This window comes from Paenibacillus jilunlii, from assembly GCF_900102965.1.
GTDB lineage: Bacteria > Bacillota > Bacilli > Paenibacillales > Paenibacillaceae > Paenibacillus_AQ > Paenibacillus_AQ jilunlii.
In genome coordinates, this window is the sequence record NZ_FNGM01000013.1 from 115,344 (window position 1) to 161,772 (window position 46,429).

37 protein-coding genes, 1 pseudogene and 1 riboswitch (1 of these 39 running past the window's edge) are annotated in these 46,429 nt (G+C 49.2%); of the genes and pseudogenes, 23 read left to right on the forward strand and 15 right to left on the reverse strand.

Annotated elements, in window-relative coordinates; all coding sequences use genetic code 11:
• The 10 genes from BLQ82_RS21070 to BLQ82_RS21115 all read left to right on the forward strand — a co-directional run.
• Positions 1 to 422: the end of a phytase gene (locus BLQ82_RS21070; RefSeq protein WP_062525975.1), read on the forward strand. Its footprint begins 982 nt before the window's first position; the window shows 422 of its 1,404 coding nt (coding positions 983–1,404); its start codon lies off the left edge, out of view; the stop codon is at positions 420 to 422.
• 234 nt (positions 423 to 656) lie between these two features.
• The gene (locus BLQ82_RS21075) at positions 657 to 1,349 is read left to right on the forward strand and encodes a response regulator transcription factor (RefSeq protein WP_062525974.1); all 693 of its coding nucleotides are present in this window, start codon (positions 657 to 659) and stop codon (positions 1,347 to 1,349) included.
• An 89-nt stretch (positions 1,350 to 1,438) separates the two neighbouring features.
• Positions 1,439 to 2,362: an ABC transporter ATP-binding protein gene (locus tag BLQ82_RS21080; protein ID WP_062525972.1), complete on the forward strand. Its 924-nt coding sequence runs from the start codon at positions 1,439 to 1,441 to the stop codon at positions 2,360 to 2,362.
• A complete protein-coding gene (locus BLQ82_RS21085) occupies positions 2,355 to 3,116 on the forward strand; it encodes an ABC transporter permease (RefSeq protein WP_062525971.1) in 762 nt (253 codons plus the stop codon). Before BLQ82_RS21080 ends, BLQ82_RS21085 begins: the two co-directional genes overlap by 8 nt.
• Positions 3,117 to 3,138: 22 nt before the next feature.
• Entirely contained in the window at positions 3,139 to 4,035 is an 897-nt protein-coding gene (locus BLQ82_RS21090) for a sensor histidine kinase (protein WP_062525968.1), read from the forward strand.
• A 156-nt stretch (positions 4,036 to 4,191) separates the two neighbouring features.
• Positions 4,192 to 4,869, forward strand: a complete 678-nt coding sequence (gene pnuC, locus BLQ82_RS21095; protein WP_244280906.1) for a nicotinamide riboside transporter PnuC — start codon at positions 4,192 to 4,194, stop codon at positions 4,867 to 4,869.
• A complete protein-coding gene (locus BLQ82_RS21100; RefSeq protein WP_062525964.1) occupies positions 4,866 to 5,876 on the forward strand; it encodes an AAA family ATPase in 1,011 nt (336 codons plus the stop codon). The genes pnuC and BLQ82_RS21100 overlap by 4 nt, the downstream gene beginning before the upstream one ends.
• A gap of 112 nt (positions 5,877 to 5,988) precedes the next feature.
• A riboswitch (glycine riboswitch) is annotated at positions 5,989 to 6,069 on the forward strand.
• Positions 6,070 to 6,238: 169 nt separating this feature from the next.
• Positions 6,239 to 7,621, forward strand: a complete 1,383-nt coding sequence (locus BLQ82_RS21105; protein WP_062525963.1) for an amino acid permease — start codon at positions 6,239 to 6,241, stop codon at positions 7,619 to 7,621.
• Positions 7,622 to 7,749: 128 nt separating this feature from the next.
• A complete protein-coding gene (locus BLQ82_RS21110) occupies positions 7,750 to 8,790 on the forward strand; it encodes a C40 family peptidase (RefSeq protein ID WP_062525961.1) in 1,041 nt (346 codons plus the stop codon).
• Positions 8,791 to 9,301: 511 nt separating this feature from the next.
• Positions 9,302 to 10,099 carry a class I SAM-dependent methyltransferase gene (locus BLQ82_RS21115; RefSeq protein ID WP_062525960.1) on the forward strand — a complete coding sequence of 266 codons (798 nt, stop codon included), beginning with the start codon at positions 9,302 to 9,304 and terminating at the stop codon, positions 10,097 to 10,099.
• A gap of 94 nt (positions 10,100 to 10,193) precedes the next feature.
• Here the strand turns inward: BLQ82_RS21115 and BLQ82_RS21120 are convergent.
• Positions 10,194 to 10,697: pseudogene (locus BLQ82_RS21120) on the reverse strand (Rpn family recombination-promoting nuclease/putative transposase); the annotation flags it as partial.
• 512 nt (positions 10,698 to 11,209) lie between these two features.
• On the opposite strand from BLQ82_RS21120, the gene BLQ82_RS32740 reads away from it, so the two are divergent.
• From BLQ82_RS32740 to BLQ82_RS21135, 3 genes are all read left to right on the forward strand, one after another.
• Positions 11,210 to 11,833: a hypothetical protein gene (locus BLQ82_RS32740; RefSeq protein WP_244280908.1), complete on the forward strand. Its 624-nt coding sequence runs from the start codon at positions 11,210 to 11,212 to the stop codon at positions 11,831 to 11,833.
• A gap of 59 nt (positions 11,834 to 11,892) precedes the next feature.
• The gene (locus BLQ82_RS21130) at positions 11,893 to 12,534 is read left to right on the forward strand and encodes a hypothetical protein (protein ID WP_062525958.1); all 642 of its coding nucleotides are present in this window, start codon (positions 11,893 to 11,895) and stop codon (positions 12,532 to 12,534) included.
• 491 nt (positions 12,535 to 13,025) lie between these two features.
• Complete coding sequence (locus BLQ82_RS21135; protein WP_062525956.1) at positions 13,026 to 15,128, forward strand: TerD family protein; 2,103 nt, start codon at positions 13,026 to 13,028, stop codon at positions 15,126 to 15,128.
• Here BLQ82_RS21135 and BLQ82_RS21140 read toward each other — a convergent pair.
• The gene (locus tag BLQ82_RS21140; protein ID WP_082722770.1) at positions 15,106 to 16,071 is read right to left on the reverse strand and encodes a peptidoglycan DD-metalloendopeptidase family protein; all 966 of its coding nucleotides are present in this window, start codon (positions 16,069 to 16,071) and stop codon (positions 15,106 to 15,108) included. The two genes, BLQ82_RS21135 and BLQ82_RS21140, sit on opposite strands and share 23 nt — an antisense overlap.
• Positions 16,072 to 16,363: 292 nt before the next feature.
• Between BLQ82_RS21140 and BLQ82_RS21145 the strand changes: the two genes are divergently transcribed.
• Both BLQ82_RS21145 and BLQ82_RS21150 read left to right on the forward strand, forming a co-directional pair.
• The gene (locus BLQ82_RS21145) at positions 16,364 to 17,158 is read left to right on the forward strand and encodes a response regulator transcription factor (protein WP_062525954.1); all 795 of its coding nucleotides are present in this window, start codon (positions 16,364 to 16,366) and stop codon (positions 17,156 to 17,158) included.
• On the forward strand, positions 17,155 to 18,912 hold the full coding sequence (locus BLQ82_RS21150) for a sensor histidine kinase (RefSeq protein ID WP_062525951.1): 1,758 nt from the start codon (positions 17,155 to 17,157) through the stop codon (positions 18,910 to 18,912). Before BLQ82_RS21145 ends, BLQ82_RS21150 begins: the two co-directional genes overlap by 4 nt.
• A 175-nt stretch (positions 18,913 to 19,087) precedes the next feature.
• On the opposite strand, the gene BLQ82_RS21155 is transcribed toward BLQ82_RS21150, so the two are convergent.
• The 3 genes from BLQ82_RS21155 to BLQ82_RS21165 are packed head-to-tail and all read right to left on the reverse strand — an operon-like array spanning position 19,088 to position 21,678.
• The gene (locus BLQ82_RS21155) at positions 19,088 to 19,780 is read right to left on the reverse strand and encodes a DUF4097 family beta strand repeat-containing protein (RefSeq protein ID WP_062525950.1); all 693 of its coding nucleotides are present in this window, start codon (positions 19,778 to 19,780) and stop codon (positions 19,088 to 19,090) included.
• A 48-nt stretch (positions 19,781 to 19,828) separates the two neighbouring features.
• Complete coding sequence (locus BLQ82_RS21160) at positions 19,829 to 20,770, reverse strand: ABC transporter permease (RefSeq protein ID WP_244280910.1); 942 nt, start codon at positions 20,768 to 20,770, stop codon at positions 19,829 to 19,831.
• The gene (locus BLQ82_RS21165) at positions 20,767 to 21,678 is read right to left on the reverse strand and encodes an ABC transporter ATP-binding protein (RefSeq protein ID WP_062525948.1); all 912 of its coding nucleotides are present in this window, start codon (positions 21,676 to 21,678) and stop codon (positions 20,767 to 20,769) included. The genes BLQ82_RS21160 and BLQ82_RS21165 overlap by 4 nt, the downstream gene beginning before the upstream one ends.
• A gap of 166 nt (positions 21,679 to 21,844) precedes the next feature.
• On the opposite strand from BLQ82_RS21165, the gene BLQ82_RS21170 reads away from it, so the two are divergent.
• Positions 21,845 to 23,641: a helix-turn-helix transcriptional regulator gene (locus tag BLQ82_RS21170; protein WP_062525947.1), complete on the forward strand. Its 1,797-nt coding sequence runs from the start codon at positions 21,845 to 21,847 to the stop codon at positions 23,639 to 23,641.
• A gap of 231 nt (positions 23,642 to 23,872) precedes the next feature.
• A complete protein-coding gene (locus BLQ82_RS21175; RefSeq protein ID WP_062525945.1) occupies positions 23,873 to 24,637 on the forward strand; it encodes an SDR family oxidoreductase in 765 nt (254 codons plus the stop codon).
• Between the two features lie 102 nt (positions 24,638 to 24,739).
• Here the strand turns inward: BLQ82_RS21175 and BLQ82_RS21180 are convergent, their stop codons facing one another.
• The 3 genes from BLQ82_RS21180 to BLQ82_RS21190 form a co-directional block, all read right to left on the reverse strand.
• Positions 24,740 to 25,675 carry an alpha/beta hydrolase gene (locus BLQ82_RS21180; RefSeq protein ID WP_062525943.1) on the reverse strand — a complete coding sequence of 312 codons (936 nt, stop codon included), beginning with the start codon at positions 25,673 to 25,675 and terminating at the stop codon, positions 24,740 to 24,742.
• Between the two features lie 144 nt (positions 25,676 to 25,819).
• Positions 25,820 to 28,099: a M56 family metallopeptidase gene (locus BLQ82_RS21185; RefSeq protein WP_082722768.1), complete on the reverse strand. Its 2,280-nt coding sequence runs from the start codon at positions 28,097 to 28,099 to the stop codon at positions 25,820 to 25,822.
• Positions 28,096 to 28,473 (reverse strand): BlaI/MecI/CopY family transcriptional regulator, encoded by a 378-nt coding sequence (locus tag BLQ82_RS21190; protein ID WP_062525941.1) that lies wholly within the window; start codon positions 28,471 to 28,473, stop codon positions 28,096 to 28,098. Before BLQ82_RS21190 ends, BLQ82_RS21185 begins: the two co-directional genes overlap by 4 nt.
• Positions 28,474 to 28,645: 172 nt before the next feature.
• Here BLQ82_RS21190 and BLQ82_RS21195 point away from each other — a divergent pair, with 172 nt between their 5' ends.
• Positions 28,646 to 29,185 carry a DinB family protein gene (locus BLQ82_RS21195; protein WP_062525939.1) on the forward strand — a complete coding sequence of 180 codons (540 nt, stop codon included), beginning with the start codon at positions 28,646 to 28,648 and terminating at the stop codon, positions 29,183 to 29,185.
• A 188-nt stretch (positions 29,186 to 29,373) separates the two neighbouring features.
• Positions 29,374 to 32,259, forward strand: coding sequence for an S-layer homology domain-containing protein (locus tag BLQ82_RS21200; RefSeq protein ID WP_062525937.1), 2,886 nt, complete (start codon positions 29,374 to 29,376; stop codon positions 32,257 to 32,259).
• A 95-nt stretch (positions 32,260 to 32,354) separates the two neighbouring features.
• Here the strand turns inward: BLQ82_RS21200 and BLQ82_RS21205 are convergent, their stop codons facing one another.
• Positions 32,355 to 33,215, reverse strand: a complete 861-nt coding sequence (locus tag BLQ82_RS21205) for a GNAT family N-acetyltransferase (protein WP_062525936.1) — start codon at positions 33,213 to 33,215, stop codon at positions 32,355 to 32,357.
• Between the two features lie 331 nt (positions 33,216 to 33,546).
• Here BLQ82_RS21205 and BLQ82_RS21210 point away from each other — a divergent pair, with 331 nt between their 5' ends.
• On the forward strand, positions 33,547 to 34,587 hold the full coding sequence (locus tag BLQ82_RS21210) for a sugar phosphate nucleotidyltransferase (protein ID WP_062525933.1): 1,041 nt from the start codon (positions 33,547 to 33,549) through the stop codon (positions 34,585 to 34,587).
• A 119-nt stretch (positions 34,588 to 34,706) separates the two neighbouring features.
• Entirely contained in the window at positions 34,707 to 35,978 is a 1,272-nt protein-coding gene (locus tag BLQ82_RS21215; protein ID WP_062525931.1) for a glycosyltransferase family 8 protein, read from the forward strand.
• A 94-nt stretch (positions 35,979 to 36,072) separates the two neighbouring features.
• Here BLQ82_RS21215 and BLQ82_RS21220 read toward each other — a convergent pair whose 3' ends face one another.
• Together BLQ82_RS21220 and BLQ82_RS21225 are read right to left on the reverse strand one after the other, a co-directional pair.
• On the reverse strand, positions 36,073 to 36,687 hold the full coding sequence (locus BLQ82_RS21220) for a glycosyltransferase (RefSeq protein ID WP_425287529.1): 615 nt from the start codon (positions 36,685 to 36,687) through the stop codon (positions 36,073 to 36,075).
• The gene (locus BLQ82_RS21225; RefSeq protein ID WP_062525927.1) at positions 36,654 to 37,391 is read right to left on the reverse strand and encodes a glycosyltransferase family 2 protein; all 738 of its coding nucleotides are present in this window, start codon (positions 37,389 to 37,391) and stop codon (positions 36,654 to 36,656) included. The genes BLQ82_RS21220 and BLQ82_RS21225 overlap by 34 nt, the downstream gene beginning before the upstream one ends.
• Before the next feature lie 310 nt (positions 37,392 to 37,701).
• Here BLQ82_RS21225 and BLQ82_RS21230 point away from each other — a divergent pair, with 310 nt between their 5' ends.
• Positions 37,702 to 39,228 (forward strand): malate:quinone oxidoreductase, encoded by a 1,527-nt coding sequence (locus BLQ82_RS21230; RefSeq protein WP_062525925.1) that lies wholly within the window; start codon positions 37,702 to 37,704, stop codon positions 39,226 to 39,228.
• A gap of 78 nt (positions 39,229 to 39,306) precedes the next feature.
• Here the strand turns inward: BLQ82_RS21230 and BLQ82_RS21235 are convergent, their stop codons facing one another.
• The 4 genes from BLQ82_RS21235 to BLQ82_RS21250 form a co-directional block, all read right to left on the reverse strand.
• Positions 39,307 to 40,869: a glycoside hydrolase family 32 protein gene (locus BLQ82_RS21235; protein ID WP_062525923.1), complete on the reverse strand. Its 1,563-nt coding sequence runs from the start codon at positions 40,867 to 40,869 to the stop codon at positions 39,307 to 39,309.
• 4 nt (positions 40,870 to 40,873) lie between these two features.
• Positions 40,874 to 42,331, reverse strand: coding sequence for a glycoside hydrolase family 68 protein (locus BLQ82_RS21240; protein ID WP_062525921.1), 1,458 nt, complete (start codon positions 42,329 to 42,331; stop codon positions 40,874 to 40,876).
• A 277-nt stretch (positions 42,332 to 42,608) separates the two neighbouring features.
• Complete coding sequence (locus tag BLQ82_RS21245; protein WP_062525919.1) at positions 42,609 to 43,460, reverse strand: PRD domain-containing protein; 852 nt, start codon at positions 43,458 to 43,460, stop codon at positions 42,609 to 42,611.
• Positions 43,457 to 44,947: a PTS transporter subunit EIIC gene (locus BLQ82_RS21250; protein ID WP_062525917.1), complete on the reverse strand. Its 1,491-nt coding sequence runs from the start codon at positions 44,945 to 44,947 to the stop codon at positions 43,457 to 43,459. Before BLQ82_RS21250 ends, BLQ82_RS21245 begins: the two co-directional genes overlap by 4 nt.
• 363 nt (positions 44,948 to 45,310) lie before the next feature.
• On the opposite strand from BLQ82_RS21250, the gene hprK reads away from it, so the two are divergent.
• Positions 45,311 to 46,228 (forward strand): HPr(Ser) kinase/phosphatase, encoded by a 918-nt coding sequence (hprK, locus tag BLQ82_RS21255; protein WP_062525915.1) that lies wholly within the window; start codon positions 45,311 to 45,313, stop codon positions 46,226 to 46,228.
• The last annotated feature ends 201 nt before the right edge of the window (positions 46,229 to 46,429 follow it).

Below are 46,429 nucleotides of genomic sequence, written 5' to 3' on the forward strand. Positions count from 1 at the left end.
TGTCCACTGTCGATATTGCGGACGGACGCCGGCTGCAGGATGATATTGAAGGGTTGACTCTCTATTATGGCGCCGGCGGCCATGGTTACTTAATCGCCTCCAGCCAAGGCAATGACAGCTATGCGATATATGACCGTGAAGGCAATAACGCCTACCTTACCAGCTTCAAAATCGCCGACGGCCCATTGACCGATGGCACCTCGGTAACCGACGGTATCGATGTACTCGGGTTCGGACTGGGCGAACAGTTCCCTTATGGCATTTTCATCGCGCAGGATGATTCCAACATCAACAATGGCAAAGAGCTTAACCAAAACTTTAAAGTGGTAGCTTGGGATCAAATTGCAAAAGGTGCAAAGACTCCGCTTCTGATGGACAACAAGGTTGATCCTCGTGAACTTGTGGACCGCAGTGCAAAGTGATATTTCTTAGCAGCTGAGCTCCAAGTTTTAAGGCAAAGAGCATTTTCTCACAAGCAGCCTCCAGCCCCGCATTTCAGGGGTCTTGGGGGCTGCTTTGATTTATTAGTAAGGAACCAGCCATAAAGAGCAGCGAGCACAGGAAGGCTATTCTGGAATCAGAGGCAAAAATAGTCTATCATATATGCTGATGGACATAGGATTGAAAGCTGATTATAGATCGTACAAGGAGATTAGATGAATAATTCAATCAATATTCTCGTGGCCGAGGACGACAGTGATATCAGCCGGCTGCTGTGCAGCATTATAAGAAAAAGCGGTTACGTGCCACAGCCTGCCTTCTCCGGAACGGAGGCACTGCTCTACCTGGAGCAGCGGCAATGGAGCATGGTACTGCTTGATCTGATGCTGCCGGGAATGACGGGCGAGGAGCTGCTGAGTTGGATCCGCGTGCGGGGTGGTATGCCAGTCATCATCATTTCAGCCAAGGGTGAGCAGCAGACCAAGGTGTCAGCGCTGCGCGGAGGTGCGGATGACTTCATTACGAAGCCTTTCGACATCGAGGAAGTATCGGCGCGAATCGATTCCCATCTGCGCCGGTATGCGCAGATTGCTCCGTCAGTTGTGCCGGGCGTACTGCAGCATAAGGGACTGGTGCTCGACCACGATTCCAAAACGGTGATGGCAGAGGGGACGGAGGTTGCACTGACTGTCCGGGAGTACGAGATTGTCGCATTGCTTCTATCGGCACCGAAAAAGGTATTCACGAAAGCCAATCTATACGAAAGCGTATGGGATGAGCCGTACTACGGAGACGACAATACGGTCAACGTCCATATGAGCAATTTGCGGAGCAAGCTGGCGAAGGCTGCGCCCGGCAGCGAATTTATCGAGACGGTATGGGGCATGGGTTACCGGCTGAAGCCTTAAGCCTTAAGACATTCTTAAGGATTGGCTTTAGCACCTCTTAAGTTTTCGTTTCTATACTTGGTCTATCACATAAGGAGGCCAAGACTACAATGAGCGAATATGTATTGCAGACGAATCAATTGTCTAAGAAGTTCAAAGGCAGCGTAGCGCTGGATAAAGTGAATTTATCTATCCGCAAAGGCTCCATATATGGCTTTATCGGGCAGAACGGAGCCGGAAAATCGACTTTGATGCGCATCGTTACCGGACTAGCTTTTCCGTCCGGCGGAAGTATCGCGCTGTTCGGCGCGAGCGACGAGCGGGCTTTGACCCAGGCCCGTAAGCGGATGGGACTGATTATTGAGAGCCCTTCGCTGTTCCCCCACATGACCGCTGCCGAGAATCTGGAGGTGAACCGGCTCCTCCGGGGCATCCCCGGCAAAGACTGCGTTGCAAGGATGCTGGAATTGGTCAGACTGCAGGGAACAGGCAGGAAGAAAGTGAAGAATTTCTCGCTTGGCATGAAGCAGCGGCTGGGTCTGGCCATCGCCATGCTAAGCGATCCGGAATTTCTCATTCTGGATGAGCCGACCAATGGGCTCGATCCGATGAGCGTCATCGAAATGCGCGAGCTGCTCAAGCAGCTCAACCACGAACGAGGGATTACGATTCTGATCTCCAGCCACATTCTGAGTGAACTGCATTTGCTGGCCAGCCATTACGGCATCATTCATAACGGCAGGCTGCTGGAGCAGCTTACTGCCCAGGAATTGAACGATAAATGCCAGCAGTACGTGTATATCAAAGCGGATAATCCGGACAAAGCGGCAACGGTTATTCAGAACGAGCTGCGCACTAACGATTTCGAAGTGATGCCGGATGGGGCCATCAAGCTGTATGGTCACACGGAACAGCCAGGCAAAGTATCGACGGCGCTTTTCTCCGCAGGCCTGGAAATCGAGCAGTTCATGCCGATGGGCGAAGACCTGGAGAGCTATTTCATGAAGCGGATCGGGGGTGCCGGACATGTATAATTTGATCAGATCCGAGCTATTTAAGCTGCGTAAGGACAGATCGTTTCGCGTGCTGCTGCTAATCTCTGCCATTCTTTCACTGGTCTATCCACTGCTCTACTACTTTGACCATAAGTCGAGTGGAGAGCCGCAGTTCACAGGAGCCGAATTTCTGCTTAAATTTATGGCAAGCAATGGCTATGTGATCAAATTCGGCGTAGCAGCGCTGGCCGGATTCTTCATTGCGAGTGAATATGCGACGGGTGTCATGAAGACGATCGCATCGTCGGGCAACGATAGAGGGCGGCTGTTCACCGCCAAGCTGATCGGATTCTCGGTCGGAGCCATGGCTGTTTCTCTGGTATTCCCGATCGTAAGCACGACCGAAGTTTCCCTGCTTTCAGGTTTCGGCCATCTGCCGGAAGGGGTAGACGCGTTCTTCATACCGCGGGTTCTCGGACTAACACTGCTGTACACTGCAGGCTACGCGGCGATCGGGGCGTTGTTCACTGCCGTGTTCACCGAAAGCGGCAAGACAATCGGCTTCTCGATGATTTTCTTCCTGATGATTGATACGATTTTGGGGGGCTTGGGTGAGTACATCCCTTTCTTTACTACGGTGTATGATTATTCTATCTTCAAGCTGATGAACGATATCGGCAAGCCCAGCATCGACAGCGGTGATCTGCCAGCGCTTCTGCTTGTGCCATTGCTGACGATTGTCGCAGCCGGGCTGCTCGGTATTCTCGTGTTCCGCAGAAAGGAAATAAAATAAAGGTGAGAAGGGCGGGAGCGTCTTGCTGATCATAACGCTCATATCGGTTACGTTGGCGGCTCTCCTGCTTGCCCATCTGCTGCTGCTGAGGCGGGAGCTGGGGCGGATGACAGCGCAACTGCGCCGCTATAATAAGGGGACAACCGGTAAAAAAATAGACGTGTCTCTATTCGACCAGAGGCTCGAAGCGCTTGCGGGTGAAATTAATCGCCAGTCCAATCTCGTAGTCGGCGCAGAGGCCCGCAGAAGACGAACTGAAAATGAGCTGCGGCAGGCGATTGCGAACATTTCCCATGATATCCGTACTCCGCTGACCTCCATATTCGGCTATATTCAACTGCTGGAGGCAGAACCTATTACGCCCGAGGAGAAGCACGAATACCTTACAATCGTTAAAAACCGCACGAAACGGCTGCAAGCACTATTGAACGATTTCTTCGAGCTGTCCTTAATCGAATCTTCGGATTATCAGCTTAAGACTGAGCGGATCGGAATGACTGTCCTCCTGTCAGATATTCTGGTCGGTTTCTACGACCGGTTCAACGAACGGAACATTACGCCGGACATCCGGCTGCCGAAGGAATCGGTGGCTGTATATGCCGACGAATCAGCCGTGCGGAGGGTCGTTGAGAATCTGCTTATCAATACTGTCAAACATGCGGCCGGTCATGTGGAAATCTGCTTCGAGCAACGGGAGAAGACAGCCGAATTGAGGATCGTGAACGAAGCGAAGGAATTAACCGACATCGATGTGAGGATGTTATTCGACCGCTTCTATACGGTCGACCGCACCCGGTCCGCCCAAGGATCGGGACTTGGTCTTTCCATCGCCAAAAGTCTCATGGACAAGATGAACGGCACGCTGACAGCGGAGCTCCACGGAGGCAGCTTAACAATGACCTGCCGTTGGAAGCTGTGAGGCGCAATACCAGCACAAGCCCCGCTTTTGTATCATCCGATTTATAAAATGTACATTTTTGCTTTCAATGATATTAACAATATGTTATTATCAAGTTAGAAGTAAGATATGACTATTTTATAATGCACAAATCGGATGAAAGCAGAGGGGATACAAGTGAATAAATCGTGGGGCGGTTGGAACCTGTTTGAGTTGGCGTGGCTGGTGTTATTTACCGCAATTGCTGTGGGGTTCACGGTGATTTCTAAGGATTCTTTATTCGGATTTACGGTCTTTATCACCGGGGTGCTGTGCGTGGTGCTCGCGGCGAAAGGGAACCTGATGAGTTATGTGTTTGGCATGTACAATACTGTTGGTTATGCATACTTGGCTTACGTCAACGGTTTGTTTGGCGAGGTTATGCTCAATCTGCTTTTCTTTGTTCCTATGAATGTCGTCGGCTTCTACATGTGGAGGAATAACAGCAATAACGGCAAGCTGTCCATGCGTCAGCTGGAGCTTAAGGGTCTGCTTCTTGTGGGGGCGGTTTGCATAGCAGGCTGCCTGCTGCTGGGATTGGGATTATCGTTCATACCGGGGCAGAACTCGCCGTATATTGATGCCATTACAACGGTGTTATCCGTAGTGGCTACACTTCTGATGGTTCGGAGATTCAAGGAACAATGGCTGGTCTATATAGTCCTCAATATGTTCACGGTACTGCTGTGGGTGATTCGAATGCTGGAGGGGAGCGGGGAAGGCCTGCTGATGATTGTTATGTGGAGTGCGTATCTGGTTAACGCTGTATACGGCTACTACAATTGGAACAAGGGAGCCAGGGAGGTGGCCGCATGAAGACACTTGGCTTAACACTTGGGAAGTTCGCCCCGCTGCATAAAGGGCATCAGTTCATGATCGAGACAGCGCTGCAGGAGGTCGATGAACTGATTGTGGTGATCTATGAGACGACGGTGACAACGATCCCGCTGCATATCCGGGCGAACTGGATTCGCAGGCTCTACCCGGCGGTCCGGGTGATCGAAGCCTGGGATGGTCCGGACGGGTATTCGGACGACCGGGAGCATGAGATAAGGGAAGAGCAATATATTCTGGGGCTGCTGAACGGTGAGCAAGTGACGCATTTCTACTCCAGCGAATTTTACGGAGAACATATGAGTGTCGCTCTGGGCGCAGTGGACCGGCGGGTGGATGAAGCCCGGAGGCGGGTGCCGGTTTCAGCCACCATGGTCCGTTCCGATCCTTACAAGTACCGGGCATATGTGAGCGATATCGTATATCGGGACTTAATTACAAAAGTGGTTTTTGTGGGAGCGATGTCGACAGGCAAATCCACGATCACCGAAGCGCTGGCACAGCGGTATCGCACAACCTATGCGGGCGAATACGGGCGCGATTATTGGACGGAGCATCAGGTGGACCGCAGAATCGGCCTCAAGGCGTTCGATGAAATCGCTATAGGCCATATTGAGCGCGAGGAGCAGGCTTTACAGCAAGCGGATAAATACCTTTTTGTTGATACCAATGCGATCACCACTTATATGTTTGCCCTGGATTACCACGGCCGGGCGCCTGAACACTTAACCCGGATTGCCTTGGAAAATGCGCAGCGGTATGACCTTTTTTTCCTGTGCGATGATGATATTCCTTACGAGGATACATGGGACCGCAGCGGGAATCAGAAACGGCATATATTCCATAAGCAAATCATTGCAGACTTGAAGGAGCGGCGGATTCCCTATATTACGCTCCGGGGGAGCCTGGAGGAACGGATGTGCAAGGTAGATGAAGTGTTGGCAAAATTTAAGCCCTACTCTAACTATTTTGGCGAGCCCGGTAATTAATGTTATTGACAAAAAGTCCGGCTGTGATTAATATTGAAAAATATTTACACGAAGTTGACATCAAAAAACTAAAAAGCTAAAAGCTATGATTGCTATGGATCACACTATAGCAGGAGCAGCTTCTGGAGAGACCGTGGGGATTCCCCGGCGCCGAAGGGTTCATAATCTCAGGCAAAAGGACAGAAGAGTACTGGATAATTCATTTGTTGTTCTGATCACCGTCAGAATCACTTATGTATTTTATTTATTATTCTTATGACCCTGAGAGATTGGAGCCCATCCAGTCTCTTTTTTTATTGTCAGCATTTCTTGTTCATCTTTTCACATGAAAAAATTATTTAGATTTAGAGGGGGCGTTTCATTTGGCAACACAAGAACTAAAGAGGGACTTAGAGAATCGGCATGTTCAGCTCATAGCCATTGGCGGGACCATCGGTACCGGATTGTTTTTAGGGTCGGGTAAAGCGATACAGCTGGCAGGACCATCCATCATTTTTGCTTATCTAATCGTGGGGATTGCTGTTTTTTTTGTGATGAGGGCTTTGGGTGAACTTCTGTTATCTAAAGCGGGTTATCAATCGTTTACAGACATTGCCGAAGACTATCTTGGACCACGGGCGGCGTTTGTAACCGGATGGACCTATTGGTTCTGTTGGATCATGACGGCTATGGCTGACATTATCGCTGTTGGGGTGTATGTCCAGTATTGGTTTGATATCCCGCAATGGGTCCCTGCCGTCATCTGTTTAGTCATTCTATTAGGGCTCAACTTATTAACGGTAAAAAATTTTGGCGAATTGGAATTTTGGTTTGCCTTAATCAAGGTAGTGACTATTCTCGCATTGATTGCCATCGGGGCCATTTTGCTGGTGATTGGATTCAAAACAGATGCCGGAACAGTGACTCTCAGTAATATTTGGACACATGGGGGAGTATTCCCGAACGGAATTTCAGGCTTCCTGCTTTCCTTTCAAATGGTTGTGTTTGCCTTTGTCGGTGTGGAATTGGTGGGGGTATCGGCAGCGGAAACCGCAAGTCCGGAAAAAAGCATTCCGTCGGCGATTAATAAAATCCCTTTAAGAATTCTGTTTTTCTACGTGGGTGCGATTATCGCCCTATTATCCATCAACGCATGGACGGAGCTGAATCCGGCAGAAAGCCCTTTTGTAAAAACATTCAGTTTAGTGGGGATTCCCATTGCCGCAGGCATTATTAACTTTGTCGTCTTAACTTCAGCCGCGTCTGCCTGCAACAGCGGGATGTTCTCCACAAGCCGGATTCTATATAATTTGAGCAGAAATGAGCAGGCTCCCTCCCATTTTGCCAAGCTGAATAAAAACCATGTGCCAAGCAACGCTTTGCTCATATCTACGCTTGTCTTATCCGTTGGAGCTCTTTTGAGCAAGCTGATTCCGGAAACTGCCTTTGGAATCGTGACAACCATTAGTGCCATCTGTTTCATCTGGGTCTGGGGTGTCATTCTAATCTGTCATTTGCGGTATAAGAAAACCAAGCCGGAATTACAGGCCAGATCAAAATTCAAAGCCCCGCTGACACCCTTTATTAATTATGTTGTCCTTGCGTTGTTTGCTGCCATCCTCATTATCATGCTGTTTGCTGAAGAAACGCGTCCGGCCTTATTGCTGACGCCGCTATGGTTTATTCTATTGTTTGTTTTGTATTCGGTGAATAGAAGAAAGAGGGGAAAAACAAATATCCAAGGTTTTGAACCTATGAAAGGATAGCCGAAGACCCCTTTACAGGGGCTTCGGGTTAACCCATGCTGTAGGCTGCCATCATTTACCACAAAACCATTTTGCTTCTGCTTCGTCCAACTGTATAGGTACAAATCTATACAAAAGGTGATGAACATATGGATAAGCGCAATGCTGCACTTCTGTCTCTGCTAACCCTTTCACTCTGTTCCTCCGGCGTGGTCCATGCAGATGCCCGGCCGCAGGCCGAGGCCCGGGCGATCTCCGTCTATCTGGACGGACAGCGGCTTCAATCCGGAGTCCAGCCGCTGAATCTAAACGGTACAGTGTTAGTACCGATGCGCGGATTGTTTGAAGCGCAAGGGGCCAAGCTGTCCTGGAACAACGCGGATAAAACGGTCACCGCAATCAAGGCGGATACCACGCTTACGTACCGGTTGGGAGCGCGGACTGCCGAGCTGAACGGGCAGACACTGAGTCTGGCGGTTCCCGGCCAAATTGCCGAAAACACGGCAATGATCCCGCTGCGCTTCGTCAGCGAAGCCTTGGGCAATAAGGTAGACTGGGTACCCGGCACCCAATCCGTGCAAATCTCCTCCGGGATTATTTATGAAACCTCGATTCTCTATGGAGTCAACCTCCGCAGCTTACCGGATGCGAAGAGCGATCCCGTAAGTCCGGAGCTGCTCCCCGCAGGTACGAAGGTGCATGTGGTGAGTGTTGTCGATGCCCTGTGGTTGAAGGTGAAGACCGGGGACAACCAGACGGGATACATCTCGGCCAAACCAAAATATACCGATTACACCAGCGGTTCGCTTGCAGATAAGCAAGCGGAGGCTCTAATCGCTTACGGTAAGACCTTCCTCGGCACGCCGTATGAATTCGGCGCTTCACCTGACCAGACCGCGACCTTCGACTGCTCTTCCTTTGTGAAGCGCGTATTTGAGGATACCTTGTCCATCAAGCTCCCCCGTGTATCCTATGACCAGGCAAAGGAAGGCAAGGAGGTCGGGCTGGACGGGCTGCGTCCGGGTGACCTGCTGTTCTTCAGCGCACGCGGTTTGGACATCGGCCATGTAGCGATATACGCCGGGAATAATCAGCTCCTGCATACATACTCAACTAAGCTTAACGTGCATGTGGAGGCCTTCGACGGGCAGTGGAAGAAGCGGTTCGTAACCGCCCGCAGAATTTTATAGGACAGCACATAAGGTCCTTCACCGATAAATTTGTTATTCATGCAGAAGTGCATAATTTTGGAACAGTATAACAATTACACTAATGGGTCCGATATTCTTCAGTCCATGTTTAGTCTCATTTGTTGATAAGTTTGGCGTTCGATGGTGCTTCATGGTTTAACCAGTATCTGATAACTAAGTAGGGCCATCCCGCATAAGGATGGCCCTAAAGCTTGCTGTTATAGGGCCATCACGGAGAAGCGCATATAAGTAGCGGCGAGTTTATTTATGGGAATTAGCGTAATTTCGAAGAATCCTTTTAAGCTGACAGAATAGTTATAAAGAATCTTTGCATTGATAATGAAATATTTTGCAATTATTCTTATGGAGAACCACAGTTTTTAAAATACTCCGCCTCTATTAATTGTTGAAAGGATGATGTTAGATGATTAATATAACAGAATTGTCAATCCGTATACTTTCTTGGAGGGTAACTACACTTTAACCCTCCTGATAAATTGGAGGTAAATCTGTGAACAGAGATTTTATCGCACAGCACTGGTATGCCAGTGTTTATGAAAAATTTGAAAACCAGACACATGATATCGTTTTTTTACTAAAAGTACTTGCAGAGCAGACAAGCAGCCAGTCACAAAATATACTTGAGGTTGCCTGTGGGGGTGGCAGAATATGCGTATCCCTTGCAAAGGCAAATCATATTGTTACAGGCTTCGATGCCGATGAACATATGCTCCTGCGCTGTTATCGCCGGATGGCGGGTTTGCCTAATATACACTGTTATCAGGCTGAAGCAGCAATGTCTGACTGGGGCGCCGATTTTGATGTAGTAGTCATGGCAGGCAATATCCTGATTAACATTGAAAGTGACATGGATTACGAAGAAGCACAGAAGACCTTTATCAAAAATGCTGCAGCGTCGCTTCGCACTGGTGGACATCTTTATTTGGATTTTGACTTGCATTATAATCCGGCAATCTCGTTCAACAGGTTGAAAGAGAGCAGCTATTTCGAAGGAACAGACGAATTGGGCACGGCTGGCCGCATTGTTAGCTACGGCAGCGTGTATGATCCCATAACCCGGATTTGTACCGGCGTTGGTCATTGGGAACTCACCACAAATAGCGGTGAGCAATTTATTCTGCCTAAGCGGTGGTATAAGCATATTCCAACACAATCGCAAGTCTACGGGTGGCTGTCAGATTCCGGATTCAGCATTGAGCGTACCTATCTGAATTATACGGCTGAACCGATACCGGAACTGATTATTGAAGCTGTAAATCGCGCAATTATCTGGGCAAGAAAGTTATAATTGGACGAATCAGGCGACAGCAAAGAGAGGCCATCCCCACATAGGATGGCCTTAAAACTTGCCGTTACAGACAGCGCGGTGAACCGCATCGCCATTAAGGCTTTTTTAGAGCAATGATTTCAGCCTCAGACAGCCCCGAAGCCTTAACTATAATAGCTGGATCTACCCCGAGTTTGAGAAGTTCCAGAGCCATCTGGACCGCTTTCCTTTTCTCGCCTTCAGCCAATGCACCTTCGATCATCGAAGCTTCATCATGCAGATACTTTTGTCTGTCTTCGTACAATCGGCGGGCCTCGGCATCCTGACTAAGAAATTCTAACGTGTCCATGGCTTTCTTCAAAACAGGCTCGTTCATCGTCAGCACCTCCCAATTGGATTTATCGACACCCTTCAAGAAGAGCAACCAGTTGACCAGTCCGCCGCTCTCCACAGGAGCCGCATGATCGTCAAGCTTAGGTAATTCAAGAAAATGCAGTTCCATGTCATCCACAAGCGGGATGCCGCTTCGATCTTCACGCAGATGGAATACATTATGATATTGGTTGTTGGGCAAGAAGGAATAGTTCAGAATGTTGATGGTTACACATTTCTTCAACACTCACTGCCAAAAATCCGTTTGAATAAAAAGTCATTGCGGGGATCAAGCAGTTCATTCATCTGCAATCAGCTTCATTCATTAATAGTATATCATGCTCACAAGTTCTTAGACACACACCAAGCAGACACGCAAAAGTGAATTCACAACCCTAAAAACCGATACGGAGAACCGCATCATAAGTAGGGCGAAATATTGGTGAAAAACGCTTATGAGTGTGGAATTGGTGAAGAGAAAAATCTTCCTCGGGGGAAATGTGGGTATTGGGATAACGAAGTCCAGAAATCAGGTAAAAAGTAGGTAGATTAGGGACAAGCGAGCTTTATAATGGAAACAAGATCTATATTATCCGGGGCTAATATCAACTAACGGAAAAGGCACGATTGTCATGGAACTGAATCATGTAATAAAGCCCGTCTGATTACCTGATTGCCAGCCTATTACGGAAGAGACAGCTTAACACTGGTCCGATACAGCGCGGAAGGAATTGCAAAGTTTATCAAAGGAGTGCGTTAATGTCTTTAAATCAACAGCTTCACAAGGAATCAATGAAGTATCTAACGACTGCCCCCCTTCGTGAAAATAACGCTAAGTTTATCAGCGCAATAAGTGATATAGCCTATGAGCTTTTAACAACAGACGAAGCAGTTTTGATAGAGCAGTTGTATTTTAAATTGAAAAGTATCGCACTACGAAACCAAATTCTGTACGGTCTAATCCGGTGCAAGGAATTGGAATTGAAAGATTTTTTTCAGAAAGCCTATAAGAAAGAACGGTACTTGGACATGAAACTGCTCGCGATCCATGGATTAGCATATTATGCCTCAGAAGAAGAGATCGACAAGGTCATGGATCATTTCCTTAAGATTTTGATAAAAAGGCCGGAGACTACCCCCTATAACTACCAAGAATATGAGTTCTTAAGATCTGCCTTCGGGCTGCCTCGCCTTATTAAAAAATACGGTTATCCCTGTTTTGAAAAAGCACTGCAACAAGTCGAGAAACAGTATCATGATATGCCAGAAGCATTTCAAGGGCATTATACCTTTGATGAAGATGGAAAGGCAGTTCAGTTGAGAAGTCCAAGGGAAACGAAACAAATGATTGAACGCTTTTTTGCCTTACAGAGCGGTCACTAATCAGCCGGACGAGGCGGCCTGAATTGCGCCTCATGAAGTTTTTGAGGGGGAATTGTAAAATGACTATGGAGAATCAAACGAATATTTTAGCCCAGAGAGTAGACTGTATTCTTTATTATGCAGAATCGGCCTTATCGAACGAACACCGAGCAGGCTGGATCGGCGGGAATGCACCCGAATTTTTTGACGGCCAATCAGATCTCATTCACGAAGGAAACCCAAAATATATTTTTTATCTGAGCCTCATCCATCCCTTTAAACCGGAGAGTATGATTTCGATCTTCATCCCTGAAGACTATGAGGAGTATTTGGAAAACAACATTTATCCTAATTGCTCGATCAAGGTGATTGAGCATCCCATCTCAACGGAAAGTACCAAAGCTATGTTTACTAACCCGGGTCTTATAAAACACGCCATTTTAGGCGGGGAACTAAGCAATGACGAAAAATCGATGGATCAGTCTTTTTTGGTCAAAGTGGGCGGCAACCCGAGACTGATTCAAAATGAAGACTATTATTTGACGAAACTGAAGGAAGAGTCACTTTCTTTTTTATTTCAAGTAGATGAAGAGGGTTACCCTGAAACGTTGCTTCAAGAGGATTGCAATTATCCTTTTGGTTTTGGTTCACTATATATTTACGCCAAAATGGGGGCGACGGAGGTCCAACATCCAGTAGCAGGTTTTTGGCAATTCTCTTGAGCGTGATTGACGGATTCGCCTTTCATGAGACGGTAAGGGGGACCGAACCTCAAGAACACAAGTGATCTGGAAATGGACGCGCAAGTAATGAAAGGCGAGAGTTCGAGCATCAGGTGATTAATTTACTAGTACCTCAGGCCGTAGGGATAACGGACACATCCGCAAGCTACACCGGGGGAGAACATCGCTTTTAGTCGTGTTCTAACCCGGTGTACCAACTCTGCTTGAATTCCCCAAACGTCGTAATACTTTTACCCTGTTGGCATATGCTCAGGTGTGGGATGATGGGTACATCAAAGGTTCGGAGTTACGGATTCTGAACGTTGATCTTCAGGCTATTGCGATCCTTCCTTCTACTTCATTGGCGAAATTAGGGTCGCAGCTTTCCTGATGTACTTCTATCACGAGAGGAGGCGTCCAGGCTATCATATTCCTTCCTTCTGCTGAATCTTCCAATGATATTAGGGATATGGCTTTCCTGGACACTTTTTATGATGATAAATACCATCTATCTGCGCAGAGCAAACAAACTGATTGTAGACGAAGGAAAAGGGCCGGACCGGCTCCCGAAGGCCTATTTGGCAACAGCCATGAAAAATATAGAGACGCTTGGGTTTACCTTCTCACGCCATTTGATGCGCGTTTTGTGTACCTTATCCAAAGAGCAGTTCGAAGCATTATACGATCAAATGATTGCAGACTTAAGGGTAATGGTAGGCGCACATGTGAAATACTGTCCGATGTACCCGGCGTTCCCAATGCAAGTAATGCAGGCGGATGATGCGGAGCTGTATTTGAATGCCATTTATCACTACCTTACTTTGGACTTTCCAGAGTATGCGGCTGCAGACAGACCTGCATTGCAGGATCAGGTAAATCTGAAAGTGATTGATCTGGGAAGCGCAGCGGAGCTGCATGCCCTGATAAGCCAGCTTATACAGGCTAAGGGATCTATCTCCGAAACAGACAAAAAGGACATTGATACAGTTCTGGAGTCCGCAGATCCGGAGGCAATGAATGAGCTTCTCCCGTCCGAGATTCCATTCAAGGAGAATGCCGGATTCGTAGCTGCATCCTTACTGAAGCATGAGAAGGCTAATGTAGAGCAGATTGGACGATATTTTACAACCGCTACAGATGTGCTTCGGCTGGCTGTGGCTTGGTCGGATGGCGATGTCAGTCTGGCTGAAGCAACGCGGTTCCGTAAATTCAAGCGGCGTGAAAGACGGCTGCTGCTTGGACTGCTGGAACGCTGCCACCCTATTACAGAGGATATGCTGAGATACAAGGAGCGCTGGATTCGTTTAGGCGAAATCCTGCACCCCTCTGAATATAAGCACCGGTATATGCACTGTGAGGAAGCTTTTGCTATTTTACGCAATAATAAACCCTTTACGACCTTTAACGGAAGTGTAGAACTTGCATTCAAATATCGTCAGATCTGGACGTTGATCGATCTCTTGATGCAGCGGCCGGGTGAATTTGCCAGAAGATTGGATCAATTATTGCGGTCAACCGAATACACGGAGTATGTCGTGCTGGCATTTGGTGAAGTGGCCAATCAAGTATCGACGCCTGTATTGCTTCATGTGAAAAATCATTTTGCCCGCCGCCATGAGCCGCATAAACTGCGTGTCTTTTTCCCTAAAGGAAATGTGGCCAAGGCCTTTGCTGTTCCCGATACTCTCCCGGAGATTGATGAAGCGGCATGCCAAGACCTTGTGCAATGCTGTGAACGGGTGCTTATGGAGCGGTTCTCCATGCTCCCGCCTCTGGGGAAGACATATGTCAATGAACGATTGCAGGATTACCATGTGCCGTTCTCCCAGAGATCGGCAAGCAAAGCGCTGCATACGATTGTCCGGGGAAGCCGTGTGCCGATGATGGAGGGGGACACTGTCCGTTTCTTCAGCTGGTGGAAAGAGGGGACGGTGAACGGTACGCCTACAGGCCGTGTAGATATTGACCTGTCCGCTGTCTTGTATGATCACAATTGGCAGTATGTTGAGCATATCTCTTATACGAATCTGCGGTCCTCCAAATACAAAGCCGTCCACAGCGGAGATATCGTATCAGCCCCTCAAGGCGCATGTGAATTCATTGATCTGCATATTCCCTCCATCGTCGATTATGGCGGACGTTATATTGTGGCAACTCTCCATTCTTTCACTAACCAACCCTACTGTAACTTGCCGGAGTGCTTTGTGGGCTGGATGATGCGCGGGAAACCCGGCTCCGGTGAGATCTTTGAGCCTTCTACGGTTAGCAATAAAATCGATGTCACCGCTGACACGGAGATTGCCGTTCCCGTTATCCTGGACCTGGTAGAACGCAAGATCATCTGGACGGATCTTTCTCTGACCAGACACCCTCATTACTACAATAATGTGGAGGGGAACCAAAAAGGCATGGTCCTGATAGGTAAAGCTATGACTGATTTACGGAAACCCGATCTCTATGATTTATTCCGCCTCCATGCTAAGGCAAGAGGGGAGCTAGTAGATACTGCGGATCAGGCTGATGCGATATTTTCGGTGGAAAAAGGTGTTACGCCATTCGATATCGAGCGGATTATGGCTGAGTATGTGGTTTGAGCGCAACAGTCTGCCCCTTTAGCGGCTGGAGGTTATCTTTCCACCGGATATTCAGGGAACGGGAGCTGAACAGGTCGGCTCCGTCCGATACCTGGTAGTGCAAATGCGGCTCGCTGGAGTTGCCGGAATTGCCAGCCTTCCCGATCACATCGCCTGTTTTGACCGAATCGCCTTTCTTTACGGTGACCGAGCCTTGCTTCAGATGGGCCAGAAAGCTGTATTCCCCGCCGTGGTCAATGACCACCACATTGCCGGCGGGCTCTTTTTCATTCGTGACGCCAACAGGCGTATTGTCGGGAATGTCGTTTACGACTCCGGTAACGACTCCGTCAGCGGGGGCAGTGATATTCTGCCCAAACGTATAGTAGCTCTCATTGTCCAGCGGATCTCCTTCGTATGAGAAACCACCGGCCGCCTGCACGAAGTCATAAGCATACCGCTGGCTTGCGTACTCATAGTGGTAGTTGTTCAATACGTTGCTGCCACCCCAGAATACTAGCCACTCCCCTTGGAAAGGCAGGGCCATGGCGGTTTTGGTCAGTGCGTTATCGGAATCGGGATAGGCGGACAACCCCGTAATGTTCAGACCGAGAATCGTACCTGAATCATCGAAGACAGCAAAGATCCCCTTATCGCCCGCCCCGCTAGTCCATACCCGCTGTTCACTGCCGTTCAGTAGCATAACCGTGGACGGGTTAAAGGCTGTAACCCCCTGTATGAAGGCCGAACCCATTTCCGCAACCTCTGCTTCGCTGATTTGCTGCTTAAATTCAGGACTGAACCGCTTATAAATTCCGCTGTAATTCCCGCTTAACAGAGCCTCGGCCAAATGCTCCGGCTGTACATCCTGCTGTCCGGGGGCACCGGTTTCTGGAGAGGCATCCGGTTTAGCCTGCGCTGCATTTTGTGTAGAGGCTGCAGATGATTCCGGGCGTGTATTCATTGTATTCTCTCCTCCGCATGCTGATAATAAGACGGCCAGAGCCATTGTGCCTGCCATCATTATACTTACTCTTCGCATGTCAGACTCCTCCCCGTAACTGTTGGTGTTCTTCCTGTCTCTTCATTGTATACTGCCAATCTTGCCGCTATTGAAACGCTTCATTAACGGTTGCTTAACTATGGAGTGCAGCCTGGGGAGACGAATTAAGCTATTGTTAAGGTTAAGCAGTCAATTCTTGCGGAGCCAATCATGTTATGATAGTTGCGACTATGTAATGGAGAGGGGAACCGGCATGAATCATGCTGCCATTCTGCTCGTCGATGACGAAGAGTCCATTATCGGGCTGATCAAGACGGTGCTGCATAAAGAAGGATTTACGGATATAGATTCGGCAGGGACAGGGGAAGCGGCAATTCTGGCCTGCCAGAGCAAGGTATATGACCTGATTGTACTGGATGTGATGCTGCCGGGACGCAGCGGTATTGATATTTGTCCTTTTCTGCGGCAGACCACCAATGCGCCTGTGCTGTTCCTGTCTGCGCGTACTTCCGATTTTGACAAGCTTACCGGCTTTGCCGTCGGCGGCGATGATTATATGACCAAACCGTTCAATCCGCTGGAGCTGGTGGCCCGGATCCGCTCGCAGCTGCGCCGCTATCTGGGTATGGCGGGCGGGCCGGAACCGGTTCAGGTTAACGCTCCCCATAAACAGCCTTCTCCGGTCAATGCCGGACAGGGACGGCAGCCGGATCAGCATGATCTTCGCTATGATTTTGGACGGTTTCAGGTGGATGAGGCGGCGGGTGAACTGAGAGTAGAAGGGGAGGTGGTCGCCTGTCCGGCGCTGGTGTTCCAACTGCTGCTATTTTTCTGCAAGCATCCCAACCGGCTGTTCACCAAAAGCGAGCTGTACGAACGGGTATGGGGCGAAGGCGCGCTTAGTGACGATAACACGGTCATGGTGCATATTCACCGGATCCGGGAACGCATTGAGCTGGAGCCGGCAAATCCCGTATTTCTGGTCAATGTCAGAGGACTGGGGTATAAGCTGGTGCAGCACAGGGGGAGGGACAAGGAACAGGCATGAAGATAAGAAGGCGGCTCACGCTTAGATTCGTGCTGCATTCGGCCATTGCCGGACTGGTAGTGCTGCTCATTGCGGCAGCAACCGTCTATTGGGTGCTGATGCGGCTGTCGGAGATCAATCTTTCTGATGATTTTCCTTCGGTTGGTTTACAGCGGCTGGTTGAATCCTCTAAGTTAGGCGAGGACGGAATAGTCTTTGACCGGAAGCTTCTGGAACAAGTGAAGCGCAATAAGGGCTGGCTCCAGAGCCTGGATGAAAACGGAAAGGTGGAGAAATCGTACAACAAGCCTTCGAATGTTCCCGTGCAGTACAATCCGGGTGAGCTGGCCGCATATTGGCAGCTGCAAAAGGATTTTCCTTATGACGTCTACCTCTGGATTCAGGAGAAACACGGCAGAGTGTACACACTTCTCTATGGAGTACCAAAGGTGATAGAGCCATTGCTGCAGGCGGTCAGAGAAGAGCACTCCTCCTATATGGATGGAAGACTTATTCTCCCCGAGAAGATAGAGAGCAGGATCCGGGCACTGGGCGGGTACGTCCAGCTGCTGGATCTGAAGGGCGGTGAGCTGGCAGCGCTTAACCGGCCGGAATCGATTCCTGGCACCTACACTGTACAAGAGCTTGCTTTGCGTTCGCAATATCCCGAAAGATATGAATACCGCATGAGTTTTGCCTATGATGAGAAGACCGGGGAGACCTGGGTGGTAGGGGTGCCTAACAAGACAGAGGGGCGTTCTTCCAAAAACCCGCTGATCTCTGCAGAAATGCGCATTGTGCTGACCGGAATTGCCGGGATGCTGGGGGCGACCCTGCTGATCTTTGCGCTGCTGTCCTTCTTGAATGCACTCCGCTTCGGTGCGCCTATGTTCCACATGCTGGCTTGGCTCGATTCCCTCGGGCGGGGGACTTATGACGAGCCCGCAGACCGCAATGGACACCCGCGCAGCCGGCTCAGTTCAGGCAAATGGAGGCGGCGTTATACTACCTTTGTTGAAGTCATGCTGTCCATGGATCAGCTGACTGTCATTCTGCGGCGTGATGAGGAGCGGCGGCGGCAGACGGAAACACTGCGTGAAGAATGGATTACCGGTATCACTCATGACCTCAAAACCCCTCTTTCCTCCATAAAAGGCTACGCCCATTTACTCACGGAGGATGCTTATGACTGGTCCCCTGAAGAAGTCCGCAAATTCTCTGCCATCATGCTGGAGAAGTCGGCCCATATGGATACGCTGATCAGTGATTTGGCTATGACGTACCGGCAGAGATCGGGTATTCATGCCCCGCAAATGGAAGAGGTGGAGATGAATGCATGGCTGGGTAATGCCTTGATACAGGCTGCAGCCAATCCGGAGTATGGAGAGGGGCGGATTATTTATCAATCCCCTGATAAGGAGATTACAGCCAGCATCTATCGGCCCTGGATGGAGAGGGTAGTCGGCAATTTAACCGCCAATGCCCTGCTGCACAATTCTTCAGACACCCGGCTTACTGTGACACTAAGCGAGGGGGCTGACGGCGGGCTGACGATTATTTTCCGGGACAATGGCCAGGGAATGGATGAGCAGACGGCGGCGAATTTGTTCGAACGGTATTACCGCGGGGGAGATACGGCTTCCGCAACCAACGGGTCCGGCCTGGGTATGGCGGTCTCCAAAGGACTGGTGGAAGCTATGGGCGGACAGATCACCGTGAGCTCCGCACCCGGCAAAGGAACGGAGATCCGGCTTACCTGGGATGCCCAGAAGTAGGGCAGATGGGCAGCATATGTCCGGCAACAGTGCTTGCGGAGCGGAGAACGGTGAAGTTGCCAGAGGGATTAGGGGCCAGGTACAGTAAAGGTACAACCAGCCCCTTTCTTCTTTGCAAAATTTCCCGCTGGAGCCACTGTGTTAATTCTTTTGCTGAAAGTCCTCAATTGGGCTGCTATTTTCGGCTAACATTACCGCCAATAGTTCCAAGCTTAATTTCACCGTTCCCGGTCTGGGAAATCACGGCATCGCCCGTAATGTGGTCCAGCTCCAGGGACCCGTCTCCGACAGCGACCTCGGCTGAACCTTCTACCTGGGTTACTGCAATATGTCCATTGATATTATGGATATTAACATCTGTATCAATATTGCGGACGGTGATATCGCCGTCCCGGTTGGAGAGCGTTACCGGGCCCTTGGTGTCGATCACCTCTAAATCCCCGTTCACGTTATCTACCTCCAGCGGGGCCGAGAGATCAGCAACCTTAAGTTTGCCGTCTCTATGTGAGCCCAATTCCACAGCGAGTTCACGCGGAAGTGTAATTACCAGATCCACAGCCCCGGAACCCATAGCCAGCATCTGACTGCCAAAGGAAGCATCCAAATAAGCGGTATCCTCTTCTGCCCGCAGCTTCAGCTTCAATTTATCCATACTTATGCCTTTGGCGGTGACCACGGCGGTGACCTCAATCATATCCGTGTCTGCGCCGCTTACTTCAATTTCTCCGTTGCGGTTGTCTATGACCAGCTTCGTCAGCTTGTCAGCCTCCAGTTCAAGCTTCTGCGTTGAAGATGTTCCCTCGCCCTTGCTGCAAGCAGTTACTAGCAGCAGGCAGCCTACGATCATTAATCTCCATGTCCAGCGCATTCTTAATTCCCCTTTCCTAAATATAATATTGAAGAACATTGTGTATCGTTAGGAAACATCACGTTTGACGAACAGGGTGTGCGAAAGAAGATGCATGACTGCCAGATGAAGTCCTATAAAAGCAAGAGAGAAGCCGAGGGTCATTCCTTTCACTGCCGGATCACCCAGGAAATATCCGCTAAGGTCGGCATGGGAGAAGATAAAGAAACGGGTCCACGGCCAGCCGTTCATGGCGATAGCAATAACAAATCCGGCTACGGATACGAACAGGGGAATGACAATAGCAAAGATAGGACTGCGAAAACCCGCAGATACCATAAAAGCCAGCGTAACTGAAATCAGCAGAAACGGAAGATGGAACAAGTAACTGCCGAGGATGGAAAGCAGCATGGGCGTTTGATGCACGGTGTGATCCTTCACATACATATAGCTGTCGCCCAGACCGCCCCAGCCGAACATGATTCCCCCGAACAGCAGGGAGAGCAGCAGGCCAACCAGCGTCAACCCCAGTCCGAACAGGATCGCGGCAATATATTTGGCGGTATAAACCTCTGTCCGGCTGGCCGAGCGGGTCAGCAGCAGCTTGATCGTGCCGGACACAAATTCGGCAGCGGCAATCTCTCCGGCAATAATGATTGAGATCAGCGAGACGGCAAATATAATGTTCCCTGAAAGATCCCCTGCAAAGCTCCAGGCATTCGTCTCAGGCGGCATATTATGCTGCAGGGAGTACTCGTTCAGCAAAATATTTTTCTCCGCCTGCCGTATTTCAATCTGCAGCGCATCCGGCTCGGCAGCTTCCGCTGCCAGCCGATGATTCTCCTGCTCAAGCTGCGACCTCCAGTCTGCCGCTGCGGTGCCCCCGTCTCCAGCACGCACATTGATGATTTGGAGGATGACGAAGACCGCAACGAGAGCAATGAGCACCCAGGTGCGTTTTCTTTTGTAAATCTTCATATTCTCATTCCGGATATAGTTGATCAGCTTCAATGTCCTTGCCCTCCTGTAATCTCAAGGTATTTGTCTTCAAGGGTCCGCTTTACCGTGTTCACCCCGTATACGCTGATGCCTGAATCCAGCAGCTTCTGGCTGATTTCAGGAATGCGGTTTTTGGGAAGGCGCACGCGAAGCTGGTTGTGGCCGGCGGTAATTTCCGCACCTGACATGAACGCTTGCAGCACCTGAACCGCCAGCTCCGGCCGGTCCACCTCGAACTGTACGAGCGTGTCATCCTCCTGAACCAGCTCTGACAAGCGATGCACTCCGATCAGCTTGCCTTGCTGCAGGACGGCAACGCGGTCACACATCATCTCCATCTCGGACATCAGATGGCTGGAGATCAGAATGCCGACATTCTCCTTGTGGGCCAGATTCTTCAGATGCTCCCGCAGCTCGTGGATGCCCGCCGGGTCAAGGCCGTTCGTCGGTTCATCCAGCAGCAGCAGGGAGGGCTTATGCATCAGGGCTACGGCCAGGCCGAGACGCTGCCGCATCCCAAGCGAGTAGGTGCTGACTTTGGCCGAAATGCTCTGTTCCAGGCCTACAAGTGAGATGATCTCTTTCAGCCGGTCCGCCGTGACGCCCGGACTCATTCTTGAGAAGAGAACCAGGTTGTCATATCCGGATAAATATTTGTACAGATCGGGCTGCTCTACGATAACACCAACCTTGCCCATAGCTGCGGAGAATTGCTGGCTGGTGTCGATTCCATCAATAATGACCTGTCCTTCCGATTTAGAGACGAGCCCCACAATCATGCGGATTGTTGTTGTTTTTCCGGCTCCGTTGGGGCCCAGCAGGCCCATGATTTCCCCTTTTTCCATTTCCAGTGATACATGGTCTACAAGAGTTTTGCGGCCAATGATTTTGGTCAGATCCCGTATTTGAAGCAGCGGCAAAGCTACCCCTCCCTTTTCCAAATGATTGTAGTAGGATATAATTCTGCATATCGCTTAGCTGTATCCCGCTGCCATAACCTATCAAGCGGACTGTCATATTGACCAGTTACTGCGTGTCATAGGATGGATGTGACAACAGATTTAGCAGAATTGGAGTTGCTGACTGATGCAAAAGAATAATGCCCGGTGGGCCTGGCAAGACCGAACGGTTCTGCTTCTGCGCCTGTTATGGAGCATGGCTGTCATTATATTGATGTATCAGGATAAGCCGGATTTCCCGCTCTTGCTTGTGCTGCCAGCGATGTTGCTGAGCGGCGTAGTTCCTGCATGGGTTGGACGGAATTTCACAACGAGGTATGTTCTTCTGGAACTTATACTCGCAGGCGGGATCGCGCTGGCACTGGCGTACTATTATGGCTTAACGCGATTATTCCTGCCAGCCGTGCTGATGCTTGCTTTCCATACCCGGGGCAAGGCGCACCTATATACGCTTCCGCTTACCTTATTGCTGTTCAGCTTAAGTGCCGGACCCACAATACAGGCAGGCCTGACGCACCCGCTTATCTGGCAGAGCCTGTCGGACGGGTTGTTCGTGTACGCTGCCGGTTATGGACTGCAGATGGGGGCTAAGTCGGTTAACGGGATCCGGCAAAAACTGGCGCTGGTCAACGAGCAATATGCCATTCTGGAGCAGTATTCCTCTCAGATTGAACGCATGACCCTGCTGGAGGAGCGTTACCGGATGGCAAGGGAAGTGCATGATACCATTGGGCACAGCTATACCTCGATCATTCTGGGGCTGGAAACGCTAAGGCCGCATGTAGCTCCGCAGGAAGGTGAGCTTAAGCTTCAGGGAGTACTGGAGCTGGCCCGCAAGGGGCTGGACGATGTGAGGCTGCAGGTCCACCAGATGGACCCGCTGGAAGAGCCGGTGACCTTGGACAGGGCCTTAATGGAGATTGCGGGCCAGTTCGAATCCAATACGGGAGTCACACTGTCGTTCCGCACGATGGGCGAGCCTTATGCAGTGATTAAGCAGGCCAAGCATACGTTATGCCGTTCGCTGCAGGAGGCACTGACCAATGCCAGCAGGCATGGGCAGGCCAGCGCCATCCGGGTGGTTCTGCAATATGATCCGGCCCAGCTCATGCTGCAGATTCAGGACAACGGCAAGGGAACTGCACAGCTGCGCTACGGCTTCGGCCTGACGGGGATGAAGGAGCGTCTCGCGGCATTGCAGGGCAAGCTATATATCGATTCCCAGGAGAATGACGGGACGCTGGTGACCTGTATCATCCCTAACCAGGCGCAGGAAGGTGAACGGCGGATTGATATCCTGCTGGCAGATGATCAGCCGCTGGTCCGCGAGAGCCTGAGGCTGCTGCTTGGGGAGGAGAAGGATTTCCGGCTCCGCACTGCCGCGAGCGGCAAGCAGGCGCTGGAGCAGTGCGCCGCAGAGCAGCCGGATATTGTCCTGATGGATATTCACATGCCGGAGATGGACGGTCTGGAGGCTACCCGGCAGCTTAAGGAGAAGTGGCCGGAGATCCGGGTCATTATCATTACAACCTTTGAGGAGATTACCTATGCGTCAGAAGCGCTGCGGCTTGGTGCTGAAGGGTATCTGCTGAAGACCCTCCATCCCAAGGAATTGGCTGCGACCATCCGGCTGATCTACGGAGGCGGGACCATGATTTCGCAAGAGGTGGCCCAGCAGCTGTTCCAGGATCAGCAGCTGGAAGCTTCGCTGAATCCGTATGACCTGACCGAGCGGGAGCTGGAGGTACTGCAGGAATTGACGGAGGGACTGCGCAACAAACAGATTGCCCAGAAGCTGCATCTGTCAGAGGGAACCGTCCGGAACTATATTTCAGCCATTTATCTGAAGCTGCAGGTGGGCGACCGCGACGAGGCTGTAGAGAAGAGCAGGAAAGAGCAGCTGGTGCAGCGGCGGACACAATAAGCTTAATAGGAACAAGACGCCGCCAATAGCGGCATGAATGTCTACTGCACGAAGTGCAGTCATGTAGGAGATCCACTAAATGTTATCAAAACAGAACGGCTGCGCCGTCCTTAACCGGACAGTGCAGCCGTTCATTTTTTGGGGGGTGCACGGGTGCTAAATAAGAGAGCAACATTTCAAAAATTACTCTGTGATATAACTGTATTGAATTCGGATAAAGGAGATGAGAGCATGAGCAGGTTGGAAGGTCAACTCGCTTTAATCACTGGAGCAAGCCGGGGGATCGGCCGGAGCATCGCATTGCGTCTGGCACAAGAGGGTGCATATATTGTCGTGCACTATGGAAAAAGACGAAATGAGGCGGAGGCCGTTGTTCACCAAATCAGGCAAAGTGGAGGGAACGCATGTGTGATCGGTGCAGATCTGGGAACTCTCGATGGCGTTCATGATTTATTTGCGGCGTTAGATGACGTTATTCGGGAACAAACAGACGGCAGCGGATTTGATATTCTTGTTAATAATGCCGGGATCGGTCAAGTGATTACCCTGGAAGAGACGACGGAAGAATCTTTTGATGAAGTAATGAAGATCAACGTCAAGGCGCCGCTTTTTGTTACCCAGCAAGCATTGCCGCGTCTGAAGGACGGCGGGCGCATTATTAATATTTCATCCTTTGTAACACGCGCAGCCTCTCCAAGTGTGTTTTGCTACAGCATGTCAAAAGGGGCCATCGATACGTTCACACAGCTTTTGGCCAAACAACTGGGGCCCCGCAATATTACGGTCAACGCCATCCAGCCGGGCATTATTAACACAGAGATGAATGCAGAAACATTGCAGAATCCGCAGGGTCAGAAGTATGCAGCCGGTCTTTCCGCCTTCAACAGATGGGGAGAGCCCGAGGATATCGCTGATATTGCTGCTTTTTTGGCTTCGCGGGACAGCCGCTGGGTCACCGGCCAATTGCTCGATGCAAGCGGCGGATCACATCTGTAGGTTCACCTTTTGGAGCCGCTGTATGCGGACCCGTATGTACAGAGGCAGGTGAGAGAAGGGGGATAACCCCCTCCTCTTTGTTTTTTCTATCCATTTTGCGCCTTACTGTATGCCTGCCATAAAACTCCTGAAGTTCTGGACGATTTCTTTGGAACGGGTATGGTGCAAATAATGATCTCCTTCCATGGTCATGACTTTACCATGTACAGAATTTTTGATCTGTTCTTTATGCTTGGGCACCCAGTCCGCTACATCTGTGTTATTTTCTTCCAGGAAGAAGATTACTGGCAGATCCGCAGGAAAGCTGAAGGCCTCCGCAGCTTGAAAATTGTGCTTGAAGTTCTCGCTTTCACTGATGATATTTGGGTTCATCATATTTTTGAGAGAGAGCATGCGGATCTGTTCTTTGGTTTCAGCATCCACGGCAGGTGCAATAATCTGGTCAGGGTTCAGTTTCACCAGCAACCGGTAGAAGCCTGATTTTTTGAGCAGTTTATAGGCTCCAGCCGGAAGCTCTTCCAAACTGCCTTGTGTCGGAAAGCTGCTGTCGATCCCGACAAATGCGGTAACCTCGTCTTTGTATTGGTTCACATAATCCAGTCCATAAATTCCGGCAATGGAGTGACCCATCAGTGTGTAACGGTGAATATTCAACTGCTGCAGGCATTCATGAATCTCAGCAACGATGTTTTCAATGGTTCGTGCTTTATCACTGACATCACTTAATCCATAGCCAAAGGGCTCAATCACTACCACTCGATAGAATGGGGATAGTTCTTTCACAAGCGGCTGGTAATCAAGCCCCGGTGCCGCTGTCCCATAACCGGGCAGGAGGACGACGGTTTCTTCGCCTTTTCCTTGAATCGTAACATTCATGTTTTTCCCATCCACAGGGACAAGCTGGCCATAGGCTTTGATTTTGGCTGCCTCCGATTTGCTGCTGATCACATTCACTGTATAAACAGTCCCCAGAAAAAGCCCGGTTAATATAAACAAGGATATGATTGCCTTAAGTAAAAAAATAAAAATCTTCTTCACCAGCCCAACCCCTTCACGATCTGATTCATCCATTATAACAAGCCAGTCTTAGATGCAGCGTAACTCTGCCTTTCTTGAAGCTTAACTATAATAAGCCGCTAGGAGGTGTAGTTAAGTTTCCGTTAAAGTGGTAGAATCCTCAGTCTATTGAGAGGGGGCTGTAACCAAAGCTTCCAGAATCTTTTCCTGATTTTGGTCCATGCCCAGGAAGACTGCTGCATAATAAATACTGTCATGCTGCCAGAGGTAAAAGGTTTGACTTTTGAGCTTTAGCTTATCTTCGTCGGAATGGATTGGCCCGTAGTAGACGTGATTGGGATCATTGTAGGCCGAGACCTCAATGCCGTTCATCTCCAGCTTCCGGACAGGTGACAGCTTAGCCGCATCGAAAAGCGGCGTTTTGTTCTGGTAAAGGTAAACTTCGTCATTCAGCTCATAGATTTGGGAATCGTGCGGCGCCCGATAGGTATTCCAAAGAGTATCGGCAGATTGTCTGAACGAATACCCGGTATTCTGATCATTAGCCCTCAGCAAAATCGAGTCGAACAGCGTAAGCGTGGTATCGGGCAATTTGAGCGGAAACTTCACCTTGAAGCCGAGAATATTCTTCGCCTTGAGCAAATCGCTCTGATCGTATAAAGGGAACGAATTCCCCTCTCCGTCGTAACGGATATGCTGGACTTTCTGCGGAAAAGTATAGGATTGTACAATTTTGACCAGCTCTTCCTGTGAAATTTTTCCCCGATAATAAGGAATCTCTTCTTCTGAGATGTCGTTCCCGTCATAATAATTGATTGCGTACCATACCCCGTCATCCTGCCAGACAAAGCTTTTAGCCGTTCCTGGCTTATGCCTGTTAGCTTGCATGTTCGTGAATACAACGCCTTTGACATTGCCGATGGTAACTGCGTCCTGCCGGTAAGAAGGTGCTTGAATGGTCTCTTGGGAATATGAAGCACCCCGCAGCAGATTGTGCTCCAGCATACTGCCCTTGCCTTTGGAAGCGAGCATCTCTATGATTTGCTCTTGTTCACTGCCAAAGTGGGATACATAAGTCATGCTGACGAAATCCAATAAATCTGTCTGGTTAGGATCAGAAAAATTCTTATTCCATTCAACATCTTGAAACTCGTAGCCTTCAGGCAGGTAATCAGGAACTTTAAAGCTGAATTTTGAGAAGTCCAGAGCCCGACCCAGATTATTAAACCATTTGAACGAATCAATGGGCCTGACAATTCTGAAAGAAGAGGCTGTCTCCTCCTTAGAGTTAGTTGCCTGGGGACTAACATCCGATTGTGTGCCATTTCCGGTGGTTGACGCATGGGTCAGCAAGATGGCGCCCAAGGCAACGATCAGCAGAATAGCCACGGCAGATAGCTTGTACGAACCTCTTTTGAACCTGGTAATCATCACAACTCTCCGTTTCGTTTCATTCTTGTGCTCCCCAAAATGTGTCAGGTTGATCCCGGGAACGGATTTTTGGGAAAATAACCGCGACAGCATCAGCAGAGTCATACCGTATGACGAAGATTCACGTGCGCCCAGCACTTCAAGAACACCCGCATCACAGGCGACCTCCTGATCGGCTTTCATCCTCCTCACGGCCAGCCAGACAAAAGGATTGTACCAATGCAGCCCTATGGACAGCATCCACAGAAAGTTGAACCACAAATCCTTACGCTTGTAATGAGTAAGCTCATGCATCAGGATATGTGTCAGCTGATTAGAATCGGCGATCACGGCAATATCCTCAGGTAAATAAATTTTAGGCTGTAATAAGCCGTGAAGACAGGGGCTGCGGAGACTGCTTGCCTCATAGACGGGAAGCGTTTGATGGAGATTCAGTTTTTTTGTGCACGCTTCAAGAATAGTGAGTACCTCTTGGGTGCCGGGCTTGCGGGAGCTTTCAACTCTTTTTCTGAATATCAGCACGCTGCACAAGTAATAGCCGCCCAATAATAGAAGTCCGCCGAGCCAGACCAGCGCCCCGATAGTTATCCAATGTTGTCCATCCCGTTCTTCCTCATAGACTTGATCTGCAAGGGACGGTTGTGCTATAGCGGGAGCAGGTTGCTCCGTCCGGTTCGGGATTGATTCTGACAAAAGGCTTTTTTCCCTGCTATTATCGGATGCTGCTATTGTACTGTGGCCGGATTCGGAAGAGATACCTGGATGAATACTCTTCTGTTGCCAAGACCATTCAGCAGGCACAGTGTGCGGGAACAGATTAAATAGGCTGACATGGCTTTGCGGAGCCACTGGAACAAGCAGCTTAATCAACACAAAGAGCCACAATATATGAACAATTCTGGGGCTGAGGTGCTTATGGAACAGCTTCCGGGTCAGGAGCAGCAATAACAGGATTACTGTCGATGTCAGTGACGCGGTCAGCATGAGGGTGAACATCGTTTCTAATGGCTTCATGATTTCTTCTTGTTGTTCAAAATTTGTTGCAGCTCTTCGATATCTTTCTCAGAAAGCTGTTCTTCCTGGAGAAATTTTGCACATAGCAGCCCGGCGGCTCCTTTATAAACCCTGTCGAGAAAAGAGCGGTTTTCAGCTTTTAGATATTCATCATGCGAAACCAGCGGATAGTACAAATAGTTCCTGCCTGATTTTTCGAATCGGATGGCCTTCTTCTTATGTAGGCGGTTTAAGAAGGTTTTGATGGTTTGATCCGACCATTCCATCTGCTGCGTCAGTTTAGAAATAATCTCATTCGCGGATAAAGGCTCCTCCTCCCAAAGAAGCTTCATCACTTCGCTTTCAGCCTCGGTAATGCGGGGGGACTCGTTCATAAGCTGCCTCTTTTCACTGTTTTTCGTTTACATCTGTAAACGATACTCAGAGTTTACAGACGTAAACGAAAAATGTCAAGCCGATACACTTAAAAACGCTACTGACATACTGTTGTCAGTAGCGTTTTTGTATAGTCAGGTCAGATAGTTAATAAAGGAGCTGTTTGAAAATATGAATACCACCGAAGCACTACAGCGTTTTGAAGAAACTGCAAATCACTATATTCAGGAATTAGACGGTTTCAGCATGGAGCAGTTGCAGCGTAAGCCTGCGGAGGACGAGTGGTCCCTGGGACAAATGTATCAGCATTTAATTAACTCGGCGCTGTATATGCAGCTTCGCAATATTGAACAGTGCCTGGCCCCAAGCGAGGATTCTGCAGCCCCTATAGCGGTAAAAACTAAAGAGGGCACAGCGATATTCGATCAAGGAAGCTTTCCGCCAATACGCGTTCATGTTCCGCCTTCACCGCAATACACTCCGGGGCAGCCGGAGAGCAAAGAGCAGCTGATTCAGGGATTGTATACGGTGATTGATCGCATGAAAGAAGTCCTGCCGCAGCTTGAAAAGGGGACAATGCAGAACACGGTGCCCCATCCGCGATTCGGTCCGCTCAATGCACAAGAATGGTTTTTGCTTATTGAAATGCACTATCGTCATCATCTGCTGCAGATGGACCGGTTGAGAAGGTTTTTGGAAGGCAATGCATAGCACGGGATAGATAGGCTTTATCCAAAGTGGCCCTTAAGTACTGGAAATGAATACCGATAAAGATTGTAAACTCCCCAGGGCCTATTGTAAAATCAAGTAGTTGTCGAATTATGGTCTAAAAACCATCCTTAGGACCTAATAGGACGACAATACTCATTGATATTTTACATAATGAAGGGGAGACGACAATGCTATTCCATGCAGTACGCCGTAAAGCCAGTCTGATGATTGTATTTGCTCTGTTAGTAAGCACCCTTATGCCACATATGGTATTTGGTGAGGCGGCGCAGTTCAAAGACATCGCCGGATCTTATGCGCAAAAGGAGATTCAATCATTAGCAGAAGCAGGAATAATCTCAGGGTATGAAGATAACGCCTTTAAACCGAATAAGGCTATGTCACGCGCCGAACTGGCCAAAATCATCGTCCTGTCCCTCGGCTTAAAAGTAAATGGTGACCAAGCGGCACCGTTTAAAGACGTTGACTCGAAAAGTTGGTACCGCGGCTATGTAGGTGCACTGGTAGAGTCGGGTATCACGGAAGGAACATCAGCGACTACCTTCAGCCCTAATTCGAGTGTCACCCGCGAAGAGCTGGTCGTGTTTTTCATCCGAGCTTTCGGACTGGAGGATACGGCGAAGAAGCTTCCGGTTGATAGCAAGCTGTCGGATATTTCGGAGGTGTCCGAATGGGCAAAAGCGCAAGTATCCCTTGCCTTCAAAAATGGCTTCATCAACGGGGTCCAGGGCAGTGACGGGACGCTGAAATTCAAACCGAAAGAGCATGCGGAGCGCCAGGCCCTGGCTCGTCTGGCTTATGAGTTCAAAACCAATAAATCAGTGTACGTCGAGAAATCCAAGCAGCTTCTTGCTGAAGAGGCTAATAAGGGTAAGAATCCTGTGGAAACCCCGGCTATAACCCCGGCTGCAACCCAGGTAACAACTGACCGCGGGACTTCTGGGGGAGTTTCTGCACCGGGAACCTCTTCACCAGCAACTCCAACCCCTGCACCGACAGCGCCTGGACCAGCAACACCTCCGGCGACGCCTACACCTGCACCGGCAACGCCAGCACCTGCACCGGCAAACGGTCTCCAGGTTGTGGTGAAGGGGGAGAACACAGATGCCATTTATGCGGAAGAGCCAACTGAAGTCATATTCCGTTCATCGCTTAATTCAGCGGAAACGGTAAATGCGAGTGTCTATAAAGTAGATGACAGCGGCAAAGTGATTTCCCAGATCATCTCACTGTATGATGATGGTTTAGCAGATCATGGAGACAGTCTTAAGGCAGACGGGATCTACAGCGGCAAAGCAGTATTGACTGAAAGTACGGAGGGATACATAAATCTGCAGGCGTTTGCAGGAGATGTACCAAGCAGCACAGTCTTTAAATTATCTGTAATGAAGCATCTTACGGATGAACAGCTTGAACAAACAGAAATCATTGAAAATAACACGCAGGCTAAGCTTGATCATCTGGTCACAGAATATGGCGATGTGCAAAAAGCAAAGGAAGAAACAGTGGCTTGGCTCCAAACACAAGACGAAGTAGAGCATGCCGGTATTTCGGGTGAGGGAGGAAGCATCTGGTATTTGCTGGACAACGGGATTCTGGGGGGAATATCTGCCGCTCCTGAGAATACAAAAGGATTAAGCAGTACCGTAGACGAGGCTTCGTCCAGTAATGCATTGGCAGCTAATGCGCTAACGCAAGACGTGAAACAAACCGTTGCAACCATAGGAAGCAAGCGGGTTGCTGTGATTTCTCCGTTTTCCGGCAAGCTTCAATCTTCGACTGTTTATGACACTGTATATAATAACTTCGTTCAGTCGAACTACCCTTTCCTTGTGGAAAGAGTAAAAGATACCGCAGCGGATGTTAACTTCTTTAAAGGACTGAATCAGTATGGAGTCGTTGTTTTGGACACTCACGGGGATACCTTCTATGATGAAACCGTGCTCCAGAAACTCCATAATAAATACGGCATTGATTTCAAGTATGCTGGACCACAAGTCATGTTCCTGACAGGAGAAAAGGCAACGGCAGAGAGTAAAAAAGCGTATGAGCTGGACTTGAAAAAGGGAAGACTGGCTATTATCTCCGGTTATTATGCTATTACGCCTTCTTTTATTACACGATATAACGACATGCTTCCCGATACGATCGTATATAATGGCAGCTGCCGGAGCGCATATAACGATTCCATGGCAGATGCGTTCATTAACAATGGTGCTGGCACATATTATGGATATACAGATTATGTAAAGCTTGCTTATGATCAAGCGGTTGTCCAGTCCGTATTCACCGCATTGGCCGATGAGAACAAGACAACCGAAGAAGCCTTCCAGGCAGCGGTGGCTGCCCATGGAGCAAACGATGGTCTGGCAGCTTTCTCCATGAAAGGAAGCAACATTGGCGCTAAGACAGAGGGTGTGATCAACGGAACCTTTGAAGGCGGAAATTGGATCGGCTGGAATGGAAACGGGGATGTCCGGGTGATCTCCAAGCTGGGGCCGCTTAAACCGACAGAGGGTAACTACATGGCTATTATCAGCACCGGCCTTGGGTTTGAGAACAACGATAACGGAGGCTACGACTACAATTCGGATAGTTATATCGAGCAAAGTTTCATAGTTCCGGCAGGAGCGACAACCCTTTCGTTCGACTACAACTTCATTTCTGAGGAACCAAAGGAATTCGTTGGAACCAAATTCAATGACACTTTTAAAGCAACGGTAACTTCCAGTGTATACATCAATACGGCGTCCCTTGTTACCTCTCATGTGAATGGGGGAGAAACGGTAACGTCCAATGTCTATGGTAATGAATCCGTCATTATCGGGACTGAATCGATTAATGGCTCCAAGGCATATTGGATTGATGAGAACAAAGTAGCGGTTGATTTCTACGGCGGGGATCAGACAGCATACATGACGAATTGGAAACACGTACAATTCGATGTAAGCCAATTTGCCGGCAAGGCATCAATTGTCCTTCGCTTCCATGTTTGGGATCAGGGAGACAGTGTCTTCGATACGGCAATACTGATCGATAATGTAATATTGAAATAATCCAAAAACGGCTGGATCAGGGAAACCTGAGACCAGCCGTTTCTTTTGGAAATAAAGCCAATGGTTTGCGTGGTATATGGGCTGTGCGCCCGGTATTATAGACTGCTCATATAGTACTGGTGTTCAACCTTAACCTCAAAGCCAACGTTGCGGTATAGATTCAAGGCCCGCTCATTATCCGTAACAACACTTAGACGAATATGCTGATAGGCTTTCTGTAATAAGAGCTCCACCGCCAGGATAAGGACGTTCTGTCCAAGCCCTTTTCCTTGATGAGAAGGTACAATACAAAAATCATGGATGATTGCCGTATGTTCATTCAAGTCATTGAATCGGATAAGCCCGGCCCGGCAATGATTCATCCAAACGATGTAAGTGACACGGCCGGGTTCATTGGTTCTGGTGAAATATTTGCGCGTCCAAGCCTCCGAGTCGCCAAAAGCCGCAGATGAGCAGGCTACCATAAACTCAAAGTCCTCGGGCCGGGCGGGAAATAGAGATAGATCCGTAGATACTGGGCTGTTGATTTTCATCGGATTTAATGTCATCAAGTACTCAGAGCGGTTAAAAACTGCTCCAAGGGACTGCGCAGCGGCAAGCCCGCCCTGCGAACCTTGAGGAAACCGGAAGCATAGAAATTGGATGCCTTGAGGTTTCATATCTTCGGCAGCACGCTCGAGCAAGCTGCGGAATACTCCCTGGCGGCGGTGCTGCGGATGAACGAGGGCATTGATATTTGCGATGCTGCCATCAGAGGTGTACCAGCTAAGCAACCCGATGATTTGGTTGTCCTGATAACACAGGATTCCGTGATCTCCACCCGCTTTGGCGAGATGCTCAATGCCTGCATTGATGTAGAAAGAATCTGATTGGCTGCATTCCTGCTCAAGCCTTGTGATGCCAGCGATTTGTTCCTTGGAATAATAAAGCATGGGAATGATGTTATTGTTGGACATGTAGTTGCACCTTCAATGAGTGAAGGAAACACGCAGTTTATGGACCGGCAGGCGCTATCCTTCCAGAATGGGTCCCGTTATGATCGTAATCATAGTTATCGCCTCCTGATAAGTCACAGCAACTATAACATAACTCTTCTCAGAGATTAAAGGGTTTTCAACCTTCCCTATAAATTCCTCTATACGAGCTTACATTTTCCGGATCATAGATTAATAGGTCATTGCTGCTTAATATATACCCAAGCCCCTCGATAGCTTGTGCATAAAATGTAAAGAGTTCTCATTGATACCGAGTCCGAAGATACTAATTTTATAAGCAGGGGGTATGTTTATGAAAGGATTAATTTTATGCGCTGGCCGGGGAACCAGATTGCAGCCTTCAACCTATACCAAACCAAAGTGCATGTTGCCTGTTAACGGGGAGTATATTCTTGTCTCCATCATTAACAAGCTTGTTGCGGCCGGAATTACCGAGATTGGAATCGTTGTGAACCATTCGCAGGGAGAGATCCGGCAAACGATTGGGGACGGGGAGCGGTGGAATGCCTCAATAACCTTTCTTCTGCAGGAAAAACCTATGGGACTGGCGGATGCGGTGAAAAGCGCGAAGTCATTTATGGCGGATTCCCCTTTTGTATTGATGCTTGGCGATAATTTGTATGAAGGGGATATAGCGCCTTTAATCCGGTCATTGGATGCAGACAAGGCTGCGGCTTCAATACTGCTTCAGCAGGTTAAAGACCCTAGTCAATTTGGTGTCGCTGTCGTCGATGCCGGGCAAATTACCGGTTTGGAGGAAAAGCCTAAACATCCAAAATCCGATTTGGCTATTGTTGGCGTATACGCGCTTACTGCAGCCATCTGGCCGGCAATGGACAGGCTGACACCCTCCCCGCGTGGAGAATATGAGATGACGGATGCCATTCAGTTGTTAATTACAGAAGGCGGGCATGTGGTGTACAGTATAGCAGCTGAGCCGTTTTTTGATATCGGAACCCACGACAGATGGCTTGAAGCGAATCGCTACAAGATGGATCAGGATCCACAGAACTTTGTGAAACCATCCGGCATGCACCGCTCTGTCCAGTGGATTCCTCCGGTTAGGATTGATCCGACTGCCACCGTGACGAACAGTGTGGTTGGACCTTATGTGTATATTGGCCCGAATAGTGTGGTCGAAGATTCCATTCTATCGAACAGCATTTTGACGGATCAGGTGGCATTGTCCCATGTTCATGCGGAGGGAAGTGTTTTTGGCTCATATGTTCATCTGGCTGAACAAGAAATTCAAGAGCAGCCGGCCCGTCATATTCTGGGCGATCGTGCAACAGTCACAAGAACTCAGGCAAGCTTGCAGAACGATTCAAAATAAAATGGGTATGAACTGGGGAATAGTCCAATCCGGTCACCAGGGTAAACATACACTTAAAGTAGTCGAGTGCATCAAGTAACTGTGCATTAGTATACTTTAAAGGTAGGTGATCCTTGATAATGGTTGAATTAGTTTTAACGATTAACGACAAAGACGGAAGCTATACGGAGCATGCGGCTGTTGTTCTTGCCTCGATATTTTCCAAGACCGAGCAAACGATCAGAGTGCACATTGTGCATGATGATTCCTTAAGTGAGGAAAGCAAGTTAAAACTCACTCAGCTGGTCGATGTATTTCATCACAACATCTTGTTTTATCATGTTACAATTCCTGGGGATATGCAGGAAGTGGCAGCAGGCGTGCATAAAATCGACTACTGGACAATGGCCAGTATGTACCGCTTGCTGCTTCCAATAATTATCCAGACAGACAGAGTGATTTATCTGGATTGCGACATTTTGGTCAATTTGGATATTAATGAACTATGGAGCATTGACCTGGGAGATCGTTATTTGGGTGCCGTATTGGATCAAGGGGAAAATTTGCTGGAGTACTTTATCTCCATGGGGCTAAGTGCGGAGCTGTACTTTAACTCAGGCGTCATTCTGTTCCATCTGGACAATATCCGCAAGAAAGACAACTGGTATGGAGAAATGCTCAATTTCCTGCGGAATTTCCCTAAGATGACCATGCCTGACCAGGACGTTCTGAATGCGGTGTACAGCTGCAACTATTTACAATTGGACCAGTGCTTTAATACGTTCGCTCAGAATGAACTCGATCTGGAGCATAAAATTATTCATTTTGCCGGAGACAGCAAATGGTGGGACGCAGACTCCCCCCATGCGGAGCTATACAATAATTTCCGCGCCATGACCCCCTGGGGCTGGGGAGGAGGGTATGCGCCGGAGCCGGTTTTTGAGCCTGTTCAGGCGGTGGAACTGCCTGCTCCAGAAGTTCATTTTCCTGAACCTCCGGTTCAACAAATTCAGTTTCCGGCTCCTCCGGTTCAAGAAATTCAGCTTCCAGCTCCGCCCGTTCAAGAAATTCAGCTTCCGCCCCCTCCGGTTCAGGAAATCCCAGTCGCTGAAGCGCCTGCTCCGCCCCCGGATCATATTCCAGTGAAGCGGCGGCACAGACGGAAACTCCGCAGAACATTGCGGCTAAGACGCAGACTGAGAAGAAAAAAAATAATCCGCGCCCGGTATCGTTCGATTAAGCGTGCAAGACGGATTAAGTGCCGGTATGTAAAGAGAAGAATTCTGAAACTGAGAAGGAAAAAGCTGCGGACAGTGAGCAGAAGAAAGCATGTAATCAAACGGCTTTCACTGAGAAGAGGCAGATACTCTCTGAAGCGTAAGCATAAGCGTAGACTTCATAAAGCAGGCTGATGGGCATCGTCCGTCTTTGAAATATAAATCGCTAAAGAAGCAGAATTGTCGGGGATTTGGACAGATCTGCTTCTTTATTTCCCGGGCGGTGCGTTTAGCTTTTACAGATAAATCTTCTTATATTATTCACTTTCAGCACTTTCACATTTCTTGTTAAAAGGTATTTTTCACTTACGATCCAAGTGTGATCTTTGGAGTTCCTCCTGCGAATCGCCAGAAAGTTGGATTTGCTTGCTTGATTCTCCTTATTGGGGTAACGGAGCAACAGCAGTTTTTTACCGCTCAGATACATATAGTGGGCCCGTTTTCCCACAATATCAGCGTTAGTCTGGCGTTGAATTCGCATACTGTCGGTTAAATAATCGGGAGCATAGTAATCGTCGTCGTCAAATTTGGCTATAAAGCTGCAGTTAGCCCGCTCAACCCCGTAGCTAAGGCAACGTCCAAGCGATGTTTCATCCGGCAAGCTATAGATCGTTACATTCTTATATTTTCTGGCAGCTTTTATATACTCGGTGATCTTCAGGTTTTTATGATTTAATATCACGATTAGTTCCTTATTTCTATAACTCTGCCTGGCATAGTTACGAAATAGGGTGTCCATACATTTTTGCCGTTTGGTACAGGTGATTATGGATACAGCGTTCCTATCGTACGAATGGTCATGATTCTCCATTACAGGACACGCTTTGGTTTTCGTTGTACCCATTTTTTATAATTTTTCACATTTGGGATGGTTTTATGGTGAGCGATCAGCTCCTTGTCACTAATGATCCATGTATGATTGGATGAATTTTTTCTGCGTATGGCGACGAAATTATATCTTCCCGCAGAATAGACCTTATACCCCTTCCTCTTGCTTGTGGTACAAAAGCGGTCGTCTTCACCCACGCTTTGATCAGGAAATTGGACCTGGTTGAATACGCTCCGCTTAATGACAAGGGTAGCTCCCGGAAGTTTGGTTACAGACCGGTTTTCATCGGGTGGAAAGCGCAGAATCAGAGTCTTAGATCCGCGTAAATACATATAGTGTGCCCGCTTTCCGATGACGTCGGCATTGGTTCTTTGAAATACCTGCAGGCTTTCTGTCAAGTAATAACGAGCATAATAATCATCATCATCAAATTTGGCAATGTAGCTGTATTTCGATTTGTTGACGGCATAATTCAAACAAGCACCGAGAGAGAAACGCTCGGGAACGCGGTATATGTGTACGTTTCGCAGCTTTTTGGCTAAATGCTGGTAGGGGGCCAGCGGTATTTTATTATTGTTAACAACGATAATGAGTTCTTTCTTTGGATAGTGCTGTCTGCTGTAATTGTTGAACAGGTTTTTCAAATAACCTTGGCGGTTCGTGCAGGTGATAATGGAAACTCCCTGCTTTTTTACAGAATTTTGTGTGCCAGCTTCCATTACATCGCTCCCTTATCTGTGTGCATTTATATGATCTCCATTTAAAATATGTAAACGGCAGGCAGGGGTAACGGCATATCCACAAAATAGAGAATGAGCACATATGCGGCAATGTGATCATGGAATGATTCCGTTTTCTATAAAAAAATAGATAAATATTAAAATTTATAAATAATAGTGATACACTAAGAATAGATCTTCTTTAATCCATTAAAGGTGTGCGGTTTAGGCTGCACCCTAGCTTGTATGGCGCCTAAGCAGGAGCGCCTTAATCCTTCCTGCAAATCCGTAGGGTAGAAGGACGGTAAAAATGAGCAACCGACAAACAAAAACTGATGTTATTTTAATTGGTGCCGGAATCATGAGTGCGACGTTAGGTTCACTGCTAAAAGAATTAGTACCGGACTGGAAAATTACAGTGTTTGAGCGGCGGGCAGGTGCAGGTGAGGAGAGCTCTAATGAATGGAATAATGCGGGAACCGGGCACTCTTCGCTATGCGAGCTGAATTACACCGTAGAGCAGCCGGATGGCTCCATCGATATCAGCAAAGCTGTAAAAGTGAATGAAGAGTATCAGTTTTCCAAGCAGTTCTGGTCGTATCTGGTGAAAAGCAAACGGATACAGCATCCGCAGGATTTTATCGTACCCGTGCCCCATATGAGCTTTGTGCAAGGGGAAGCAGATGTAACCTTTTTGAAAAAACGATTTGAAGCGCTTTCGCAAAATCCGCTGTTTCAGGGAATGGAATTTTCCGATGATCCGGAGCAGCTGATGGAATGGATTCCGCTTATGATGAAAGACAGAAGAATAAACCAGCCTATCGCGGCGACCCGGATCGAATCAGGTACGGATGTGAATTTTGGCGCTTTAACGCGCATTTTGTTTGACCACTTACAGAGCAACAACACGGATATCCGATTCAAGCATAATGTCGATGATATTAAACGTGCCAGCGACGGCTCCTGGGACTTGAAGGTGCGGAATCTCGACAACGGAACCACTACGCGCCATTCTGCGAAATTCGTCTTTATCGGCGGCGGGGGCGGAAGTCTGCATTTGCTGCAGAAATCCGGTATTCCTGAGGGGAAGGGCATCGGGGGATTTCCAGTGAGCGGACTGTTTATGGTGTGCCAGAAGCCGGACATTGTCGCACAGCATCATGCCAAGGTATACGGAAAAGCTGCACTTGGGGCTCCGCCTATGTCTGTCCCGCATCTGGATACCAGAGTAATCGACAAGAAGGAATCGCTGTTCTTTGGGCCGTTTGCCGGCTTCTCACCAAAGTTTCTAAAATACGGTTCGATGTTTGATCTGATAACTTCAGTAAAACCGGGGAATCTGACCACAATGCTGGCGGCAGGTGCGAAAAACCTTTCATTGACCAAGTACCTGATCGGACAGGTGATGTTATCAAAAGACCAGCGTATAGAAGCTTTACGGGAATTTGTCCCGAACGCCCAAAGCGGGGATTGGGACCTGGTAGTAGCGGGCCAGCGCGTGCAGATTATCAAAGATACGGCAGCCGGCAAAGGCACGCTTCAATTCGGCACCGAAGTGATCAGCAGCGCCGATGGGTCGATAGCCGCCTTGCTGGGTGCTTCGCCCGGCGCATCTACCGCCGTTTCGGTCATGCTTGAAGTCCTTGGCAAATGCTTCCCGCAGCAGATCAGGACATGGGAGCCGAAAATAAAAGAAATGATTCCTGCTTATGGCGTAACTCTTATGGAAAACCCTAAACTGATAAACGAAATTCAGAAATTAACGGACCGCTCCCTAAATCTGACGGGTAGAGCAGGGGAGTATGAAAAAAAGGCGCCTATATCAAGTTCTTCCTAGGCAATATGCACAGTGATCGAATAGATCAGCAAATACCCGATTCCGGTTGATGCGGAATCGGGTGTTTGCTGAGGACACTTATTTCAATGACTTGATCACCATATTGCTAAAAACCGCTGTGCCGCCGTCGGAAAACAGTGTAATCCCCTGATCGTCTAATTCAGGGAAAACGGCATTGGAATATACGACGGAGCCGTCATCAATGAACACTTCAACGCTCGTTCTATCGACTAGAATCTTCAGGTGAACCTTCTTCTTGCTTGCATCAAAGGGTGCCGTACTTTCCATGTACTTTCCGCTCTTGTCGGGATTCCCGGTGTAGGCCCGATTGACATAAGTGTACCCGGCTTCAGCAAAAACTCCAACATCCACATGACGGCTTTTATCGGCTGATTCCCGAAGTCTTACACCCGCATTCTTAAGCTCAGACCAAGTGATATCGGTGTTGAGCTCGTACGAATCGCCTGTGACTGGAAGTGCCGCAGAGCCATTCACAACGAATCGTTCATAAGTGGCAGTCTCCCCGTCCGCTTGGACTAAAGCTTCAAGAGGTTCCGACACAAGATGATAGCCGTCCCCGCCGGCCTGCTTCAGTTCAATTTGGCGAACAATCGAATCCATTCCGTTGAAGCCTTCCCGCATCGTCGGCGTATGATGGGCATATTCCCAATTATTCATCCAGGCCATGGCGTAACGGTGATGCGTGGTGTCGCGGCTTGCTCCATCCTCAAAGGTTACGGCACCGTACCAGTCAAAGCCGTAATCCAGCCACTGCGGCTCCTTCCGGTCAGGGAGAAATGCCATACCGTCGAAATCTCCTGTCCAGTAGGCATAGGTATTGGGTTTTCCTGAGGCGATGCCATTGGCGCTGGCGCCAAGCACCCATTTATAAGCCCCGTCATCCGCATGCAGCAGGTAAAGATCCGGACATTCCACAATTCCGATACCCTCTGTTACGAAACCGCTCATATAGTGCCAGGCTTTTAAGTTCTTGGACTCATAGAAGCCTATTTTTGTGCCTTCAGCCAAGACCATGATCCATTTACCAGAGAGGTCATCCCAAATGACCTTTGGGTCTCTGAAATCGGCTGTTCCCGGATTGGGCAGAACGGGAGCCTTTCCGTAAGCGCTAAAGGTGTATCCGTGGTCGGTGCTGTACCATAAATACTGCTCCTGCTGCCCGCCATTGGCGGAGGGCTGGGTCATAATCGCGACAAGAGCCCCTTTTCCGAAACCGGCTGATCCTGTCACGTCTTCTACAACCGACCCTGACCAGGGATCTCCGTTGGGAGTTGTATACTTGGGGATGGCGATTCCCTTATCAGTCCAATGCACCAGATCTGTAGATACCGCATGCCGCCATTCGGTACCATTTCCAGCGGGATAATCGCGGTTGTACAGATAGTAGTAATGGTATGCTCCATCCAGATAAATGGGCCGTTGGGGATCGTTCTTCCACTTATCGGGTGTGGTAAAATGGTAGGCCGCCCGATAGGTCGGCGGTGAATGAGAAGGGGCGGCCTCCTCCGGGATATTGTTCCTTCCGGAATAGTAAGCCGCCGCCCCTATAGCGATGATAAGGCCCAAGCCAATTGTGCATAAGAAGGAATACCGTTTCCACACACGTTTTTTTGGGTTCAAAAGATTAATTAACCGTCAATTGTCCTTGTTCAAGGACACTGTCTTTGACCACTGAAGTTTTCGAGCCCTTAATATTCACGAGGAAGCTTGGCGCAAAAGTGGAATGCTGCTCGGCATATAATCCCCGGTTAGTCATATAACTGGTGATGACCACATTATTTCCTTCGGCCTGCGGGATGGCGAAGTGAGAGTATGTCCAGGTAAGGTCGTTAGGATCGAGGTTCATGTGCAGCACAAGCCCGCTTCCGTTCAACGGTTTATAAGGACCGGTCAATGAATCCGCTACATAGCCCAGCATGTATACATCATTGGCGCCGATTCCGTCAATGGTCATTTTGGAGCCCCGGGAATCCGTGAACAGGTACCACTTGCCATTCATTTCAAACACGTTCGCCCGTTCAATTTCATCGGTTACGGTATTGGAGGCGATGAGCGGCTTCATTACTGTCTTCAGGGTGTAGTCATCATTCAGCTCGATAATTCCCAGTGAGCCGTTCGCTAATGCTGCGAGCGATTTCTTAGGGCCGGACAGCAGCTTATCCTTTTCAGCCTCGAAGAAGACCTTGCTTCCTTCGTAGTAGGATCTGTTGTACAGCGATTCTTCGCCCTGGTAGCCCGTTTCCGTACCGGTATTCGATTCAAAAACAAGGTATTTACGGCCATTGTCTTCAACATAGTGAGGATCTCTTAAGGTATGGTTATCCGCATAATCGCCTCCACCGAAAGCCTGATCCACATTCTGATAGAACTTTCCGTCTCCGTCAAAGATCGATTTGAAATCTTCCACACCATCCACCTTCAGCGTATCCGCATCCGGCTTCGACACATTCACTTGCGCTGTGGTCAGGGTTTGCTTGCCAAAAAATCCGTGTGCCGGGTCCCAGCCTTGGCGGTTGGTATAGAACAAGCGGACTTTGCCATCCTTCGTCAAGGTTGCGGAACCGGACCATTCTTCGGCTTGCTTGTTCAGAATCGGATCGTTTGGAACATTTTTATCGCTGTCCTTAAAGACTCTGCCGGCATTTTTCCAGCTGTCAATGGAGGTGTCGCCCACTTTTTGATAGAACATGTAGATGAAGGTGTCCCATCCTTTTTTGGGGTCTCCCGCCAGCGCAAAAACGATATGATAGCCATTATACTCGGCAACGGTTCCGTCCGCATTTTGCAGCGGCCAGCTGTCCCAGACATCAAGGTCGATGGCGTTGCCCCATTGATCCGAGCCTTTGGCAGAAGGAATATTCTGGATAGAGGCGGCATTGAATGCGGGAACCTGGAATTGCCCGCTTTTTTGCTGCTCCGGTATTTTCAGCATGTCTGAGCGGGTAATATGGGAAAAGCCGTAGCTTTCTTTGTAATCCCCGCTGTCATTCCCCTTCGCCAAAGCTGAAGCTCCGCCACCTGCAAGTAAAGCTGTTGCAAAGGTTACTGCTGCTGCTTGTCTTGCCATCTTTTTGATATTCATATTCCCTGTCTCCTTTTCTCTGTGCAAATTTTCTCTTAAACAGAAAAAAGACCTAAAAATACCCTTGGGGATACGCGGACGTATCGGTTCCCAAACGGATTTTTAGGTCTTGCCTGCTTAACAGTAACAATCCCGACATATTTTGTTGTCGCGTTAATTCTATAATTTTATAACGGATAATAGCTATAGACCGATACTCCTATTTTATTCTAAGAAGAAACGATCATTTTATGTTATTTATTATAAATTCTAGGGACTATGGGCCTAAAATATCAAATTAGGATATATTACCATTTCCCGATCGGGTGTTGATCCGGTTGATCTCCATAGCAATACATATCAGCTGACTGTCACTGAGAATATAGCCATAATCCTCCTCAACCCGCCCGCTGATCTCAATGGCCTGCACATAAGCCCGGGTGTAGCGCTCTTTGGCAATCCGTACAATCTCCGGGTTCAGCTCGTTCAGCAGCTGGCCGTTTTCATCGGTTCGCAGGATATTTTCCAGCTGGGTCACCAGACGCTCATAGTTGGCAGAACCCCGTTCCAGCGTAATGCCGGCGGCCTGTTCCACGCCTTCGGCAAGATCGCGGATCATTGCCGCCATTGCGGCAGCCGTTCCGCGGACCCCGGCGTTTTTCCAGGCGGTATGGATATGCATCGCGATGTATCCTACCTCATCCACGGGGATATCGACCTGCAATGCTTCGCGGATAATGTTCTTTGCATGCAGCCCAATCTGGAACTCCCTCGGGTATAAAATGCGGATTTCATCCAGCAGCGTGTTCTGAATCATCGTTCCTTTACGGATACGCTCCAGAGCAAAAGAGAGATGATCCGTCAGCGCAATATGAATATGCTCATTAAACGTCACTTCCAGCTCCTGTTCTGCATACGAAATAATTTGTTCCGATGCCGCAATCTCCCCTTCGGGCAGTGTACCCAGCATTTCCTGCAGATGCCCGTATTGATCCGGGTCGTCCATAATGAATACTTTCTCAACAAGGGACGGATCAATAATATCGTTTTTTCTTTTCTGAAAAGCAATCCCGGAACCCATGACAATCTTTTCTTCTCCGAGGTCGTTCACTACAACCGCGTTGTTGTTCAGAATTTTTTTGATTTTCATGTTATTCTCCTATGCTTTTTTGTTCCATAGACAGACGGCTTGTCAACACCAAGGACCCAGGTAACCATAAAGGCTGTTGCCGCTGCCAGCAGAAAACCGATTACATAATGGATAACATTCATCTGTCCGAGCTGGACGATAAAAGCGATCATCGGAATGCCGGTCAGACCGAACGAATCGGCTGCCACCTGGTGAAAGGCAACATAAGCGCCCCCAGCAGCGCCTCCAGCCGCAGCGCCCAGGAAAGGGCGGCCAAGCTTCAGGTTGACCCCGAAGGTAACCGGCTCGGTGATGCCGAAAAAGGCGGTGATTGCGGCGGGCAGCGCTATGTTCCGCAATGCCGGGTCCCGGGTTCTGGCATACACAGCCAGTCCGGCCGCACCCTGTGCGATATTCGCCATAGACCAGATAGGGAGCAAAAAATTGACGCTGATGTCCGGATTGGTAACCAGTCCGATCTCTATGGCCTGTATTCCGTGATGCAGACCGCTCACAACGAGCGAGCTGTAGATTCCGCCAAGCAGCAGGCCAAACACCGTACCGCCAGATCTGTATACCAGCTCCAGCATGCTTCCAAGAGAAGCGCTAAGCTCAGAGGTAAGCGGTCCGATGGCCAGAATGGCAATGGCGCCTCCGGAGGCCAGGCTTAGAAAGGGGATCAGCATCACCGAGGTCGATGGTGGGAGAATCCGGCGCAGCCCCTTCTCGATCAGCGTCATCACCAATACTGCAAGAATTGTGGGAATTATAGCCCCTTGATATCCGAACTGCGGCGCAATCAATAGATCTGCGGAGTTCCCTTGGGCTCCACCGAGTCCGGTGACACGCAGAAGATCGGGATGGGTCATGACAATGCCGATTACGGCACCGAGCGGCGGCGTGCCTCCAAATCTCCTGGCCGTATGATAACCGAACATTACCGCCAGCATCTGAAATGCCGATCCGGTTAACAAGGACAAGGTCCGAAACGGGGTACTATCCCGCGGGGCCCAGCCGAAACCCTCCATCATGCTGAGCAGACCGAGCAGCAGCCCGACCCCGACAAAGAGCGGAATCATGGGCACGACGATGTCCGAAAAGAAGCTGACCGCATCGGCTATCTGTTTTAACACGCCCTGTTGCTCTGGACGATTCTTTTGGGACAGATCACCGGTACCCTCCGGCTGCTGCTTGGCCCCGCCTTCTTGAAGGATGCGGACAACTTGACGGTGTACCTTGAAGACATTGGACGATCCTAGTATAATTTGCAGCTGTCCGGCCCGGAAGAATACGCCCTGAACCTCCGGTATGCCGGACACTCCGGCTTCATCCACCCGGGAGCTTTCCCGCAGCCTAAGGCGGAGCCGGGTTGTGCAGTGAATGGCTTCCAGCACATTGCCGGCGCCTCCGGACAAGCTAATCAGACGTTCAGCCAATTCCCTGGCTGGGCTGCGGGTTTCCTTTGCGGTTAGTCCATCTTGTTCTGTTGGAATATTGTCATGGGGCATTGCAGCGCCTCCTCAAAACCTAAAAAAAGACCTTCGAGCCAAGCATCGTCCGTCATTTCCAGAACGGCCCATCATGACTCTCATCAGGTCTTTGCCTGCCTCAAAAAGTAACAACTTCGTAATATTTGGATGTAATCTTATTGTGACAATGATTGTTTCCAAAATCAATGGTCAGGAATTACCACCTTGCTGCGGTAAAGCAGGTATTCCGACTCACTCTTTGGCCTTTCGAATCGGAGCAGCTGGCAGCCCGTATCAATCAATTGCAGGAATGTTCCCGTGGATCGTTGAATATTAACCGGAAGCAAAGGATCGAAATACAGGCGTATTCCGAATACATCTAAGCCGCAGGAGGAGAACCATATGAAGTCTATCACTGTTCAAGGTCTTACGGAAAAGTTCCATTTGGAAGTGCTGGCGGGTGCCAGCCGTATGGACCGTGAAATTACCCGTCCAAGGACGCATAGACCGGGGCTGGAGTTTGTCGGCTATTTTGATTTTTTTCCCATGGAGCGGGTACAGGTGCTCGGCCGCAAGGAAATCAACTATTTATTGACGCTAAGCGTAGAAGAACGCAAGCTGCATATCGGGAATATCGTCAAATATCATCCGCCGTGCTTTATCGTGACGTCAGGGCAGCAGGAGATTCCTTATTTGACGCTGTTTTGCAATCAGGAGGGGATTCCGCTGCTGCGGACGGGAGACACCACAACGGAGTTTATTGCCAAGCTGGACAGCTACCTGGTGAAAACGCTGGCGCCCGAGCTGTCGATCCATGGGGTATGCGTGAACGTATCGGGCATAGGCATCCTGCTCAGAGGCAAGTCGGGGATCGGCAAAAGCGAGACCGCGCACACGCTAATCCGCAGAGGCCACCGGTTCGTGGCAGATGATATCGTGGTGCTCAAGAAGCTGGGCCCGTCGACGCTGCTCGGGACACATAATGAGACCACACGTGAATTCCTCGCGCTGCGCAGCATCGGCCTGATCAATGTTGTGCGCCAATACGGGCGCAAGGCCTTTCAGGACGAGACGCGCATCGTGCTTGATATTGAACTGTGTCCATGGCGGGAAAATGCACTGAATAACGAGCTGGAGCTGGTGCCCCAGTTCACGGAATATCTCGGTGTTCAAATTCCGCATATTGAGGTCCAGCTCCAGCCGGGGCGCGATGTAGCCGGATTGATTGAGGCGGCGGCTAACAACTGGTACCTCAAGCAGCTTGGCTACAGCGCCGCTGAAGAATTCATGAAGCGGATTGAAGACGGGATGCAGTCTTGAGGGAAGGCTGAGGGGCGAACTTTACCGGAATGACCTAGATGAAAGCCGTTCCCCGTGGAAAAGGGGGCGGTTTTTTTGTTGTATAGGAAACTAAGATCACCTCCGCTTGTGGATGAATTTGTAACGAACAACGGCAGAAATACCGTTGTTAGAGCGCCGAAGGCCGGTTTGCCCGGAAACAACGGCAGAAATACCGTTGTT

Coding starts and splice junctions, on each gene's coding strand:
- BLQ82_RS21075 (WP_062525974.1), top strand. CDS start 657: ATGAATAATTCAATCAATATTCTCGTGGCCGAGGACGACAGTGATATC.
- BLQ82_RS21080 (WP_062525972.1), top strand. CDS start 1,439: ATGAGCGAATATGTATTGCAGACGAATCAATTGTCTAAGAAGTTCAAA.
- BLQ82_RS21085 (WP_062525971.1), top strand. CDS start 2,355: ATGTATAATTTGATCAGATCCGAGCTATTTAAGCTGCGTAAGGACAGA.
- BLQ82_RS21100 (WP_062525964.1), top strand. CDS start 4,866: ATGAAGACACTTGGCTTAACACTTGGGAAGTTCGCCCCGCTGCATAAA.
- BLQ82_RS21110 (WP_062525961.1), top strand. CDS start 7,750: ATGGATAAGCGCAATGCTGCACTTCTGTCTCTGCTAACCCTTTCACTC.
- BLQ82_RS32740 (WP_244280908.1), top strand. CDS start 11,210: ATGTCTTTAAATCAACAGCTTCACAAGGAATCAATGAAGTATCTAACG.
- BLQ82_RS21130 (WP_062525958.1), top strand. CDS start 11,893: ATGACTATGGAGAATCAAACGAATATTTTAGCCCAGAGAGTAGACTGT.
- BLQ82_RS21135 (WP_062525956.1), top strand. CDS start 13,026: ATGATGATAAATACCATCTATCTGCGCAGAGCAAACAAACTGATTGTA.
- BLQ82_RS21140 (WP_082722770.1), bottom strand. CDS start 16,071: ATGAATACACGCCCGGAATCATCTGCAGCCTCTACACAAAATGCAGCG.
- BLQ82_RS21145 (WP_062525954.1), top strand. CDS start 16,364: ATGAATCATGCTGCCATTCTGCTCGTCGATGACGAAGAGTCCATTATC.
- BLQ82_RS21150 (WP_062525951.1), top strand. CDS start 17,155: ATGAAGATAAGAAGGCGGCTCACGCTTAGATTCGTGCTGCATTCGGCC.
- BLQ82_RS21155 (WP_062525950.1), bottom strand. CDS start 19,780: ATGCGCTGGACATGGAGATTAATGATCGTAGGCTGCCTGCTGCTAGTA.
- BLQ82_RS21170 (WP_062525947.1), top strand. CDS start 21,845: ATGCAAAAGAATAATGCCCGGTGGGCCTGGCAAGACCGAACGGTTCTG.
- BLQ82_RS21175 (WP_062525945.1), top strand. CDS start 23,873: ATGAGCAGGTTGGAAGGTCAACTCGCTTTAATCACTGGAGCAAGCCGG.
- BLQ82_RS21185 (WP_082722768.1), bottom strand. CDS start 28,099: ATGAAGCCATTAGAAACGATGTTCACCCTCATGCTGACCGCGTCACTG.
- BLQ82_RS21190 (WP_062525941.1), bottom strand. CDS start 28,473: ATGAACGAGTCCCCCCGCATTACCGAGGCTGAAAGCGAAGTGATGAAG.
- BLQ82_RS21195 (WP_062525939.1), top strand. CDS start 28,646: ATGAATACCACCGAAGCACTACAGCGTTTTGAAGAAACTGCAAATCAC.
- BLQ82_RS21200 (WP_062525937.1), top strand. CDS start 29,374: ATGCTATTCCATGCAGTACGCCGTAAAGCCAGTCTGATGATTGTATTT.
- BLQ82_RS21205 (WP_062525936.1), bottom strand. CDS start 33,215: ATGTCCAACAATAACATCATTCCCATGCTTTATTATTCCAAGGAACAA.
- BLQ82_RS21210 (WP_062525933.1), top strand. CDS start 33,547: ATGAAAGGATTAATTTTATGCGCTGGCCGGGGAACCAGATTGCAGCCT.
- BLQ82_RS21215 (WP_062525931.1), top strand. CDS start 34,707: ATGGTTGAATTAGTTTTAACGATTAACGACAAAGACGGAAGCTATACG.
- BLQ82_RS21220 (WP_425287529.1), bottom strand. CDS start 36,687: ATGGGTACAACGAAAACCAAAGCGTGTCCTGTAATGGAGAATCATGAC.
- BLQ82_RS21225 (WP_062525927.1), bottom strand. CDS start 37,391: ATGGAAGCTGGCACACAAAATTCTGTAAAAAAGCAGGGAGTTTCCATT.
- BLQ82_RS21230 (WP_062525925.1), top strand. CDS start 37,702: ATGAGCAACCGACAAACAAAAACTGATGTTATTTTAATTGGTGCCGGA.
- BLQ82_RS21240 (WP_062525921.1), bottom strand. CDS start 42,331: ATGAATATCAAAAAGATGGCAAGACAAGCAGCAGCAGTAACCTTTGCA.
- BLQ82_RS21245 (WP_062525919.1), bottom strand. CDS start 43,460: ATGAAAATCAAAAAAATTCTGAACAACAACGCGGTTGTAGTGAACGAC.
- BLQ82_RS21250 (WP_062525917.1), bottom strand. CDS start 44,947: ATGCCCCATGACAATATTCCAACAGAACAAGATGGACTAACCGCAAAG.
- hprK (WP_062525915.1), top strand. CDS start 45,311: ATGAAGTCTATCACTGTTCAAGGTCTTACGGAAAAGTTCCATTTGGAA.